The 56,552-nt window shown below is 71.9% G+C and carries 30 protein-coding genes (1 of these 30 cut by a window edge); 13 read left to right on the plus strand and 17 right to left on the minus strand.

Features of this window, described 5'->3' with window-relative positions; all coding sequences use genetic code 11:
* From AB0I38_RS20910 to AB0I38_RS20930, 5 genes are all read right to left on the minus strand, one after another.
* Positions 1-299, minus strand: partial view of a flavin-containing monooxygenase gene (locus AB0I38_RS20910; protein WP_358470247.1) — the beginning only. 763 nt of this gene lie to the left of the window's left edge; 299 of the gene's 1,062 nt are visible here — the first part of the coding sequence; its start codon is at positions 297-299; the stop codon falls past the left edge of the window.
* 106 nt (positions 300-405) lie between these two features.
* Entirely contained in the window at positions 406-804 is a 399-nt protein-coding gene (locus AB0I38_RS20915; protein ID WP_358470249.1) for a DUF3224 domain-containing protein, read from the minus strand.
* A 76-nt stretch (positions 805-880) separates the two neighbouring features.
* The gene (locus tag AB0I38_RS20920; RefSeq protein ID WP_358470252.1) at positions 881-2,134 is read right to left on the minus strand and encodes a beta-ketoacyl synthase N-terminal-like domain-containing protein; all 1,254 of its coding nucleotides are present in this window, start codon (positions 2,132-2,134) and stop codon (positions 881-883) included.
* Positions 2,131-2,370 carry a phosphopantetheine-binding protein gene (locus AB0I38_RS20925; protein ID WP_358470255.1) on the minus strand — a complete coding sequence of 80 codons (240 nt, stop codon included), beginning with the start codon at positions 2,368-2,370 and terminating at the stop codon, positions 2,131-2,133. Before AB0I38_RS20925 ends, AB0I38_RS20920 begins: the two co-directional genes overlap by 4 nt.
* Entirely contained in the window at positions 2,367-3,584 is a 1,218-nt protein-coding gene (locus AB0I38_RS20930) for a hydroxymethylglutaryl-CoA synthase family protein (protein ID WP_358470258.1), read from the minus strand. Before AB0I38_RS20930 ends, AB0I38_RS20925 begins: the two co-directional genes overlap by 4 nt.
* Before the next feature lie 110 nt (positions 3,585-3,694).
* Here AB0I38_RS20930 and AB0I38_RS20935 point away from each other — a divergent pair, with 110 nt between their 5' ends.
* On the plus strand, positions 3,695-4,891 hold the full coding sequence (locus tag AB0I38_RS20935; protein ID WP_358470261.1) for an RNA-guided endonuclease InsQ/TnpB family protein: 1,197 nt from the start codon (positions 3,695-3,697) through the stop codon (positions 4,889-4,891).
* Here the strand turns inward: AB0I38_RS20935 and AB0I38_RS20940 are convergent.
* From AB0I38_RS20940 to AB0I38_RS20955, 4 genes are read right to left on the minus strand one after another with little or no spacing between them, the layout of a single operon-like run.
* The gene (locus AB0I38_RS20940; protein WP_358470264.1) at positions 4,864-5,163 is read right to left on the minus strand and encodes a phosphopantetheine-binding protein; all 300 of its coding nucleotides are present in this window, start codon (positions 5,161-5,163) and stop codon (positions 4,864-4,866) included. The two genes, AB0I38_RS20935 and AB0I38_RS20940, sit on opposite strands and share 28 nt — an antisense overlap.
* Entirely contained in the window at positions 5,150-6,094 is a 945-nt protein-coding gene (locus AB0I38_RS20945) for an LnmK family bifunctional acyltransferase/decarboxylase (protein ID WP_358470267.1), read from the minus strand. The genes AB0I38_RS20940 and AB0I38_RS20945 overlap by 14 nt, the downstream gene beginning before the upstream one ends.
* Positions 6,081-26,522: an SDR family NAD(P)-dependent oxidoreductase gene (locus AB0I38_RS20950; protein WP_358470270.1), complete on the minus strand. Its 20,442-nt coding sequence runs from the start codon at positions 26,520-26,522 to the stop codon at positions 6,081-6,083. The genes AB0I38_RS20945 and AB0I38_RS20950 overlap by 14 nt, the downstream gene beginning before the upstream one ends.
* Before the next feature lie 4 nt (positions 26,523-26,526).
* Complete coding sequence (locus tag AB0I38_RS20955) at positions 26,527-39,462, minus strand: amino acid adenylation domain-containing protein (RefSeq protein WP_358470273.1); 12,936 nt, start codon at positions 39,460-39,462, stop codon at positions 26,527-26,529.
* Positions 39,463-39,560: 98 nt separating this feature from the next.
* Between AB0I38_RS20955 and AB0I38_RS20960 the strand changes: the two genes are divergently transcribed.
* Positions 39,561-40,298 (plus strand): thioesterase II family protein, encoded by a 738-nt coding sequence (locus AB0I38_RS20960; RefSeq protein WP_358470276.1) that lies wholly within the window; start codon positions 39,561-39,563, stop codon positions 40,296-40,298.
* A gap of 16 nt (positions 40,299-40,314) precedes the next feature.
* Here AB0I38_RS20960 and fabD read toward each other — a convergent pair whose 3' ends face one another.
* The 4 genes from fabD to AB0I38_RS20980 are packed head-to-tail and all read right to left on the minus strand — an operon-like array spanning position 40,315 to position 45,332.
* Positions 40,315-42,549: an ACP S-malonyltransferase gene (gene fabD / locus AB0I38_RS20965; protein ID WP_358470279.1), complete on the minus strand. Its 2,235-nt coding sequence runs from the start codon at positions 42,547-42,549 to the stop codon at positions 40,315-40,317.
* 15 nt (positions 42,550-42,564) lie between these two features.
* Positions 42,565-43,287, minus strand: coding sequence for an enoyl-CoA hydratase-related protein (locus tag AB0I38_RS20970; protein ID WP_358470282.1), 723 nt, complete (start codon positions 43,285-43,287; stop codon positions 42,565-42,567).
* Positions 43,278-44,495, minus strand: coding sequence for a hydroxymethylglutaryl-CoA synthase family protein (locus AB0I38_RS20975; protein WP_358470285.1), 1,218 nt, complete (start codon positions 44,493-44,495; stop codon positions 43,278-43,280). Before AB0I38_RS20975 ends, AB0I38_RS20970 begins: the two co-directional genes overlap by 10 nt.
* 3 nt (positions 44,496-44,498) lie before the next feature.
* Positions 44,499-45,332: a DUF6039 family protein gene (locus tag AB0I38_RS20980; RefSeq protein ID WP_358470288.1), complete on the minus strand. Its 834-nt coding sequence runs from the start codon at positions 45,330-45,332 to the stop codon at positions 44,499-44,501.
* Positions 45,333-45,477: 145 nt separating this feature from the next.
* Here AB0I38_RS20980 and AB0I38_RS20985 point away from each other — a divergent pair, with 145 nt between their 5' ends.
* Both AB0I38_RS20985 and AB0I38_RS20990 read left to right on the plus strand, forming a co-directional pair.
* Positions 45,478-46,749, plus strand: coding sequence for a cation:proton antiporter (locus AB0I38_RS20985; RefSeq protein ID WP_358470291.1), 1,272 nt, complete (start codon positions 45,478-45,480; stop codon positions 46,747-46,749).
* A gap of 431 nt (positions 46,750-47,180) precedes the next feature.
* Complete coding sequence (locus tag AB0I38_RS20990; protein ID WP_358470294.1) at positions 47,181-47,804, plus strand: hypothetical protein; 624 nt, start codon at positions 47,181-47,183, stop codon at positions 47,802-47,804.
* A gap of 188 nt (positions 47,805-47,992) precedes the next feature.
* On the opposite strand, the gene AB0I38_RS20995 is transcribed toward AB0I38_RS20990, so the two are convergent.
* Positions 47,993-48,232: a hypothetical protein gene (locus AB0I38_RS20995; protein ID WP_358470297.1), complete on the minus strand. Its 240-nt coding sequence runs from the start codon at positions 48,230-48,232 to the stop codon at positions 47,993-47,995.
* 274 nt (positions 48,233-48,506) lie between these two features.
* Between AB0I38_RS20995 and AB0I38_RS21000 the strand changes: the two genes are divergently transcribed.
* From AB0I38_RS21000 to AB0I38_RS21020, 5 genes are read left to right on the plus strand one after another with little or no spacing between them, the layout of a single operon-like run.
* Entirely contained in the window at positions 48,507-48,842 is a 336-nt protein-coding gene (locus AB0I38_RS21000) for a PadR family transcriptional regulator (protein WP_358470300.1), read from the plus strand.
* Entirely contained in the window at positions 48,839-49,255 is a 417-nt protein-coding gene (locus AB0I38_RS21005; protein WP_358470303.1) for a DUF1048 domain-containing protein, read from the plus strand. Before AB0I38_RS21000 ends, AB0I38_RS21005 begins: the two co-directional genes overlap by 4 nt.
* Positions 49,252-50,016, plus strand: coding sequence for an ABC transporter ATP-binding protein (locus tag AB0I38_RS21010; RefSeq protein ID WP_358470305.1), 765 nt, complete (start codon positions 49,252-49,254; stop codon positions 50,014-50,016). The genes AB0I38_RS21005 and AB0I38_RS21010 overlap by 4 nt, the downstream gene beginning before the upstream one ends.
* Positions 50,017-50,022: 6 nt before the next feature.
* The gene (locus tag AB0I38_RS21015) at positions 50,023-50,787 is read left to right on the plus strand and encodes an ABC transporter permease (protein ID WP_358470308.1); all 765 of its coding nucleotides are present in this window, start codon (positions 50,023-50,025) and stop codon (positions 50,785-50,787) included.
* 50 nt (positions 50,788-50,837) lie between these two features.
* A complete protein-coding gene (locus tag AB0I38_RS21020; RefSeq protein WP_358470311.1) occupies positions 50,838-52,046 on the plus strand; it encodes a cytochrome P450 in 1,209 nt (402 codons plus the stop codon).
* Here the strand turns inward: AB0I38_RS21020 and AB0I38_RS21025 are convergent.
* Together AB0I38_RS21025 and AB0I38_RS21030 are read right to left on the minus strand one after the other, a co-directional pair.
* Positions 52,007-52,321: a hypothetical protein gene (locus AB0I38_RS21025; protein ID WP_358470314.1), complete on the minus strand. Its 315-nt coding sequence runs from the start codon at positions 52,319-52,321 to the stop codon at positions 52,007-52,009. The genes AB0I38_RS21020 and AB0I38_RS21025 overlap by 40 nt on opposite strands.
* Positions 52,318-52,818, minus strand: coding sequence for a winged helix-turn-helix transcriptional regulator (locus AB0I38_RS21030; protein ID WP_358470317.1), 501 nt, complete (start codon positions 52,816-52,818; stop codon positions 52,318-52,320). The genes AB0I38_RS21025 and AB0I38_RS21030 overlap by 4 nt, the downstream gene beginning before the upstream one ends.
* A gap of 91 nt (positions 52,819-52,909) precedes the next feature.
* Here AB0I38_RS21030 and AB0I38_RS21035 point away from each other — a divergent pair, with 91 nt between their 5' ends.
* Complete coding sequence (locus AB0I38_RS21035; RefSeq protein ID WP_358470320.1) at positions 52,910-53,275, plus strand: nuclear transport factor 2 family protein; 366 nt, start codon at positions 52,910-52,912, stop codon at positions 53,273-53,275.
* A 144-nt stretch (positions 53,276-53,419) separates the two neighbouring features.
* Here AB0I38_RS21035 and AB0I38_RS21040 read toward each other — a convergent pair whose 3' ends face one another.
* The gene (locus AB0I38_RS21040) at positions 53,420-53,599 is read right to left on the minus strand and encodes a hypothetical protein (RefSeq protein ID WP_358470323.1); all 180 of its coding nucleotides are present in this window, start codon (positions 53,597-53,599) and stop codon (positions 53,420-53,422) included.
* Between the two features lie 235 nt (positions 53,600-53,834).
* Between AB0I38_RS21040 and AB0I38_RS21045 the strand changes: the two genes are divergently transcribed.
* From AB0I38_RS21045 to AB0I38_RS21055, 3 genes are all read left to right on the plus strand, one after another.
* The gene (locus tag AB0I38_RS21045) at positions 53,835-55,073 is read left to right on the plus strand and encodes a helix-turn-helix transcriptional regulator (protein ID WP_358470326.1); all 1,239 of its coding nucleotides are present in this window, start codon (positions 53,835-53,837) and stop codon (positions 55,071-55,073) included.
* 106 nt (positions 55,074-55,179) lie between these two features.
* Entirely contained in the window at positions 55,180-55,698 is a 519-nt protein-coding gene (locus AB0I38_RS21050; RefSeq protein ID WP_358470329.1) for a hypothetical protein, read from the plus strand.
* 42 nt (positions 55,699-55,740) lie between these two features.
* Positions 55,741-55,956, plus strand: a complete 216-nt coding sequence (locus tag AB0I38_RS21055; protein WP_358470332.1) for a hypothetical protein — start codon at positions 55,741-55,743, stop codon at positions 55,954-55,956.
* Positions 55,957-56,552: the final 596 nt, after the last annotated feature.

The following is a 56,552-nucleotide window of genomic DNA, read 5'->3' on the forward strand; positions in this document are numbered from 1 at the left end:
GAGGTGACGCGGGTGCCGAGCCTGACCGGCAGGTCGAACTCCTTGCCGTACGCCTCCACGTAGTCGGCCATCTCGTCCTTGCTCGGGAAGCGGTTCTTCCTGCCGGGGAAACGCAGGCCGGGCAGGGCGCAGTACTCGGCGATCGTGAAGAGCTCCAGCGAGTCCCAGCGCTGCCGCCACGCCTCGCCGAGCCGGGGCTCCTCGTCCAGGATGACGAAGGGGATGCCGGCCTGCTTCAGGTAGTAGCCCGCGACGAGCCCGCTCTGGCCGCCACCGACGACGATCACTTCAGTGTCCATGCGGCCATCGTTGCGCGGGGGCACGGGCCGGTCTGCTCAACACTGAGCATCTCCTGACATGCGAGTACGCGGGGCGCGTGGCCCCGCGTACCCGTGCAGGAAGCGCCTACTTGAGGGTGTAGTTCAGGGTGACGTCCGCCGAGCCGTCGCTCTTGGAGACGTAACCCCCCTTGCCGCTCAGCCCCTTCAGCTCGTCGGTGCCGGAGTCCGGCACGACGAACCAGTCGGCCTTGGCCTTGCCGCCGTCGAAGGTGCCGGTCGTCTGCAGCACGAAGGAACCCTTCTTGCCGCGGACGCTCCCGACGACCTTCTGCAGGCCGACGAAGCTGGCGTCGCTGTCGCTGGCGTAGGCCATGAGGTACTCGGCCCGGCCCTCTCCTTCGATGTCACCGCTGAACGCGTTGGTGACGTGGGCCTGAGTGAGCTTGGGCTGGCCCTTCTTCTCCTCGTAGGGCTTCTCGTCCCATCCGGTGATCTGGTACGAGCCCTTACCTTGGGTGGTCATGTCAGCTCCTTCTTTGCTCTCTGTTGCGCTACCCCTGACCCTGGGCGGTATGCGTTCACCGGCGGTCTACCGCCGCTCAACGCTCGCGCCCGAGGACTATGCAGGTGTTGAAGCCGCCGAAGCCGAAACTGTTGGACAGCGCGTAACGGATGTCGGCGTCGCGGAGCCTGCCCGGCGCCAGGCGGCAGTCGTCGTTGATCGGATGGCGCAGGTTCAGGTTGGGGTGGACGAAGCCGTGACGCATCTGCACCACGGTGGCGATCGCCTCCACCACGCCCGCCGCGCACATGCAGTGCCCGACCAGCCCCTTGGTGGAGTTGACCCACGGCCGGCCGAAGCTGTCGCCCAGCGCCCGGCGCAGCGCGGCCAGTTCGGCCAGGTCGCCGCTCGGCGTCGCCGTGGCGTGGGCGTTGACGTAGTCGATGTCGCGCGCCCCCACGCCCGCGTTGGCCATGGCGTTGACCATCACCTTGGCCTCGCCCTCCTCGCGCGGGTCGGGCAGGCTGTTGGCGTCCAGCTTCAGGTCGTAGCCGCACAGCTCGGCCAGGGCCGTCGCGCCGCGGGCGGCGGCCGAACGGGCGCTCTCCAGCACGACGCAGCCGGCGCCCTGGCCCGGCACGAACCCCTCGTGGTCCTCGTCGAACGGCCGGCACCTGGCCTTGTTGGGCTCCTCGACGCCGGCGACCGCGCCCAGCGTGGCCAGGCCGCGCTTCTCCATCGGCGACAGGTCGGTCATGGCGCCCACCACCAGGCAGACGTCCACGGCCCCCGACTCCACCAGCCGGCCGGCGTTGATGATGCCCACGTTCCCGCTGGCCGAGGCGCCGCCCACGGTGTAGCCCTCGCCTCTGATGCCGAACACCTGGCTGAGCGTGCCGACCCGGTCGGTGTCCATGAAGTGCAGGGCGAACCTGGCCGGCAGGTGGGCCGGGTTGTCCTCGTACTTGGGATGCAGGTCGTGCGCGTAGCCGGAGCTGAGGTTGTGCCCGGCCACGACCAGGCCCATCCGCTCCGGGTCGGCCTTCGCCTCGTGCAGCCCCGCCTGCTCGAACGCCTGCATGGCGGCGACCAGGTCCATCTGCAGCGGCTCCGGCGAGCGGCTCGCGGCGCGCAACGCGCCGCGCCGCGTCTCCTCGGGCAGACGATGGCGCGCCGCCACGGCGTCCTTGAAGCGGAAGCCTTTGACCAGCGCGGCCAGCCGGGGGCCGCCGTCGCCGGGGTCAGGCACCGGGCCGATCCCGCACCGGCCCGCCCGCAGCGCCCTGGTGAACGACGGCACGGTGGAGGCGATCGAGCAGACGATGCCCATGCCGGTGACGACGACCCTCATGAGTGCCTCGCCAGCAGGTCCACCAGGGACCGGATGTCGTGCACCTCCTGGAACTCCGACACCGGCACGGTCAGCCCGAGGTCCTCCATGCTCATGGTGACCACGTCGGCCCTGTCGACGCTGTTGGCCCCCAGGTCGGTCAAGGTGCCCTCGGCCGTCACGTCGCCGGGCCGCAGGTCCGGCAGCACCTTCAGGACGTTCTCTTTGACGGTCTCGAAAATCTGCGTGTTGGTCATGGTGTCAGCCATTCGTAGGTTCGGTGATAGTCCTTCGTCCCGGTGTTCACCAGGAGGTCACGGTCGAAGCGGGCCCGGCCGAGCAGGTGCTCGTACGCCCCCACGTCGACCTCCCTGTCCCGCTCCGGCACGAGGCAGGTGAGCGTGGCGGGCAGCAGTGCCGCGTACTCGTCGAAGCCGAGCTCGCAGCGGCCGTCCAGCTGCTCGCCGATCCGCATCGCGGCCAGCGTCCGCGCCGACTCCTCGTCCACCAGGCCGCTGAAGAACTCCGAGGAGCAGCCGGAGCCGTAGGAGTAGAGGCCGACCCGGGCCGCGCCGTCCAGGCTGGCGTTGTCGATCAGGCTGGCCAGCGCCAGGTAGACCGAGCCGGAGCAGAGGTTGCCCACCCGGCTCGGGTAGGCCAGCGACGGCAGCATCCGCCGCTCGAAGTCCTCCTCGACCGACGCCGTGCCGCCCCCCGACTCCCGCATCAGCTTGCGGTGCGCGGCCTTGACCATCCCGGCGAACGGGGTGTGCATGGCCAGGTAGTCGAAGGTGGTGGCGAAGTCGGCGTTCTCCACCTTGTTCCGGTAGCCGGCCAGGCAGCTCGTGAGGCAGTCGAGGTAGGCGAACAGCGAGCGGTCGGAGTCGGCGACGTCGAACGTCGGCTCCGGCCGCGCCGAGTCCATCGTCTCGTAGCTGTGGTTGCCGAACGCCCCCAGGTCCAGGTCCAGGATGCGCGGCCGGTCACTGATCAGCACGGCCGCCGCCCCGGCGCCCATCGCGGGCTCGGCGTAGGCGGCCCGCTCGTCCACCAGCGCCACGTCCGTCGCGATCACCAGCGCCTTCGCGCCGGGCGACACGCCCGAGGCGACGTAGGCGGCGGCGAGCTGGACCGCGGCCGTCGCCGCGTAGCATGCCTGCTTGACCTCCACGACGCGGCAGCTCTTCGGCAGGCCGAGGTACTCGTGCGCGTAGGAGGCCACCGACTTGCTGTAGTCCAGGCCGGACTCGGTGGAGGTGATCAGGATCTCGATGCGGTCGTCGGCGGCGATCGGCCGGGCGGCGTTGACCGCGTTCGTCACCGGGTCCTCGAAGGGCAGGCCGACCGAGCGGTTGCGCATCATCAGGTTGCCCAGGCGCTCGGTGTCCAGCCCGCGCCCCTCGAACAGCGCCGGCACCGGGATCTGGGCCAGGCCGCAGTAGACGTTGAGTGCCTCGATGCCGACGTTCATCGAGCACCTACAGCGTGGATGCTCCGTCCTTCAGGGCGGGGAGGAAACGCGGAACGGTCGGACACTTCGGGCTCCCGGTTTTGTCGGTGCGGGTCGGTAGGTTGCTCGGCATGTCCCGCTACCGGCTCCAGCCGACACCTGCCCAGGAGGCGGCGCTGGCCGGGCATTGCGGGCACGCCCGATACGTGTGGAACCTCGCGGTCGAGCAGCACGCGCACTGGAGGCCGGGCCGCAAGAGCGCGCCCGGATTCGCCGAGCAGTGCAGGCAGCTCACGCAGGCGCGTGCGGAGAACGAGTGGCTGCGCGGCGGGTCGATCGTGGTGCAGCAGCAGGCGCTCAAGGACTTCGCCCAAGCCATGGCGAACTTCTTCGGCAAAACCCACCGCCGCCCGACGTGGCGCAAACGCGGCCAGGGTGAAGGGTTCCGCATCGTCGCGGTCAAGGCCGGAGATGTTCGCCGCCTGTCCCGCAAGGTGGGTGAGGTGAAGGTCCCGAAGGTGGGCTGGGTCCGCTTCCGCTGGTCCCGCACCGTCCCGGAAGGTGTGAAGTCGTTCCGGGTGACCCGCGACCGGGCGGGACGCTGGCATGTGGCGTTCGCCGCCGTCCCGGAGCCGATCCCCGCTCCGGGGGCGGGCGAGGTCGTCGGCGTGGACCGAGGTGTCGCGGTGTCGGCGGCGCTCTCCACGGGCCAGATGTTGAACGCACCCATCCTGCGCGACACCGAGATGACCCGCATGCAGCGGCTCTTGCGGAAGTTGGCGCGTGCTGAGCACGGGTCGAACCGGCGCGCCAAGGTCAAGCAGGCGATCGCGAAGCTGAAGGCGCGCGAGGTCGATCGGCGCAAAGACTGGGTCGAAAAGACCTCCACCGATCTGGCCCGCCGTTTCGACATGATCGCGGTCGAGGACCTGAAGATCGGCAACATGACGCGGTCGGCGAAGGGCGCTCTCGAAGCGCCGGGCCGGAGCGTCCAGCAGAAAGCCGGCCTCAACCGGGGCATCCTCGCCGCCGGGTGGGGCCGGCTTGTAGAACGGCTGGAGCGCAAGGCTCCCGGCCGTGTCCAGAAGATCAACCCGCGTTGGACGTCGCAGACCTGCAACGCCTGCGGGCACCGCGCGGCCGAGTCGAGAGAGAGCCAATCTCGATTCCGCTGCGTCGCCTGCGGACACCAGGCGCACGCCGACGTCAACGCGGCCAAGAACATCCGCGATACGGCCGCAGGGCATGCGGTCGCTGCACGGGGAGGCCCGCCGTTGGGTGAGCCGATGAACCGTGAACCTCAACGCGCTCTCCTCCTCGCGGGGTAGGTGCTGTTGGAATCCCCCGCCTTCAGGCGGGTGGAGGATGTCAAACGCTCCCACAGGTAGTCGACCAGGGCGTCGATGCTGGGCACGCCGCCGAAGGAGGACAGCGGCTCGGAGACGCCGAGCCGGTCGAGCACGGCCAGGATGATCTCGACCCGGTCCACGGAGTCCGCGCCCAGGTCCTTCAGGTGCGCCCGGCCGTCGATCTCGACGCCGGGCAGGATCTCGTCGATCGCCTTGTGCACGACGCCTTCGACGTGTTCACGCGTCGCCATCGGTGTCTCCCCTCCTGAGCAGGTGCAGGGTACTGACCGCGATCGTGCGGCCCCGGTCCTCCATGACGAGGTTGACGATCTCCTCGTTCTCCTTCTCGTTCGCGTTCGCGTTCTCGTTCGTGGCCGCCGGCCAGCACTCCAGGCGGAGGCGCAACACCGAGTCGGCGTTCGCGTTGCCCAGGTAGCAGAGCCGCTGGTCGAGCACGACGCGGCCGAGGAAGTCCGCGACGCTGAAGCCCCGGTGCCGCCAGAAGCGCAGCAGCGCCCAGTCGATGATCGAGAAGTAGGAGGCGAAGTAGAGCAGGCCCACGCCGTTGAGGTCCCTGGACGGCTCCACCGGGTAGTCGGCGGTGAACGTGACCGGATCGTCCGGCTTGCGGTCCAGGAAGGTGCCGGTGCTCCTCGCGTGGCTGTAGACCCTCCTCGGCGAGTACGCGCCGGGCAGCGTCGGCAGATGTTCGTGCCTGAAGTCCACCGGGGACGACTTGACCAGGCCCTCGTTGCTGCCCTGGACGCTCCTCGCGATCCAGCGGTTGAAGGTCTCCACGTAGATGCAGCGGGGGTCGTCGAAGGCGTAGAAGCGGTCCGGGTCGAGCGGCCCGGCCTGGCCGCCGTCGCGGCCGATCCGGTGCAGGGCCAGCACCGACTCGCTGCCGAAGCCGAACAGCCTGGAGGTGACCTCCAGCTCGTCGCCGAACGTCAGCGCGTTGACGTGCAGGTCCCGGCTGCCCCGGACGTGGAAGTAGTAGAACGACAGGTACGTCGGATCGCCGACAGTGTTCCGCGCGTCGAAGGCGTTCGTGCCGCACAGCGCGCTGACCGTGTCCCAGGTCCAGTCGCCGACCTGGCCCACGAACAGCGAGTTGGGCCCGCACATGCCGGGTTTCACCAGCGCGGTCCTGGTCACGGTGCTTTCGTCAATTCTGTTCATCGTGGAACTCGCAGATGAGCCGGTTGACGTGGTCGGGACTGGTGAGCTGCGGGAAGTGTCCCGCGTCGGGGATCTCCTCGTAGCGGGCGTCGGGGATCATGCCGTGCAGCAGGTGCGCGGTCTTGGCCGGGATCACGGTGTCGTGCCGGCCCTGGATGATCAGGGTGCGCGCCCGGACCTTCTCCAGCCGGTCGCCGAGATCGGGCCGCTCGGCGAACACGTCCAGGTACCGCAGGCCGACCTGCGGGGCCATGCTCTCCGCGCGCAGCAACAGCCGCATCAGCCCGGCCCGCCGCTCGCGCAGCCGCTTCGACCCGCTGCCCTCGATGACCCGGTCGAAGTCCTGGGTGGCCACCACCTCCAGCTTGTCGATGTCGCCCACGCGGTTGCCGATGCGGTAGGAGCTGCCGATCAGGATCAGCGACTCGGTGTCGTCCGGGTAGGCCAGCGCGTACGTCAGGGCGATCAGGCCGCCGAACGAAGCCCCGGCCACGTGCGCGGGACCGCCCGCGACGTCGTGGCAGAGCCGGGCCAGGCCGTCGAACGACAGGTCGGAGGCGGCCGTGGTGTTGCCGACGCCCGGATGGTGCACGCTCGTCACCCGGTAGCGGTGCGCCAGGCCCTCGAACTGCCGGGCGTAGACGCCGGCGCCGATGTTGAACGGGTGCATGAGCAGGAGCGGCGGTCCCGAACCGGCGCTGAACACCTCCACGTCCCCGCCGGGGGTGTCCACGATCTCGTGCGCGACGTCGGGCTGGTGCTCGCGCAGGATCGCCAGATTGGGGTTGTCCGCGCTCTTTCTCCGTTGTCCGGCGGGTTTCCGCTCGGCGGGTTTCCGTTCGGTGGGTTTCCGTTCGGTGGGCTTCTTGGAAGGAGCGTCGCCGCCGAGGACCGCGGCCAGGCGGGCGGCGGCGTCCTTGGCCTCCTCAACGCTCAGGCCGACCGGCACCGCCAGCCGCACCAGGCCCTTGCGGCCGAAGTGCGGAGCGCTCCTGATGCCCGTCTCGCGGAAGATCCGGACGTGGTCGGCGTCCTTGAGCAGCACGCAGTGGCCGCCGGCCGGGCCCTCCAGCGGCACGCCCGACTCCGCCATGCCCTGCCAGAGCGCCGCCACCGCGTCCATCCGGGCGCGCACCTGCTCGACCACCGTCTCGCGGTCCTCCAGCGCGGCCGCGATGATCCTGCGGTTGGCCAGGCCGACGTCCCTGCCCCACGTCTCCAGCCGCTCGGCGACCCGCCGCCGCAGCGCCTCGTCGCGGGTGGCGAGCAGCCCGCCGAACGGCACCCCGAAGTCCTTGGACAGGCTGATCGTCGCGCTGTCGGCCAGGTCAAGGATCTCGCGGACGACCTCCCACACGTCCCGGCCGTCCGCGATCGCCACCGCGTTCTCCACCACGCGGGCGCCGTCGATCACCAGCGGGACGCCGTGCCCGGCCGCGGCCTCCTTGACCTCGCGCAGGTTCGCCAGGGAGGCCGGCCGGCCGCCGGCCGCGTTGTTGCTCACCTCCACGCAGACGAACGACACCGGCTCGTCCCCGGCCAGCTCCGACCGGAGCGCCTCGACGTCCAGTTCCGCGCCACCTGGGATCTCGACCGGTTTGAACCCGTTGTCGGCCAGGCTCAGGAACCACGTCGGGAACAGGCCGTTGTGCAGCACTCGTCCCCGCCGCCCCGGCCACGACCGGCACAGCAGCGCCTCCGCCGACCGGCCGGATCCCGTCGGAACCACGAAGGGGAACGGCAGGCCCTCGATCTCCGGCGCGTCCGGGCGGGCGGCCGACCGGTCCGTCAGCCGCCGCAGTCGCTCGGCGATCCAGGGGGCGTCCAGCTCGGCCCAGGAGTCGGTGATCAGGTCGGTGGTGATGTGGTGGGCGGGGATCCTGGCCGGCTCGTCGCCGTACCCGGCGAGCAGCCTGTCCCTGGCGACCGTCTCGTCGCCGTTCGCCGCGACCGGCTTGTCCCTGACGGCCGTCTCGTGGCTGCGCGCGGCGACCAGCCTGTCCCCGGCGACCAGCCTGTCCCCGGCGGCCGGCTTCTCGCCGGTGTCCCCGGAGGGCTTCTCTTCCGCGGCGGGTCTGACGTTCGGATCCGCGATCATGAGGATGATCTCGGATACCGGAGTGCGGTCCGGCCCTTCCGGCTGGCACAGGTAGAGGGGGACGTTGACCGGCCGGAACTTGTTCTTGAACTGGAAGTTCCCCTCGCCGAAGATCCCCATCGAGCGCAGCTCATCCAGCGCCTCCCTGATGTCCGGGGCAGCGTTGGCCGACTCCTCGGTCTCCACGCCGAAGCTCGCGCCGAAGCTGAACATCGTGCATCCCTCGTCCTTGAGCTGCTCGATGACGCGCACGATCGCGAACTCCAGCCCGCCGAGTGGCATGCCCTTCGGGTAGAACTCGACGTCCAGCAGGTAGCCGTGCTCCGACGGGATCTTCGTGATCACGACCGCGTTGGCCACCTCGTCGTCCAGATAAGTGACGAAGACGCGGTGCCTGCGGTCCAGGCGCCCCTCCTCGATCTCCCGCCGGACGACCGGCACGTACGGGTTGACCATCTGCTTGCGGCCGGCCCACTCGTCCACCAGCTCGGCCAGCCTGCGGTCCATCGCGGGGTCGTCGCCCGAGCGGTACTCGACCGTGCGGCACTCGCCCGCCTTGCGGAAGCGCCGCACCATGTAACGCAGGCGCTCCATCCGCCCGCCCTTGAGGGTGAAGGAGCCCAGATCCTCAAGCCGCTGCACGGCCCCGAACGGCGTCGCGCTGTACTGCTGCCCGGCCACCTCGCGCACCGGGACGAGGGAGAGGAAGTTGGGCCGCAGGCCGTTCGCCTTCGCGTATCCGGCGTACTCCTCGACCAGCTCGTGGAAGTACTCCTCCGAGCCCGCGTAGTTCCAGGCCAGCAGGTTGCCGCCGCTCTCGGAGAAGTGCAGGTATCCCTTCCTGGCCGAGCCGATGAAGGCCAGCGGCGCGATGTCGCGGCCGGCCAATCCGCCCTCCTTGGCGTGGCGGCGGTCGATGCCCTCCACCAGCTCGCGCAGCTCCGGATGCCGGTGCAGGTCCCGCTTCAGCAGCACGACCGGATCGCCGTCGCGCGCGTCCACCTCGTGCACCGCGAGCCCGTCCGGCTCCCGCGGGCTCCGGACGGCGTCGGCGCCGCACTCGTCGCGCAGGTGCGCGGCCAGCTCCGCGAGCGTGGGGTGGTCGAACAGGAGGGTCTTGTGCAACGCGCCGACCTGCTTCTCCAGGGCGCTCACCACGCGCAGCATCTCGAAGGAGGTGAGCCCGTTGTCGGCGAAGTCACGGTCGCGGTCGAGGGGGCGCTCGATGATCGAGCCGATCAACTCCGCGAGCTGCTCGTCCAGGCCGGTCGGCGCCTTCTCCCGCGCCGGCTCCGGCTTGGGCTCCGGGGCGGGGTCGGGGTCCGGCTTCAGGTCCGGCTTGGACTTCAGCTCCGGCTCCGGCTCCGGCTCCGGCTCGGGCTCGGGCTCGGGCTCGGGCTCCGGCTCGGGCCGGGGGGCGTCGGCGATCGCCGCCTCCACGGCACCGGCGAGCCGGTCCACGGTGTCGTACTCGTACAACTCCGCTGCCTGCAGGTCGAGGGAGAAGGCGGTGTTGATCGCCTTGACCAGCTCCATCCTGAAGATGGAGTCGAGCCCCAGCTCCCCGAAGGGGGTGTCCACGTCCACGCCGGCCGGGTCGGTGTCCAGGATCGCGGAGAGCCGTTCGCGCAGCATCTCCTCCACCCCGGCGGGCCCGCCGGCGCTCCCGGCGGGCGCGACCGGCGTCTCGTCCAGTTGCACGGCCTCCGCCCGCTCGGCCGGGCCGGCTCTGCCCGGCTGAGGGCGGCCCGCCCGCTCGGCCGGACCGCCCGCGTTCGGCGGCTGGCCGCCCTTGGCGGCGCGCAGGCGCACCTTTCCGTCGCTCGTCCGCTGGACGGCCCCGTCGGCCCGCGGGACGGGCCGCGTCGGCGCGGGAGCCGTGAACCAGTGCTCGGTACGGGCGAAGGGCGGGCCGGGGAGCGAGACCCGCACCGGGCGCGGGTCCCGCCACAGCCGCGGCCAGTCCACCTCGCTGCCGGAGACCCATGCCTCCGCGACGTCCTCCAGCCCGGTCCCCCACGGCGCGGGGGCGTCCTTGCGGGCGGTGCCCCGGTGCACCTCGTCCAGTTCGCCGCTCAGCGCCCGGACCGCCTGCTCGCGATCGTGGACGACCACGGCGAGCCGCTCGGTCAGGGGGCGGCGTCCGATCTGCAGCGTGTAGGCGATGCGGTCGAGGCCGATCTCCGGATGATCCCGGATGTAGCGGGCGACGCTCGCCGCGTACTCCTCCAGGGCCTCCTGGCCGGCCGCCGACAGGACCAGCAGCCGCGGCTCCCCTGCGGTGTCCGCCGGGATCTCCTGCCGGTACGCCTCCAGCACCACATGCGCGTTCGTGCCGCCGAAGCCGAACGAGCTGAGCCCGGCCACCCGGTCCGCCGCGTCCCACGGCGTGAGCCGCGTGTTGACGGTGAACGGAGTCCCCTCCAGCCGCACGTACGGGTTGGGGCGCTCGTAGTTGATCGTCGGTGGCAGCGCCCCGTTGCGCATGCAGAGCAACACCTTGAGCAGCCCGGCGATGCCGGCCGCCGCCTCCAGGTGGCCGATGTTGGTCTTCACGGAGGCGAGGGCGATGTGCGGGGCGTCCGGCGCGGGCAGCCCCCGGTCGGCGTACAGCCGGGCGAACGCCTTCTTCATGCCCTCGATCTCGATCGGGTCGCCGAGCCTGGTGCCGGTGCCGTGCGCCTCGATGTAGCTCACCCGCGCGGGATCGACGTCCGCCTTGCGGTAGGCGTCGATCAGCACGCGCGCCTGCGCCTCGGGGTTGGGCGCGGTAAGAGAGCTGGCCCGGCCCCCGTGGTTGACCGCGCTGCCCCTGACCACGGCGAGGATCTGGTCGCCGTCCTCCAACGCTGCCTTCATCGGCTTGAGCAGCACGGCTCCGCAGCCCTCGCCTCGGCCGTAGCCGTCGGCGCGCTCGTCGAACGTCTTGCAGACGCCGTCCTCGCTGATCATGCCGGACTTGGCGAACGCGATGAAGAGCCCCGGGCTCAGCGTCAGGTTGACGCCACCGGCGATGGCCGCGTCGCATTCGCCGTTCTCGATGGCGCGCACCGCGTGGTGCAGGGCGACGAGGGAGCTGGAGCAGGCGGTGTCCACCGCCTCGCTCGGCCCGCGCAGGTCCAGCAGGTGCGAGACGCGGTTCGCCAGGATGCAGTCGGCCACGCCGCTGGCCGTGTGCGCCTCGACCGGCACCCCGTGCTCGCGCAGCAGGTCGTCGTAGTCGCACGCGGACACGCCGGCGAACAGGCCCGTCCTGGTCCCTGCCAGGTCGGAGGGCCGGTAGCCGGCGTCCTCGACGGCCCGCCAGACGGTCTGCAGGAACAGCCGCTGCTGCGGGTCCATCATCGCCGCCTCCTTGGGCGAGATGCCGAACAGCGCGGCGTCGAAGGAGCGCACGTCGTCGAGGAACCCGGCGCGGACGTTCGCCGTCTCGGGGTTCTCGCGCAGCTCGCGCCGGGACTCGGGGACCGAGCGGGTGAGGTCCCGTCCTTCGGCCAGGTGCCGCCAGAAGTCGTCCAGGTCGGAGGAGCCGGGCAGGCTGCCCGCCATGCCGACGATCGCGACGCCGCCGGGCGCCGGCGGGGAGGTCCCGGCGCCGGGCCGTGGGGGCGAGTTCACGGTCTCCGGCGCCGGGCCTGGCTCGGCGTTCTCCCGCTGCCCGGCAGGCTCTTCGGCGGGCTTTGCGGCCGGCTCTTCGGCAGGTCGGGGCGGCGTGTGGGCGGCGGCCACCTCGGCCGGGTGCTCCGAGAGCAGGTGGTCGCAGAAGGCGGCCAGGTTGGACGCCTCAAAGAGCACGGTCGGCAGCAGGTCCAGCCGGTACCGCTCGTTGACCTGGTCCACCAGCTCGGCCAGGGAGATCGAGTCGAACCCCATGTCCATCAGCTCGGCGTCGAGGTCCACGTGCTCCTCGCCCACCAGCAGGAATCCGGCCGCCGCCCGGCGCAGCTCCGCCCGGACCGCCTCGATCAGATCGTCGCCGGGCCTGGTCGTCTCCGGCGCGGACATGGGCTCGCTCATCTCCATAACCTCGGGTTCGGGGGTCGCGGGCGGCTGGGACTGTTCGGGGGCGGACTCGGCGGGGCCCTCGACCACGGCGAAGCTCGTCTCGGGTCCGGCGAGCCCTCTGGTGAAGGCGGTGAGCCCGGCGGGGGTGCTCATCGGGACGCTGCCCCAGCGGCGTTCGAACAGCCGGCGGGTGGCGTCGTCCACCGTCATGCCACCCTCCTCCCACAGCGGCCAGCCGATGGCGAGCGTCCTGCCGTGCCCGAGCCGCTCGCGCCGGTCGGCGAAGTGGTTGAGGAAGGCGTTGGCGTAGGCGTAGTCGATCTGCCCGATGTTGCCGGTCTCGGCGGCCACGGACGAGAACAGCGCCAGGAAGTCCAGCGGCTGCCCGCGCAGGGCCTCGTCGAGCAGGGTGGTGCCGAGGATCTTGGGACTCAGGACGGCCCGCGTGTCCTCGGGACGTTTGCGCACGGCTCGGGCGTCCCGGTGGATTCCGGCGGCGTGGATGACGCCGTGGAAGGGGCCGTGCTGGTCGAGCAGGTCGCGCAGGTCGCCGGCCGAGCACACGTCGGCGCGCACGTGGACGGCGGGCAGCTCGGCGATCCGCCGCGCGAGGTCGTCGCCGGGCTCGGACCGTCCGGTCAGGACCAGCTTCGCCGCCCCCCGCTCGGCGAGGAAGCGGGCGAAGGCCAGCCCGATGGCGCCGGCGCCGCCGGTGATCAGGTAGGTGCCGTCCCGCCGGACGTCCAGTTCCGGCGAGGGCGGCTCGTACGGCTCCATGCCCTTCAGCAGGCGGGTGCCGTCGCGGTAGGCGACCTCGGAGACCCGCTGCTCCGGACCGGCGCCGGCGCCGGGCGCCCGCAACTCGGCCGCGACCCGCGCCGGGTCGGCTCCGGTGACGCACACGCCGCTGAACTTGGTGTGCTCCAGGGCCAGCGTTCTCAGCGCGGCGGCCAGGGCGGTGTGGTGCGGCTCGCCGGTCGAGGCGGACACCACCACCCGCAGCGGGCCCCCTTCACGCAGAGCAGCCGTGGCCGTCCACAGCAGGGCTTCGAAGGCGGCGCTGCCGGGGTACGGGTCCGACGGGGCGATCACGAGTGCATCTGGCGTCTCGTCCAGGTCGCCGAGCAGGAGGGCGGCGTGCTCAGGCTCGGCGGGATCGATGGTGTACGAGCCCGCGTCCGAGGAGAACGCGGCTCCGAACCGGACCCGGACGCCGCCGAGCGCCTCGGCGAGCCGGTCGTCCTCGGTGACCACCAGGAGCATGCTCGGCTCCCGGGTCTCTCCGAGAAGCGGGGCAGGCGTCCAGACCGGCCGCAGGTAGGTGCATCGCGCGTCGGCGGCCTCCCCTCCCACGGGCTCGCTCTCGCGGGCCGGTGCGAAGGCCGGGAGCGCCTCCGCGAACTCCGGCTGATGGGCAGGTTCTTCCGGCTGCGCGGACCCAGACGGCCGCGCCGGTTCCGGCTGCTGGGCGGAATCGGACGGCAGCCAGTAGCGGCGCCGGTCGAAGGGGTAGGGCGGCAGCGTGACGCGGCGCGGGTGCGGTGCGGGCCACCTCGCTCCCCAGTTCACGCGGGCGCCCGCCACCCACCTCGCCGCGAGCCACTCGGCGTCGTCCTCCGCCGGGACCTCGTCCACCCCGGCCACTGATGGGATCTCGTCCGGCCCGGCTTTCGCCGTCCCGACGACGACTCCCTCGGCCTCGCCGACCTCCGCGAAGGACCGCAGCCGGTCGGCGAGCTCGTCCAGGCCGGCGGCCCGTACGGCGAGCCGTTCGGGCAGCTCCGCCCGGCCCACCTGGGTGGTGTAGGCCAGCTCGGCCGGCCCGGCCGTCCCGCTCGCGGCGACGTCGGCGACCCGGCCCGCCATGGCGCGGAGCTGGTCGCGGGTGCGCGCCGAGAGCAACACCACGTGCTCCCCCGCGTCCGCGGGCTGCGGCGGCGTCCCGGCGGACGGCACGTACTCCTCCAGGACCACGTGCACGTTGGCCCCGCCGGCCCCGAAAGAGCTCACCCCCGCCCGGCGCGGGAACGTCTCGTCGTCCAGGACGGGCCGGTGCCAGTCGGTCAGCCGGTCCGGCGGACGGAAGGGCGACGCGGCGAAGTCGATCTTCGTGTTGGGAGTCTCCAGGTTCGCGCAGGGAGCCACCTGCCCGTGCTGGAACTGCAGCAGCACCTTCGTCAGCCCGGCGATGCCCGCCGCCCCCTCCAGATGCCCGATGTTGGCCTTGACGGAGCCGACCATGCGGTCCACGCCGTCCACGCCGTCTCCCTCATCGGAGCCGAACGCCCTGGTCAGGCTGGCGATCTCGATGGGGTCGCCGAGCGCGGTGCCCGTTCCGTGCGCCTCGACGTAGGAGACGGTCCGCGGGTCCACCCCGGCCCGCCGCACCGCCTCGGAGACCAGGTCGGCCTGGGCGCCCGGGTTGGGCACGGTGTAGCCGGCGGTCTTCCCGCCGGCGTTGGCGAAGGCGCCCTTGATGACGCCGTAGATCCGGTCGCCGTCCGCCTCAGCGTCGGCCAGCGGCTTCAGCAGCACCGCGCCGACGCCCTCACCCGGCACGAAGCCGTCCGCCGCCTCGTCGAACACCTTGCAGGCGTCGTCGGCGGCGAGCATGTTCAGCGAGCAGAGCGAGACGAAGTGAGCGGGGTGCAGGATGAGGTTCACGCCGCCCGCGATGGCGTGCGCGCACTCGCCGCGCCGCAGGCTCTCGCAGGCGAGCTGGATCGCGGTCAGCGAGGACGAGCAGGCCGAGTCGACGGCGAAGCTCGGCCCGCGCAGGTCGAAGAAGTACGACACCCGGTTGGCGATCGACCAGTACGCCGAGTGCGCCCCGGCGAATCTGCCGCGCGGCCAGCCTTCGGCCGCCGCCATCCGGCCGTAGGAGCCGTACATGGTGCCGACGAAGACGCCGGTGCGCGGCTGCCTGGTGTGTTCGCCCAGGTAGCCGGCGTCTTCGAGTAGGGTCCAGGCGGTCTCCAGGAACAGGCGCTCCTGCGGGTCGGTGATCTCGGCGTCGCGCGGGAGGATGCCGAAGAACGGCGCGTCGAACTCCTCCACGCCCTCGATGAAGCCGCCCCACCGGCTGTAGGTGCGCTGCTTGCGGCCTCGTTTGGGGTCGTACAGGGCGTCCAGATCGAAGCGGTCCGCCTCGGTGATGCAGTTCGTCCCCTTCGCGAGGTTGCGCCAGAAGGCGTCCACATCAGGTGAGGCCGGGTAGCGGCCGGTCACCGCGACCACGGCGATGTCGAGGGCCTGCGAAGCGGGCTCCCGCCGCCGCGTGATCCGCGCTGGCTCCTCCCACGCGGGCTCCTGTCCCAGGGTCGCGCGCAGGCGCTCGCCGTGCTCGGCCTCCAGATGCGCGGCCAGCTCCTCGATGGTGAGGTTCTCGAACAAGAGGGTGGACGGCAGCGGGCCGAGGTCCTGCTCGAACCGGTGAATGACGTTCTGGCTCACCAGCGAGTCGATGCCGAAGGTCTCGAACGTGGCGCGCTCGTCCAGGTCGGTCGTGCCGTACTTGAGCACCTCCGCGAACACCCGCTTGACGTAGTCGCGCGCGCCGGTGCCAGTGCCGGTGGAGGCCATCGCCTCGCCCACCAGGACGCACTGGTCGAGCTCCTCGACGGGCGTGCCGGGGATGCCCAGAGTGCGGGCGGGGGTGAGACCGGCGTCCCTGAACGCCCGCTGCCACCCGACCGCGCTGAGCAGCGGGCTGTGCGGCAGCCGCGGCTCCTCGTCCGTGAAGCGCCACCATCCCGGCGTCAGCCCGAAGGTGAGGGTCAGGAAATCGGCCGCCCGGGTCACCTCGTTGACCAGCAGCCGCCCGCCGGGGCGCAGCAGCGCCGCGGCGTTGCGCAGCGTCCGGCCGACGTCGGCGGTGGCGTGCAGCACGTTCGTGGCCAGCACGACGTCGTACGCCCCGGTCTCGAAGCCCTGCTCGGACGGGTCTCGTTCGACGTCGAAGAGGGCGTAGACGAGGTCCGGGCGGCGCTCGCCGAACTCCCGCTCGCCGTGGCGCAGGAACCCGGCCGAGATATCGGTGTAGGTGTACTCGATCTCCCGGCCTTCGAGGGCGTCCAGCACGAAGCCGGTGCTGGCGCCCGTACCGGCCCCGATCTCCAGGACGCGTCCGGCCCCGCTGCGGGCGACCTCCTCGCCGAGCAGCCGGTTGAAGTGGTCCGAGACCGCCTGCCCCTTGTAGACCTGTTCGACCAGGCTCATCGAGCCGCCGGGGAACAGCACCTCCATGGGGTCGCGCTCACCCGACAGCACGCCGGGCAGCGCGTCGACGCAGGCGGTCAGCAGCTTGACGTGCGGTTCCAGGTCGGGGAAGCGGGCCAGCACCTCTTCCGGCGACGGCTCCCGCGCCGGCCTGTCCAGCAGGTGGAGGACGGCGTCGTGCAGCCGCCCGCGGTCCTCCCGGACCTCCCGCACGGCGCGGATCCGGTCCGCCGAGCGGCGCAGCAGGCCGTGGGCCAGCTCGTCGAGCTCGGCGAAGGCCGCCCGAGCCCGCTCCAGCGTGGCGCGCTCACCGTAACCACGCTCGCCATCGTGACCGTGCTCGCCGTCACGACCGCGCTCGCCGTCACGACCGCGCTCGCCGTCACGACCGCGCTCGTCGGTGCTGGCGGCGCGTACGCCGATGCGGGCCAGCCCCTCCGGCTCCGCCTTGACGACGAGCGCCTGCCGCACGCCCGCCTTCAGGATGGCCGCCAGCGCCGCCATGCCCTCCTCGGGCTCGATCGAGGCGATGCCCAGCTCGGCGAACCTGTCGTCGTAGCCGCCCCCCGAGACCGCGCCGACGCTGCCCCAATAGCCCCAGTTGATCACGCTTACCGGCCGGTCGCGCAAGCTCAGCGCGTAGGCGTCCTCGAACGTGCTGGCTGCCGCGTAGTTCGCCTGCCCGCCCACCTCGACGAACGAGGCCGCCGAGGAGAAGTAGGCCAGGAAGTCGAGCGGCTCGTCCCCGAGCACCTCCGCGAAGACGACCGCTCCGGCGACCTTGGGCGCCAGCACCTCGGCGAACGCGTCGTCGTCCATGTGGGTGAGCGTCATGTCGCGCAGCACCAGGGCCGCGTGGAAGGCGCCGTGGATCTCGCCGAACCGCTCCCGCGCCGCCTCGACGGCCCTGCCGAACGCGGCCCGGTCGGCGACGTCGGCCGGCAGGTACACGGCCTGGCCCCCGAGCGACTCGATCTCGGCGAGCTGCTCGTGGATCTCCGGCGTGACCTCGCGGCGTCCGACGAGCGCGAGCCGCGCGCCGTGCGTGGCGGCCAGATGCCTGCTCAGCGTGCGGCCGAGCCCGCCCGTCCCGCCCACGATCAGGTACGTCCCTCCGTCCCGATACGGGCTGCCGTCCCGGTACGGGCTGCCGTCCCGGAACGGGCTGTCCTGGGCGTCCACGGTCAGCGGTTCCAACGTGCGGACGTACCGGCGCCCGTCGCGCAACGCGACCAGGTCATCGGCGCAGCCCTCGGCGCGCACCAGGCGGGCGAGGTCCAGGGGACGCGGCGGTGTGGTGCCCACGTCGATGGTTCCGACGGTCCAGTGCGGGTGCTCGGCGGCCACCGCTCTGGTCAGGCCGATCACACCCGCCGCGTGCGGGACGGTCTCCTCGTCCCCTACTGGCACGGCTCCCGCCAGAACCACCTTCACTGTGGGCGCCCATCCCCCGCGCCCTTGCTTGGAAAGTCGTTTGACCAGGCGGAACACGTCGCGTGTGGTCGGGTCGTCCGCCGGCGCCGAGGTGTGCCGGCCGGTCCCGGCGAGGACGTACACGGTGTCGTACCGCTCCTCCGGGAGGCCGGGACCGTCCAGCGGCGCCAGGCGGCCGTCCTCGTGCGCGGCCAGCAGGGCGCGAGCGAGCGGCTCGCCGGCGGGGGTGTGCAGCACGAGCGCCCGCCCGCCACCCGCGGCCGGTCCGGCGTTCTCCTCCTCGCGCCAGACCGGCGCGAAGATCATGCCTTCGGCTGTGGCGCGGGGCGGCCTGGTCCGCAGGACGACTCCCTGGAACTCGGCCCGGACCTGCCCGCCGGCGTCCGCGAGCCGGACCGTGTACCTGTCCCGGCCCTCGTCGGTCACGTGGGCGTAGGCGGGGCCGGTGACCGGCCCGTCGAGCTCGGCCGACTCCACGCTGAACGGCATCGCGGGCTCGGCGCCCTCCGGACGCAGCGCCACGATGCTCTGCAGGGCGCCGTCCAGGAGCGCCTCCCAGCGCGCGCCGTCCCGCAGGACGCCGAGGGCCTCGCCGGTGCCGACGCGGATGTCGCGCAGCACCCGGAACGCGGGGCCGTAGTGCAGCCCGGCGCGGTCGAAGGCGCGGTAGAGGTCCTCGGCGGGGCGGCGGCCCGCGCAGCGCGCCTCGATCCCGGCGATGTCCAGCCGCCGCCGCTCGCCGCTCCCGCTCCGCAGGGTGCCGCCGGCATGCCCGCCCAGCTCGAAGCCACCGTCGTCGTGTACGACGACGTCCAGGGGACGGGCCTCGCGCACCTCGAACGGACGCAGCCAGCGGACCCGCTCGAACCGCACCGGCGCGGGCAGCCCGCCACGGTCGGCGGCGATCGTCAGGAAGGCCACACCGGGCAGCACAGGGGTGCCGTCGATCCGGTGATCGGCCACCAGCCAGTCATCGGGACGGACCCACGCTTCACGGACGTTCTCTGCACGGGCATTCTCTTCACTGGCATTCTCTGCACGGGCATTCTCTGCACGGGCATGCTCTTCACGGGCATGCTCTTCACGGGCGTTCACTTCACGGACCGGCTGAGCAGGGGCAGGCTGAGCAGAGGCGGGCTGAGCAGGGGCGGGCTGAGCGGGGGCGGGCTGAGCGGGGGCGGGCCGTGCCGGGTGGCCGTCGCGACCGCCCCAGTGGCGCTGGTCGCCCGCGAACGGGTACACCGGCAGCGGCACCCGCCGCCCGCCCGCGATCAGGTCGCTCCAGTCGAGATCGTCCCCGGACGCGTACCGCTCGGCGAGGCGTCCCGCCTCGCCCCGTGCCGCGCGGGCGCCGTCGCGCAGCTGCCCGCGCAGATCCGCGAGATCCCTGGCCACGTACGCGCTCCGCGCCCCCGCCAGGTGCCGCCTGCCGACGGCGAGCGTGTGGGCGACGTCGCGCACGTCCAGCTCCGGGTCGCCGTCCAGGTGGTCGGCCAGCTCGGTGCGCAGCCGTGCCAGGGTCCGCTCGTCCGACGCCGACAGGGGCACGACGACGTCCTCGTCGTCGTGCGCGCCGGTGCGGGGTTCGCGGGAGGGTGCCTCGGAGACCACGATGTGGCAGTTCGTCCCGCTGAAGCCGAAGCTGCTCACGGCCGCCACCCGTCCCTCGGAGCCATGGGCGGTCCACTCCGACAGCTTCGTGACCACTTCGAGCGCGCCGTCCGCGAAGTCGATCTTCGGGTTTGCACGCACGAACCCCGGCGACGGCGGCAGCTGCCGGTGGCGCAACGCCAGCAGCGTCTTGAGCAGCCCGCCGATCCCGGCCGCCATCGTGGTGTGGCCCACGTTCGCCTTGAGCGACCCGATGCGGCACGGGCGCTCGCGGGCCTCATCCGTGCCGAACACCTTCGCCAGAGCCTTGACCTCGATCGGGTCACCCAGCTCCGTCCCTGTGCCGTGCGTCTCGACGTAGTCGACCGCGCCGGGCCGGACGCCGGCCCGCCGGTGCACCTCGGTGAGCAGTTCCGCCTGCGAGGAGGCGCTGGGGGCGGTGAGCCCGTTCGTCGCGCCGTCGCCGTTGACGCCGCCGGCCCGGATGACGCCGTGCACGTGGTCGCCGTCCGCCAGCGCCCGGTCCAGGCGCTTCAGCACGACCACGCCGACGCCCTCGCCCAGCACGATGCCGTCCGCCGACTCGTCGAAGGGCGCGCAGGTGCCGGTCGGCGAGAGCATCCCGGCCTTGCTGCACCAGACGTGCATCCTCGGGGTGTTCATCACGGCCACGCCGCCCGCGATCGCCGCCTCGCACTCCCCGCGCCGGATGCTCTCGCAGGCCAGGTGCACGGCCACCAGCGAGGACGAGCACGCGGTGTCCACGGCCATGGTGGGTCCGCCGAAGTCCAGCAGGTACGCGATCCGCGCGGGCAGCACCGACGAGGCGTTGCCGAGGAAGGCGTGCCCGGTGTCGTCGCGCCCGGCCGCCGCGAGCAGGCTCGCGTAGTCACCTGCCCCGCAGCCGACGAAGCACCCCCACGGCCTGCGGCCCGACCTGCCCGCGTACCCGGCGTCCTCCAGGGCGTGCCACGCCTCCTGCAGGAACAGCCGCTGCTGCGGGTCCATCGTCTCCGCCTCAAGGGGCGAGACGTTGAAGAAGCCCGCGTCGAAGGCGTCGACGTCGGCGAGCATGGCCGCCCACTTGCTATACGTCCTGCCCGGTGCCATCCGGTCGGTGTCGTACACCGCCGACACGTCGAACCGCTCGGGCGGCACTTCCCGGATGCTGCACCGCCCGGCCGCCAGGTTCTCCCAGAACGCCCGGAGGTCCGGCGCGTCCGGGAAGCGCCCGGCCATCCCGATGACCGCGATGTCCCCGGCACGCCCCGAGACTTCTTCGCTGGTCTCCACCGCCTCCAGCGTGACCTTGCCGGTCGGCGCGGGCTTCTCCTCGACCTCGGCACGGCCATCGTCGAGCGAGGGCAGCCGAACGCGACCTGTCCGCTCCGGCTCGGCGGGTTCCAGGGGCAAGGCCCGCCCCGCCTGCTCAGTCTGCCCAACCGGTTCGGCCTGCCCGACCTGCTCGGCCTGCCCGACCTGCTCGGTCTGCCCGACCTGCTCGGTCTGCTGGGTCTGCCCGGTCGCGGCGGGCTCCTCCTCCGGGGTCCGCAGCTCGGGAGCGGGCCGCGGTGAAGGGGGGTTCAGGCCGTCGCCGGTCGCGGCGTCGCGTACGGCGTCCACCAGGGCGGGAATGGTCGGGTGGTCATAGACGGCGACGGAGTCCAGGTCAAGGCCGAAGCCGCGATTCAGGTCGCGGACGATCTCCACGGCGCCGATCGAGTCCAACCCCATCTCGCTGAAGCTCAGCGAGTCGTCCACCTCGTGGGCCTCCAGGTAGAGGTGGTTCATGAGCGTGCCCTCGATGACCCCCCGCACCTGCGCCGGATCGGGGCCGGCGTCCGTGGAGACCGACTCCTCGCGGCGTTCGCTCCGCTCATGACGTACGGGCTCGGGACGTACGGGCTCGGGACGTACGGGCGCGGGGCGCTCGGTCCGGGGCTCGCCCTTGAAGGTGTCCACTTTGGCGAAGTACTCGTCGACGCGGGCCAGCGACTCCTCCCCCAGCACCCGTTCGTGCATCCCGGACTCCCCGGCGATGACGTCGGACAGCCGGTCGAGCACCCGTCCGGCCAGCTCGGACTTGAGCGCCCGCAGGGCGGGCAGCGGCAGGGCGGCGATCGAGCGGGCGTGCCTGAGCGCCGCCTTCAGCACGTCCCGCCGTGGCAGGACGGTCACGCCGGCGCCTCGCTGGGCGAGCTCTTCGCCCGTGACGGAACGGCCGGTGTAGAGCATCTCGTGCGCCGGTGAGCGGCCGAGCCGCTCTTCGAGGATGTACGTCGCGCCCATGCCCGGCGTGAAGCCGAACTTCATGAAGTTGGCGCTGTAGACGCCTTCGGCGGCCATGATGACGAGGTCGGCGAACAGCCCGAAGGCCAGCCCGCCACCCGACGCGTGCCCCTGGACGGCGGCGATGACCGGCCGGTCGCACCGCAGCAGCCCTTCGTACAGGAACGGCACGTCCGTGAAGCGTCCCTCGCCACCCGCGAGGGTGCGCAGCGCCTCCGGTGTGGCGCCCATGCTGAAGACGTTGCCGCTGCCGGTGAGCACGACCGCCTTGACGTCCTCACGTCCGGAGATCTCCGCGAACACGGCCCGTAGGTCGTCGATGAGCTCCCGGGTGAACATGGACGCCCCGGAACCCATGACCACCAGCGCCACCCCTTCGGGCAGCACCTCGAACCGCACCCCTTCACCGTCCGGCAGGACCTCCTCGACCTCGCCGGGCTGCTCGACGGGCATGGAGGCGACGGAAGGCATGGGAACCTCGTCGGCCGTGGCAGGCGTGCCGTGCTGCCGGCGGCCGAGCCGGCAGCTCTCCTCCTGGAACGGGTAGACCGGCAGCGACAGCAGCCGCCCGCCGTCGTGGCAGTCACGCCACGGCACCTTGGCTCCCTCGGCCCAGGCCGCCGCCACCTCCTCCAACCGTCCGGCCCGGAACAACCGCACGCATTCCTCTCCCGTCGGCGTCCCCTCCCCGCTGCCCGAGCCGGTGAAGGCGCCGGAGCCGAGGCTCTCACCCCGCGCGTACGCCTCCAGCCGGGTCCGCAGCTCGGCCACGTCGTTCACGACGAGCGCCAGCCGTACCGCCATGCCGGTCCGTCCGACCTGGGAGGTGTAGGCGAGGTCGGCCAGGGCGGGCCCTGGCCCGGCCAGGTCGGCCACGGTGTCGTCGAGCGAGAGCCCTGGCCCGAGCTGGATCAGCGCGGCGGGGTCGAGGCCCAGGTCGCCCAGCGAGTCGGCGGGGTCGAGCTGGTCGGCGGGGATGCCGAGCAGCGCGGCCACCCGCTCCACGGCCGCGGCGGAGTCGGCCGACGACAGGAAGCCGGTGTAGGCGCGGGCATAGTCGCGCAGCGCCTCGGGCGTGCGGGCGGAGAGCACGAAGAGACAGGGCCTGTCCGGGCTCCGCTCGGGAGCGGGTTGCGCGTGCTCCTCGACCAGGACGTGCGCGTTCGTGCCTCCCGCGCCGAACGCGCTGACCCCGGCCCGCCGGGGCGTGCCGTCCGCACGGCGGGCCCAGGGTTCGAGCACGCGCTGCACGTGGAAGGGCATGGCGTCGAAGTCGATCTTGGGGTTCAGCTCCTCCGTGTGCAGGGATGGCACCAGCTGCCCGTGCTGGAGCTGCAGCAGCACCTTGGTGAGCCCGGCGATCCCGGCGGCGCCCTCCAGGTGACCGATGTTGGACTTGACCGAGCCGATCGCGCGGTCCGCGCCCTGCGGCAGGGCCTGGCGCATGCCCTCGACCTCGATCGGGTCGCCGAGCGAGGTGCCGGTGCCGTGCGCCTCGATGTAGCCGATGCTCGCCGGGTCCCAGCCGGACCTGCGGATCGCCGCGTCGATGAGTGCGGCCTGGGACCGCGGGCTCGGGACGGTGGCGCCGCTGGTCTTGCCGGTGTGGTTGACGGCGGTGGCGGCGATGACGCCGTAGATGTGGTCGCCGTCCTCCCTGGCCCGCGACAGTGGCTTGAGCAGGACGGCCCCGACGCCCTCGCCGGGGACGTACCCGCTGCCGCCTGCGCCGAAGGCGCGGCACCGGCCGTCCTCCGACAGCCAGTGTCCCTGGGCGAGTTGCAGGTACTTCTGCGGATGCACGGTCGCGTTCACGCCGCCGGCCAGGGCGAGGGTGCATTCGCCGCGCCGCAGGCTCTCGACGGCCAGGTGCACGGCGGTCAGCGAGGAGGAGCAGGCGGTGTCCAGCGCGAGGCTCGGCCCGTGCAGGTCGAAGGTGTAGGAGACGCGGTTGGCGATGGAGGCGTGCATGGCCGTGGGGGCGACGCCGCCCTCCCCGCCCTCGACCAGCTGGTAGTGGTTCCACATGACGCCCGCGAACACGCCGACGCTCTCCTCCGACAGCGCGTCCGGCGGGTAGCCGGCGTCCTCCAGCGTGTGCCAGCAGGTCTGCAGGAACAGCCGCTCCTGCGGGTCCATGCGTCCGGCGTCGCGGCGGGAGATGCCGAAGAAGGCGGTGTCGAAGCGGTCGACGCCGTCGATGAAACCGCCCCACTTGCCGTACGTCCTGCCCTCGATGCCCTTCTGGGGGTCGAAGATCTCGTCGTGATTCCAGCGGTCGGCCGGGATCTCCTCGATGCAGTCGCGTCCTTCGGCGAGGTTGCGCCAGAAGGCGCGGAGGTCGGGCGCCTGGGGGTAGCGCCCCGCCATGCCGACGACGGCGATGGGCTCCTCACCGCGTCCCGCCGGCTCCTCGATGGAAGGCCGGGTGACCGGACGCGCGTCCGTTGACGACGGGTTCGTTGACGACGGGTTCGTTGACGACGGGTTCGTTGACGACGGGTTCGTTGACGACGGGTTCGGCAGCAGGGTGGTGATGCGTTCGGCATCGCCGTGCAGCACCGCCAGGACGTCCTCGGTGCCGCTCAGGGCGCGGTCGAGCACGTCCAGCGCGGCCTCGCTGGGCAGCGGGATCATCCCGGTGGCCGTGCGGGAGCGCTCGATCGTGTCCGGCCCGACCCGCATCCCGCCCTCGGCCCAGTACGGCCACGCGACGGCCAGGGTCCGGCCGGACCGGTCAGCCCGCTGCGCGCGCCGGCGCGCGAATTCCTCCAGGTAGGCGTTCGCGAAGGCGTAGTCGGCCTGGCCGGCGTTCGGCAGGGACGCCGAGATGGACGAGAACACCACGAAGCAGTCGAGGTCGTCGTCCTTGGTCGCGTCGTCGAGGTGGCGCACGCTCTGGGCCTTGGCCGCCACCACCGCCTCGATGTCGGCGGCCCGCTTCCCGGGGTAGAGCCCGTCGCGGTTGACACCCGCGCAGTGGATGACGCCGTCGACGCGGCCGTGGCGCTCGCGCACCGTGGCGAGGGCGCGCTCGACCTCGTACGGGCTGGTCAGGTCGGCGGCGATCTCCGCGCTCCTGCTGATCGGCACGGGAATGGCCTGGTGGCGGCGTTCCAGGTGGTCGGCCAGGACGCGGCCGATCCCGCCCGTCCCGCCGGCGATCACGTACACGCCGCCCTTCCTGAACGGGACGGCACCACCCTCGTCCCGCGGCTCGGCAGCGAGCCAGCGGCGCACCAGGCGCTCGCCCCGCACGTAGCGGATCTCGGCCTCGCCGGAGGCGTCCCTGAGCGCGTTGGCCGGGGCCGAACCGTCCAGGCGGATGCTCCGGCAGCGGATCAGCGGGGTCTCCGCGGTGATCGTCCTGGCCAGCGCGCCGACGGCCTCGTGGGCGGGGTCGTCACCGGTGTGCGCCCACGTGATGGTGACCGGCCGCTCCGGCTTCGTGGCGAGGACGGCCCGCGCCAGCTCCCAGACGGCCAGGCAGGGATCGGCGGGCTCCCCGGCCGTGCCGCGGACCAGGAAATGCCGGGAACCGTCGGGCTGGGCGCCGGGGGTGACCTCGCGGTACTCGCCGGGATCGTCCCCGTCCGGGGGCATCGGCACCCACACGTCACGGAAGCACCGCGTCTCACCCCCGCCCGGCTCCGGCTCCGGCTCCGGCTGCGAGACGTCGTAGGCCGAGGACAGATGGGCGGCGAGCGTGTCGATGTCGCCGTACTCGAAGAGCAGCGTCGGGTAGAGCCGTTGCCCGACGACCTTCTCGAGCTGCTCGCTGATGTCCACGAGCGTGACCGAGTCCAGGCCGAGGTCGTAGAAGCCGATGTCGGTGGGCACCTCGCCGGGAGCGCGGCCGAGCGGCCCTGCGACGAGGGCGCGCAGCCGGCCGACCAGGTCGCCGACGCCGTCGTGGCTCACGGCGGGCCGCTCCGGCCGCCCGGAGTCCTCGAGCAGCCGCTCGATCAGCCGCGGCGACCTGATGCGCTTGCACGACAGCCCGCCGAACCCCGCGACGAAGCGTCCCTCCTCGTCGTAGAGCCCGAAGTCGTTGGTGATCACGTCCCCGGACGGCGCGATGGTCTCCGGCCGCGGCGCGTACACGTAGAAGGCGGCGCCGAGCCGCTCGGGCGCCCGGAACTCGGCGATGTACACCGGGATGAACGGCTCTTCCCCCGACGCCTGCGTCTGCCCCAGTCCGGCCAGCGTGGCCGCGTCCAGCCGGGCGGGGTGCAGGTGGAAGCCCTCGTGGCCCGGAGCCGGCGATTCCTGCCGCAGTTCGGCGAGCAGGTAGCCGTCGCCGTGGTGCAGCCGCCCGGCGCACTTCATCGGCTCGCCGTGGCTGATGTCCTCGGCTCTGGCGCGGGCGTACAGCTCCTCCATGTCGCCCTGCCGCCGCGCGCCCCGCCGGAGCGCGTCCACGTCGATCGGACCGGGCACGGGCCCGCCGGACGTGCCCAGCTTGCCGGTGAAGTTCCGCCGCCAGCCGGACAGCGGCGTCCCGTCCCTGCTCCAGCGGCTCTCCGCCCGAACGTCCTCGCCATCGACGGTGATGCGGATCTCGCGATCAGCCTCCGGCTTGGTGACGATCGCCTCGGTGAACAGCACCTCGCGCAGGACGATCTCCCCGGGGGCGCGCCCGGTCGCGATCAGCGTCCGGAATACGAGGTCGAGGAACGTCACCCCAGGCATGACGGATATGTCGTGCACCCGGTGGTTCCTCATGATGAAGTCCGTGTGCTTCAGCGTGGTGTGGCACTCGATCGCGGGCATGGAGTCAGCGCCTCCCCGTGGTGATGTTCAGGTCGAGCAGCGAGCTGGCGTCGTCCGGCGGGCTGAGATCGTGGCCGGGAGCCAGGCCCTCGGAAGCCAGGCCGGGATCGCGTCCGACGCCAGAGCCGTGATCAGTGCCGGGATCGCGCCCGACAGCAGGCTCGTGATCAGTGCCGGGATCGCGTCCGACAGCAGGGCCGTGATCAGCGTCGGGATCGCGTCCGGCCGCAGGGCCGGGGTCGCGGTCCAGCCACAGCCGCCTGCGCCGGAAGACCGGCGCGGGGGCGGGCTCGCGTTCCGGCTTCACGCGCAGCCGCGGATCGAGCTCGCTCAGCACGAGGTGCGCGTTGGTGCCGCCGAGCCCGAACGAGCTCACGCCCGCGACCCTCGGCGAGGCCCAGTCCCGCAGCTCGGTGGCGGGCTCGAAGGGCGAGGCGCCGAAGTCGAAACGCGGGTTGGGCCGCTCGCAGGACAGCGTCGGCGGGATCTGCCCGTGCTCGACGGCCAGCGCCGCCTTGAGCAGGCCGGCGATCCCGGCCGCGCTCAGCGTGTGCCCGATGTTGGTCTTCACGCTGCCGATCGCGCACGTGCCCGGGTCGCCGCCGCCCTCGCCGAACACCCGTGTCAGGGCGCGCAGCTCGATGGGGTCGCCGATGAGAGTGCCGGTGCCGTGCGCCTCGACCAGGCCGATCTCGCGCGGCGTGCGCCCCGCCGCCGCCAGGGCCCGGCGGACCACGTCGGCCTGCGCCTCAGGGTTGGGCGTGGTGACGCCCATGGTGCGGCCGTCGTTGTTCACGGCGACCGCCTCGATGACGGCGTGCACCCGGTCGCCGTCGGCCAGGGCCGCGCGCAGCGGCTTGAGCAGGACGACCCCACACCCCTCCCCAGGGACGAACCCGTCGGCGCGCTCGTCGAAGGTGTGGCACCGGCCAGTGGGCGACAACGCCTTGGCCGCGCTGAGCTGCAGGTAGTCGTTCTCGTCCAGAAGCACCTCCACCCCGCCCGCCAGGGCGACCTCCGCCTCTCCGGCGAGCAGGCTCTGCCCGGCCAGCTGCACACCGACCAGGGAGGACGAGCAGGCGCTGTCCACGACGAGGTTGGGGCCGCGCAGATCGAAGTGGTGGGCGACCCTGGCCGCGATGAAGTTCTGGTCGGAGGCGAGCCCGCCCGGCCGGATGCCCACCCGCCGCCCGTAGTCGGACATGCGGGCCCCCGCGAACACACCGACCCGGCGTCCGCGCAGTTCGCCGGGCTCGTAGCCGGCGTCGGCGAGGCAGGCGGCGCAGCACTCCATGAACATGCGGATGGCCGGGTCCAGTGCGCGGGCCTCGTCCTCGCCCAGCTCGAAGTAGTCGTTGTCGAAGGACTCGATGCCGTCGACGAACCCGCCCCACTTGCTGATGCTGCGCCCGAGCGCGGGCTCGGGCCGGTACAGCTCGCGGTGGTCCCAGCGGGAGGCGGGCACCTCACGCACGTCGCATCGGCCCGCGGTCAGGTTCCGCCAGAAGGCGGCCACGTCGGGGGCGCCGGGCAGCCGGCAGGCCATCCCGATGATCGCGATCCTGCGGTCCTCGGACCCGGGCCTCTCACGCACCTCGAACGGCCCAGCGGAGACGGCCCCCGAAACAGGCTCCGGCACGGGCTCCCGTCCGGCCCCCGAAACGAGCCCCGGCACAGACTCCCGAACGCCCCCCGAAACGAGCCCGGGCACAGACTCCCGAACGGATTCCGTCACGGGCTTCAACATGGGCTCCGGGATGGGCTCCGCAGCGTCCCGGATGGCCTTCTCGGGAACGCCGAGCCGCTCGCGGAGCTGCTCCAGCGTCGGATGGTCCAGCAGCAGGGACGGTTCAAGGCTCTCCCCGAGCCGCTCCTCGATCCGCTGCACCAGCTCGGCCAGCATCACCGACTCGACGCCGAGGTCCCCGAACTCAGCCGTCGGGTCCAGCACGTCCACGGGGATGCCGATCGTCTCGGAGAACAGTGCGGCCAGCCAGTCGGGCCCCTCAGCATGCGCAGGCTCGGGAACCGGACGACCTTCCTCCCGCTCGGAGACCGAACGCCGTTCCTTCCACTCGGAAAGCGAACGACGTTCCTCCCGCTCAGGAACCGGACGACGTTCCTCCCGCTCAGGCAACCTGATCAGCGACGGGACGTCCACGGCCACGCCGGCCGGCGGGCACGGCAGCACGGTAGCGCCGCGCGCGAGGCCGATCACCCGGTCCAGCACCCGCAGCCCGTCCCGGTCGCCGAGCGCCGCGATCCCGACGGGCTCGCAGACGTTCGGCCTCCCACGCGCCCCGCCGGACTCCTGCCACTGCGGCCAGTTGACCGAGCGGAACTCGGGCCGCCCGGCCCGTCGCCTGACCCCGGTGTACAGGTCGAGGAAGGTGTTGGCCGCCGCGTAGTCCGCCACCCCGGCGGCCAGCGCGGGCACGACGGCACAGACGGAGGAGAAGGTGACGAAGAAGGCGGGGCGGTCCCCGGCGCACGCCTCGTCCAACGCCTCCAGGCCGTCGGCCTTGGGCGCGAGCACGGTGCCGAGGTCATCCTGGTGCTTGTGCGCCAGCGACGGACTGCCCTGGCTGGAGCGTCCGGCGCAGTGCACGACGCCGCCGATCGGTCCCAGCTCGCGCCGCACGCCGTCCAGGAAAGCGGTCAGCTCGGCGCGCTCGGACAGCGGCCCGCTGTGCACGGCCACCCGGGCGCCCATGCGCTCCAGGTCGAGGACGGTGGCGACGGCCTCTTCGCTGGACCCGTCCCATTGGTCGCGCGGCGGCAGTGGCCGCACGCCGAGAAGGGCGAGCCGACGCGCGCCGCGATCGGTCAGGTGGCGGGCCACCAGCGCACCCAGCCCTCTGGTGCCGCCGCTCACGACATAGACGGCCTCGGGGTCGAGGTCCGGCTCCGCGTAGGGTGCGGGCAGCTCGCGCAGATCGGGACGGTAGCGCCCGCCGTCGCGGTAGCAGACCTCCCCGTAGGGCTCGGTGGCCGCCCACTCGGCGCGGATCTGCTGCGCGCAGGGCCGGTCGCTGTCCAGCACGGTGGCCGTGACCGCCCGGTACTCTGCGGCGAGCATCCGCACGAAGCCCGCCATCCGCGCCCCGGCCAGGCTCGGCCGGGCTCCGTCGAGGTCCAGCAGACCACTGGTGACGTGCAGGATCGTCAGCGGACGGCGTCGGGCCAGTGCGTCCTGAAGGGACGCGAGCCGTTCCAGCTCGCGTCCGGGACACGCCTCGCCCAGGTCGCACAGGTCGATCCAGCCGGCGAACTCCTCCGGAACCGGCTCCCCTTCGCGTACGAGCACGACCTGCTCGCCGAGTGACCGCGCGAGCTCCTCGGACGCGGCGTTGAACAGGCACACCACGGTCCCGCCGCCGAGCGTTCCCGGATCGTGCGCGGGACGCTCGCACGCGGTCCAGGTCCGCTCGAAGAGCGGCATCTCGACCACAGCCGACTCGGAGACGGTCCCGTCGGCGGGCCGGGCGGCGCCGGGGGCCTCCGAGGCGCCGGAGCCCTCAGGGACGTCCGGGGCCTCGAAGGGCCAGCACCGCATCCGGTCGAACGGGTACGACGGCAGCCCCACCAGGCGCGCGCCAGCCGGAGGCGCCCAGTCCACGTGTCCGCCGTTCACCCAGTGCCGCCCCAGCTCCGCCAGGTCGCCAGGCCGCACGGCCGGCGGGCCGCCCACCAGGTCGCCCGGCGCCAGATCGTAGGGCGGCAGATCGTGGGGCGGCAGATCGCCGGGCGGCGGGCCGCCCGCCCGGACTCGGCCTCGCAGCACGTCGGTGGGCTCCGACCGGGCGAACCGCTCCAGCCGCTCGCACAGCTCCCTCACCTCGGAGACGACCAGCGCGAGCCGCTCGCGCAGCGGCTCGCGTCCGATCTGGAGCGTGTAGGCGACGTCGGCGAGGCTCTCGGGCGTCGCGCGCAGGTGCCCGGCCAGCCGACCGGCCATGGCGCGCAGCCGCCTCTCGTCGTGCGCCGACAGCACCATCAGCTGCGGTCCTCCGGCGGGCCTGCCGATCTCGGGCGCGCCGATCTCGGGCGCGCCGATCTCGGGCGCGCCGATCTCGGGCGCGCCGATCTCGGGCGTGCCGATCTCGGTGGGCGTGCCGGTCTCAGTTGGCGGTGGTTCTTCGAGCACTGCGTGCGCGATCGTCCCTCCGGCGCCGAACGAGCTGATGCCCGCCCGCCGGGGTGCGCCGCCGGGCCCCTCGGGCCAGTCGGCCGCCTCGCGCTGCACCCGGAAGGGGATCTCGTCCCAGTCGATGTCCGGGTTGAGCTCGTCGGCGTGCAGGGACGGCACGAGCCGCCGGTGCCGCAGCTGCAGCACGATCTTGGTGAGCCCGGCGATGCCGGCGCCCGACTCGACGTGCCCGAGGTTGGACTTGACCGACCCGATCGGGATGCTCCCCGGCGCCAGCCCGGCCTGCCCGAACACCCGCATGAGGGCGTTGATCTCGATGGGGTCGCCGAGCGCGGTGCCCGCGCCGTGGCATTCCAGGTAGCCGATGCCGGCGGGGTCCACCCCCGCGTCGGCGAGCGCGCGGGCCACGAGGTCACCCTCCTCGACCGGGCTGGGCACCACCCAGCCGTTGGTCCGGCCGGAGTGCACCACTGCGGTGCCCCTGATCACGGCGTGGATCCGGTCGCCGTCCGCCTTCGCCCTGGACAGCGGCTTGAGCAGGACGATCCCGGCGCCCTCGGCGGGCACGAAGCCGTCGCCGCCCGCCCCGAAGCTGTGGCAGCGCCGGTCACCGGCGGTCAGCCGCATCCGGGCGTGCTGGATGAACTTGTTCGGGTGCAGGTTGAGGTTGACGCCGCCGGCCATCGCGAGCTCGCACTCCCCCTGGCGCAGCGACCGGACCGCGAGGTGCAGCGCCGCCAGCGAGGACGAGCACATCGTGTCGATCGACATGCTGGGCCCCTTGAGGTCCAGGTGGTAGGAGACGCGGTTGGCCACGCCGCCCGGGGTCGCGCCGGTGTCCGTGGGCGTGCCGCGCAGGCTCTGCTCAACGCCGAAGAAGGGATACTCGTTGTACATCACGCCCGCGTAGACGGCCACGCTCGATCCGTGCCGGTCGCGCAGCCGGGTGCGCGGGTAGCCCGCGTCCTCCAGCGCCTCCCAGGCGACCTCGAGAAAGACGCGCTCCTGCGGGTCCATGAGGGCCGCGTCGCGCGGGGTGATGCCGAACAGCAGTGGGTCGAAGTCGGTCACGCCGTCGAGGAAGCCGCCCCACATCAGGTCCACCGGCCAGCCGTCGCGGGTCCGGCCGTCCGGGACGCGGGAGAGCGAGTGCCGCCCGGCGGCCAGGTTCTTCCAGAACGCCGCCAGGTCGGGGGCGTCGGGGTAGCGCCCGGCGATCCCGATCACGGCGATCGCGTCGTCGTCATCCGGTTCGGGCCGTTCGGGCTCGGGGGTCCGCGGAGCGGGCGCTTTGGCGGACAGCGCGGCGGCGACGCCGGCGAGGTCCCGGTGCTCGAAGAAGAGCGTTCGCGACCGCTCGCCCAGGTCCCGCTCCAGCCGCTCGTTGAGCTGGGCGATCTGGTACGAGGTCAGCCCGTACTGCTCCAGCGGCACGCGCAGGCCCAGCCGGTCCGCGTCGATGCCCGAGATCTCGGCGTAGACGCCCTTGAGGTACTCCCCCATCTCGTCCGTGGCGATCTGAGGTGTGGCCGGCTCCGTCCGCTCGATCCAGTACGGCTCGGCCGCGAACGGGTAGGCGGGCAGCGCCACCCGCCCGGGGGCCTCCGGCCAGAACCGCTCCCAGTCCACCTCCTGCCCGGACACCCAGACGGCGGCCGCCTCGGCCTCCGTCCGGATGTCCGTCGCCTGCGGGTCGGACGCTCCGCCGGGGTGGTCGGCGGCATGGAGGCGTTCGGCGGTGCCGGGCAGTTCGGCGGCACCGGGGCGGTCCGCGGCACCGGGCAGTTCGGCGGTGCCGGGGCGGTCGGCGTCGCCGGACAGCACGGATGCGTGCGCCCTGCCCGCCGCGAACGCCTCCAGCCCTTCCTGCAGCCCCTCCACGTCGCGGCAGACGACGGCGAGCCGGTGCGCGAGGGCGGCGCGCCCGGTCTGGGTCGTGTAGGCGACGCGGCTCAGCCCCGGCTCCCCGGCCTCGGCGGTCTCGGCGACCCCGGCAGTCTCGACAGCCCCAGGGGTCCCGGCGACCCCGACAGCCCCGGCGACCCCGACGGTCCCGGCGGTCCCGGCGGCCCTGATGGTCTCGACAGCCCCGGCGGTCCCGGGGGCCCCTGCCGTCCCGGCGGTCTCGGCGATCTCGGCGGCGAGCCGGCGCGCGGCGGTCACGAGTTGCTGCCCGGTCGCGGCGGACACCAGCACGGCGTGCTCCCGGCCGTCGTCGGGCGCGGCCCCCTGGGACTCCCCGGGAAGGGGCGCGCGGACGACGGCGTGCGCGTGCGTCCCGGTCGCCCCGAAGGCGTTGATCAGTGCCCGCCGCCGTTCGCCGGTCCACGGCCGCGTCTGCTCGGGCACGGTGACCGCGTCGGTGGGCGGCTCCGCGAGGAGGGTGGGCGCCAGCAGTCCGTGCCGGATCTGCAGCAGCACCTTGGCGAGCTGGGAGGCGCCCGAGGCGGCTTCGAGGTGGCCGATGTTCGGCTTGAGCGTGCCCGCCGCGACGGGCTCGGCCCGCCCGGCGAAGACCTCGGTGAGCGCCTCCGCCTCGGCCGCGTCGGCCAGGGAGGCACCGGCCGCCGCGCTCTCGACATAGCAGACGTCGTCGGGCCCGGCCCCGGCCCGCTCCAGGGCGCGGCGCATGGACTCGGCCATGGCATCGGCGTTCGGCGCGGTGAAGCGTCCGCTGCGGCCGGTGTGCGCGACCCAGGTGGCCTCGACCACGCCATGGACCGCGTCCCCCTCCCGGACGGCGTCCACGACGGGCCGCAGCAGGAAGGAGCCGACGCCCTCGCCCACGGTCCAGCCCGGCCGGTCGGCGGCGAAGGCGGCGGCGCCGGCCTCGTCGGCCAGCAGGCCGAGCCCGGCCAGCAGCCCGGCGTGATAGGGGTCGGCGAGCAGGTTGACGCCCGCGACCACGGCCGCGTCGCAGTCACCCGAGCGAATGGCCTGGGCGGCCAGGTGCAGGGCGGTCAGCGTGGAGGAGCACGAGGTGTCCACGGCGATGCTCGGCCCGGTGAAGCCGAAGAAGTACGAGACGCGGTTGACCATGTCGGAGGCCGTCGCCGAGACCACCGCCGGGCCGCCCGCGCGCCAGGCCGCGGCGCCCGCGTGCTGGTAGTCGTGCCACATCGAGCCGACGAAGACGCCCACCCTGGGCGCGCTCCTGTGCAGCGAGGCCGGGGTGTGCCCGGCGTGCTCCAGGCACTCCCAGACGCTGTGCAGCAGCAGGCGGAGCTGCGGGTCCAGCGTCGCGGCCTCCTTCGGCGAGACGTGGAAGAGCAGGCTGTCGAAGCGGTCGATGTGCTCCAGGTAGCCGCCGGGCCGCTCGCCTCTCGGGTTCGGGCCGACGCTGCGGGTGCCGGTGCGGAGGTTGCGCCAGAAGCTGTCCAGGTCGTCGGCGCCGGGGTAGCGCCCGGCCATGCCGATCACGGCGAGACCAGGCGGCTGCGTCTCAGGCGCGGACTCCGTTCGCGGTGCGGACTCCGTTCGCGGTGCGGAGAAAACGGGCGCGGTGTCGCGGGTCGCGTACTCGGCTGGGCCGCCCAGGAACGCCTGCAGGAAGTGGTGCCCGTCGTCGAGATCGAGCTGGTCACGGATGCCGTCGAAGGCCACCTCGCCGATGGGGCAGAGCCCGATGCCACAGGCCGCCTGGCCGGTCATCAGCAGCTGTCCGAGGTAGCCCGCCTCCAGGGTCAGGTATCGCAGGCTCTGCTCGCCGTACAGCGGCTCGATGCCCTTGACCTGGCCGATCAGGTAGAGGCTGAAGCCGGCGCGATCGTACAGGTCGCGGTTGTAGACGAAGTGCGCCGAGCGGCCGATCTCCGGGCGGCCGTTCACCAGTTGGAGCGCGTGCTCGCTCGGGTTGTAGTAGTAGATCCCCTCGGCCACGCCGTCGATCGCGCCCCTGGTGACGTGCAGGTACGCCTGCACCGCGTAGGTGTCTCCGGCCGACGGGTACAGGTGACGCTCGCGGTCGCCGAGCCGCCGCTCGCGCAGCAGGCTGAGCAGCCGGCACAGCGACCGGTACGGCAGGGAGCCGGGCTCGAAGTCGCGCACGCTCGCCCGCCACGCGAAGTGCTCCTCGGGCACGTCGATCCGGTCCAGCCGGATGAGGCTGGCGTCCGGCTCCAGCGGGCGCAGGTTCCACCGGCCGGCCTTGAACGCCTCCCGGTCCTCGGCCGAGAAGAAGTCGACCTCGCCCGGCTCGCTCACCTCGGCGGCGGGCGCCTCGGCCGACCGCACGGGCTCCTCGGCACGCGGCCCTTCGGCACGCGGCCCTTCGGCACGTGGCCCTTCGGCACGTGGCCCTTCGGCACGCCGCGCTTCGGCGGGCGGTTGGTCGGCGAGCGGTTGGTCGGAGCCGCCCGCCATCGCGGCGATGCCGGTGACGGTCGGGTTCTCCAGCAGCAGCGCCACGGGGACGCGCTTGCCGTACCGCTTCCGCAGCGCCTTGGAGACCTGGACCATGGTGAAGGACGTGACGCCCTGGTCCCAGAGGTCCTGCCCGACATCGACCTCGTCGACTCCGAGCAGTTCGGCGAACAGCTCCGCGATCTCCGTCACCGCCGAGGCCGCCACCTCCGCGGCGCGCTCGGGAACGGGCTCCGGGACGGGCCTCGGGACGGGCTCGGAGGCACGCTCCGGAACGCGCTCGAAAACGGGCTCGGAGACAGGCTCCGAGACGGGGACAGGGACGGGCTCGGGGACGGGCTGGGGGACGGGCCCCGCGACGGGGACAGACTCGGGGACGGGGACAGACTCGGGGACGGGGACAGGCTCGGGGGCGCGCTCGCCGAGCGGCCACGGAAGCGCGTCACGGTCCAGCTTGCCATTGGAGGTGGCCGGGAACGTGGTCACGAACGCCACGTGGTTGGGCACCATGTACGCCGGCAGCGTCTCGGCCGCGTGCCCGCGCAGCTCCCCTACGTCGGGCTCCTCACCCTCGGCCACCACGTACGCGACCAGCTTCCGCTCGCCGGACCGGTCGTCGCGGGCCAGGACGACGACGTCCCGGACGCCCGGGTGCTGCCGCAGCCGGTGCTCGATCTCGCCCGGCTCGACCCGGAATCCGCGGATCTTGACCTGGGTGTCGGCCCGTCCGAGGAACGTGATGTTCCCGTCGGGCAGCAGGGCGGCCCGGTCGCCGGTCATGTACATGCGCCCGCCCGCGAACGGGTCGGGCACGAACCGCTCGGCGGTGAGCTCGGGCTGGTTACGGTAGCCGAGGCTCAGACAACGGCCGCCAATGAACAGGTCGCCTTCGACGCCCTCGGGGCAGGGCCGCCGGTTCTCGTCAAGGATGTGGTAGAGGGCGTCGTCGATCGGTCGGCCGTACGGGATGCTCCGCCACGAGGGGTCGATCTGCCCCACCTCGAACCAGTTCGACCAGACGGTGGCCTCGGTGGCGCCGCCCAGGCTGACCACCCGCGCCCGCGGGAAGGTCGCGCGTACGGCGTCCGGCAGCGGCAGCGGCGTGTAGTCGCCGCTGAGGAAGACCAGCCGCAGGTCGCCGGTGCCCTCGTGGCCCGGCAGGTCGGCGAGCAGCGGGGCGAGCTGGTTGAGCGTGGTGGGCGCGGAGTTCCAGAACGTGATGGGCTCGTCGAGCAGGATGTCCAGCAGCAGCTCGGGGTCGCGCTGCTGACCCTCGTCGGCGATGTAGAGCGAGGCGCCCCGGCCGAGCAGTCCGAAGATGTCGAAGACCGACAGGTCGAAGCCGAGCGAGGTGACGCAGAGCCCGACGTCGGAGGCGTCGAACTCGAAGGTGCGGTAGCACCAGTCGAGCAGGTTGAGCAGCGGCCGGTGGCTGACCTCGACGCCCTTGGGCTTGCCCGTGCTGCCTGAGGTGAAGATCACGTAGGCGAGGTCGTCCACGGTGTTCACCAGGGGCGGGTCGCCACGGTCGTCGCCGTCCGCGGCGAGCTCGACGGTGCGCACGCCCTCGGGCACCGCCCAGCCGGGCGTCTCCGGGCAGGTGAGCACGATCCCGGCGGCGGCGTCGTCCAGCATGACGGCGGCCCGCTCGTCCGGTAGCGACGGCTCGACGGGCAGGTAGGCGCCGCCCGCCTTGAGTATCCCGAGGACGGCGGCCACCATGTCCGGCCCGCGGCACAGGCGCACGCCGACCACCGTCCCCGGCCCCACGTCCAGCTCCTTCAGCCGCCAGGCGGCGGCGTTGGCCCGGCGGTTCAGCTCCCCGTACGTCATGGTCCCGCCGGCGTGCCGCAGCGCGACCGCGTCCGGCCGGGCGGCGGCCTGCCGCTCGAACAGCCGGTGCGCGGGGCGCAGCCGGTCCTCGAAGGCCGCGAACAGCTCGGCGAGGTCGGGGAACTCCGGCTCCAGCGCGTCCCAGTGGTAGTGCAGCCGGTCGCCCTCCCTGATGACGATGCAGTCGAGCGCGACGTCCGGGGTGTAGGTCATCCACGGCCCGGCCTCCACGCCGTCCGGCAGCGGGTGCGCGGTCAGGTCGAGAGTGCTGGTGTAGACGACGGGGAAGGCGTAGGCGCGGCGGCGGCGCTCCTTCATGACGTGACCGCGCAGCGTGGCCAGGCCGGTCAGAGCGCCGCTCGCGGCGTCGGCCTCGATCCGGTCCTGATAGGACTCCTCGTCGGTGACCCAGCTCAGCGCGGTGAACTCGCCGGGGCGCAGCGGCTCGGACTCGGCGGTCCAGCGCACCACGGACACGCTGAACGGGTCGGTGAAGCGCCGGCCCAGCGCGCCGGTCAGGGCGGCGAAGACGGTCTCGTCGGAGACCGCGGCGACGCTGCCGCTCAGCCGGACGCGGCGGGCGGGCGTGGTGGCAACCTCGGGTCCGGGCGGCAGGTCGCGGAACCGCTCGGTCCAGTAGCCGGCCTCACCCGAGTCCTCAAGAGCGTGCTCCCCAGGCGGGCGCGGCTCGGCGGTCGAGTCGGCGTAGAGCCGGAACAGCTCGCGCAGCACGAGGTGGATGCTCCGCCCGTCGAGCACGGTGAGGTCGACGGCCGCGTGCACCGTCTCGCCGGTGACCCGCAGCTCCCACTGCGGCCAGCGGCCCAGCGGGAAGGCCCGCCCCGCCATCTCCTCGACCTCGACCTCGGCGGTCTCAGGGATGCTCCAGTTCTCCGGCGCGTGCGGCCTGACCCGCAGCGTCCCGTCGTGCGTGACCTCCGCGCGCAGCGCGTCGTAGGCGGCCACCAGGCGCAGCCAGGCGCGTTCGAGCCGGTCCCGGTCCAGATCGCGGACGTGGAAGCCGTGGTAGACCTGGCAGCCGTCGTATCGGCACGAACCGGCCGCGCGGGCCACGTAGTACGCCTTCTGCAGCTCGTTCAGCGGCCGGATCTGCGCGTCTCCGGCGTCGGCGCTCAGGGCGCGCAGCGCGTTGGTGAAACGGGCGAACAGGGTCTCCGGCTCGCCGGGCGCGAAGCAGCCGGGCACCAGGTCCCAGCGCATCCGCAGCTCGCCGTCGAGCTCCCACATCTGGTGGTCGAGCGCGACGCCGGAGGTCTGGCTGAGCGCGTACGACACCGGCGGCACGGCCTCGTCGGGCCGGGCGTCCAGCAGGCTGGTGAAGACGACGGGCAGCGCCGTCCGCTCGCGCAGCTCGCGGAGCTCGCGCATGACGGTCACGCCGGGGACGGCCGCGTGGCCGAGGTCGCGCCACAACCGCCGGTGCACCTCCTGGACCGCCTCCTCCAGCGGCTCGCCCAACGTGCTCTCGGCGGCGAACACGGCCGTGCCGGTGAACGGCCCGACGACCTCGTCCACCTCGCGCGGCAGCCACGCCCGGCCGGTCGTGGTGACGGCCAGGGAGCAGGCCTCGCCCCTGCCGACCGTCTCGGCGAACAGGGTCAGCACCAGGGCGGTCGGCGAGACGTCCAGCTCGGCGGCCCTGGCGCGCAGGGCGCTCCACTGGGCGGCGTTCAGCGAGCCGGTCAGCGCGGACCGCGGCGAGCCGTCCGGCACACCGGCGGCGGGGCCGGGCGGCAGATCCGCCAGGCGACCCCGCCAGTAGTCCAGGTCCTCCTGGTAGCGAGGGCCCTGCCGGTGCGCCTCCAGCGCGCGCAGGCAGTCGCGGAGCGAGGGGGCGTCGTCTGCGAGGCGGTGGCCGGGGTCGCGGTAGCAGCGCCACCAGTCGCGCAGGAGCACGTCGAGCCCCCGCCCGTCGGTCACGCTCGCGTCGATGCCGAAGTGCACGGTCCCGGGGGTGGTGACCTCGACGGCGAACGGCGGCCAGACGCCGGGCTCGTAGCGCCGGTGCGCGAGGCGCTCGCGGGCGCCGGGCTCGTCCACCGGCAGCTCCCACGAGGGAGCCCGCTCCAGCACCCGCTGGGTGCCGTCCTCGCCCAGCTCCAGGCGCAGGGCGTCGTGGTGGTCGACGACGCGCTGCCAGGCTTCCCGCAGGCGTCCGGCGTCGACGCCGGGCACCTCGAACTCCCGGTAGACCTGGCAGCCGACCGGGTCTGGGGTGACGTCCTCGTCCGCGCCCATGACGTAGGCCTGCTGCAGGGGCGTCAAGGCGAACGGCTCGTGCCGCTCGCCGGGGGCCGCGCTGATCACCGGGGCGGCCGGGGCGACGTTCTTCTCCGTCCCGGCCAGCTCGGCGATCCGCTCGGCCAGCCGCGCCGGCGTCGCGCATTCGCCCAGCCGCTCGACGGGGAAGTCCAGCGAGAACTCCCGCTGGATCTCGAACCACACCCGTACCGCGGAGATCGAGTCGAGTCCGTTGTCCTTGAGTGACGCGTCGGGGGTCAGGTCCGCGCCGCCGGGCAGCGCCTCGGCCAGCAGGCGGACGACCGCCTCCGTCACGCGCTCGTTGTGCTCCATAAGCCTCCTCCGTCTCTGCGACGCTAGTGAGGAGGCCGCGCCCTGCCTGCTCAAGACTGAGCAGTCACCGAGAGACGTCCGGCCGTAGCTTTCGGACCATGCCTGATTCCTGGATAGCGGGCGGAGAGCCCAGAACCGACGCTCGGATCAGACTGTTCTGCTTCGCGCACGCGGGAGGCGGATCGGCGCTGTTCCGCAAGTGGGACAAGCACCTGTCGCCGGAGGTCGACGTCTGCCCCGTGGTGCTGCCGGGGCGCGAGTCGCGCATCCGCGAGCGGCCCTACCACCGCATGGAGCAGCTCGTGGGCCCGCTGTCGGAGGCCATCGAGCCGTACACCGACCGGCCCTTCGCGCTGTTCGGGCACAGTATGGGCGCCGCGGTGGCCTGGGAGACGGCCCGCCGGTTTCCTCCCGTCGCGCTGTTCGTGTCGGGGCGGCGCGCGCCGCAGCTGCCGACCCGCCGCCGCCGCTTCAGCGACCTGTCCGAAGACGAGCTGCTGTCCGAGCTGGGCAAGCTGAACGGCACGCCGTCCGAGGTGATGGGCCAGCGCAGCCTGCTGGAGCTGTTCCTGCCGAGCCTGCGCGCCGACTTCGAGCTGAACGAGTCGTACACGCCGCTGCCCGGCACCCGGCCGGACTGCCCGATCTCGGCGCTGCTCGGCGACGCCGACCCGGAGGTGGATCCGGACGAGATCGCCGCCTGGGCCGACGCCACCGGCGGCGGCTTCACGCTGCGCGTGTTCGGCGGCGACCACTTCTACCTCAAGGGCCCGCGGCCCGAGGTGCTGACGGCGATCCAGGAGGACCTGGACCGCCACCTCCTGAACGTCCGTTAACCGGCCTTGGACAAGGTCAACCGTCCTTGGACAGGTCGCGCAGCCGGGCTTCGAGCAGCCCGGCGGCGGCCTCCATCAGCCGGTCGGCGATGACGTCCACGTGCCTGGCCCGCCAGTCGGCCAGCTCCGTGCCCGCGACCCACCGGTTGAACGCGCCCATCGCCGGGCCGCAGTGCACCTGGTAGTCCACCTCGCGCCCGGCCTCGCCGCGCAGCGCCAGCCTGATCGTGTGCACGAAGTACCAGCGGAAGACGAGCGCCATCCGGTGCTTGGGGTCGCGCTCGGCGCGGGCCAGCTCGCCCGGCCTGCGCGCGGCCAGGAACGCCCGTGTCTCCTCCCACACCTCGTCGAAGGAGCGGCGGAAGAACTTGTCCTGGATCGTCCGCCTGGTCTTCTCGTCGATCTCCTCCAGCGAGCCGTACTGGCGGTAGAGCTGGTAGAGCTTGTTGGCGCGGGCCGGGAAGAGCGTGCCCTTCCTGGCCACCTGCACCTGCGCGCCCAGCTCGAACATGTCGCCGGCCGGGGCGTAGGCGGTGTCCTGCACGTCGAGCCCGGCGAGCAGGTCCTTGACGGCGTCGGACGTCCCCGCCTCCGGTGTGCACTGATTGACGCTGCCGGTGACGATGAAGTCGGCGCCCAGCACGAACGCGGCGGCGGCCGCCTCCGGGGCGCCGATCCCGCCCGACGCGCCGACCCTGATGCGCCTGGCATAGCCGTGCGCGGCCATCTCCTCGTCGCGCAGCCGCAGGATCGCGGGCATCAGCGCGTACGGCGAGCGCCCGTCGGTGTGCCCGGCCGAGTCGGCCTCGACGCAGAGGTCCGCGCTGACCGGCAGCTCCCGGGCGACCTCCGCCTCGGCCGCGCTCAGCGCCCCCTCCCGCACGAGCCTGTCCAGGACGGCCTGCGGCGCGGGCCGCATGAAGGCGCTCGCCACCTCGGGTCTGGAGACCTTGGCCAGCACGTGCCGGACGGCGACCGGCCGGCCGGACGCGTCACGGTGGGCGCCGCTGTAGCGGTAGCGCACGAGGGGCGCGGTGATGCGCGAGTAGGCGGCGGCCTCGACGTGGCGGACGTCGCGCCGCAGCAGCAGATCCACCGTCTCGCGCTCCAGGCCCTCCTCGTCGAAGCCGTAGAGCAGGTTCACGCCGTACGCGCCGTCCGGCCCGAGACCACTCTCGATCGTGTCGAGCGCCTGGTCGATCTCGTCCGGGGTGAGCCCGCCCGCGCCGAAGAAGCCCATCAGCCCGGCCTGGCCCATCCTGATCACGAGGTCGGCCGACGCGATGCCCTTGAACATCGACCCGGCCAGGTAGGCGTGGCGGACGCGGTAGTCCGCGCGGAACTCGGCGGAGCCGAGCGCGACCCCGGAGTCGCGGCCCAGGACTCCGGAGCCGAACGCGACCCCGGAGTCCCGGGCCGCCGGCGTCTCGACGGGATGGCGCCGGGTGACCTCCCAGAGCTTGCCGAGCACGTCGCCGGGGCCGATCTCTTCCAGCTCGCGCACGCCCTGGCCCATCAGGTAGCGCAGGCCGTCCACCCACCGCACCGGGTTGCAGATCTGGCGGCGCAGCAGCTCTGCCGCCTCCCCCGCCTCGTACGGGCGTCCGGTCACGTTGGAGATGACGGGCACTCGCGGCTCGGCGATGCGGACGCCGTCCAGCGCCTCGGCGAAGGCGGCGGCGGCCGGCTCCATGTAGCGCGAGTGCGAGGGGACGCTCACGCTCAGCGGCACCCACTTGCCTGGGGCGCTGCCGCTGAGCGCGTCGAGCTCGTCCTTGGGCCCGGCGAGGACCACCTGTTCCGGGGAGTTGTAGTTGGCGATGTCGACGCCGGTGCCCTGCAGCAGCTCCTCCAGCTGTTCCTGCCGGGCCCCGAGCACCGCCGCCATGGTGCCGCCGGACGCCCCGGACATCAGCTCGCCCCGCCGTTTGACCAGGCCGAGCCCGGTCTCGAAGTCGAAGCAGCCGGCCGCGAACAGCGCCGTGTACTCGCCCAGGCTGTGCCCGGCCAGGTAGTCCGGCCGGCCGCCCTCCTCCTGCCGGGCGAGGAAGCTCAGGGCGTTGACCGTGAAGAGCGCCGGCTGCACGTAGCGGGTCTCACGCAGCCGCACCGGGTCGTCGCACAGCTCGGCGACGGAGTAGCCGAGAATCTCGTCGGCGCGGGCGCACAGTTCGGGGTACCTCTCCAGGACGCCCGCCCCCATGCCCTTGCGCTGCGACCCCTGCCCGGGGAAAACCCACACGACGGACATCAGACGCGTTCCTCTCTAGCGTTCCCAGGGGAATCTCTTCTCGGTCGCGTAGTCGACGAGCCGCCGGCGCACCTCGGGGCTGGACATGAGCCTGCCGAACTCCTTGACCGCCACCTGCTCGGTCTCGTCCGAGAGGATCCACAGCTCGCGGAAGTAGCGCTTCATGTCCGTGACGATCGACCGGTCCAGCTTCGTCAGCCGGTACGCCAGCCGCCGCACGAGCGCCTCCGGGTCGTCCGTCACCTCGTCCACCAGGTGGAAGGCGGCGGCCTCCGCGGCGCTCACCGGCTGGGTGCTCAGCGTCATCGCGTACGCCTTCTGGAAGCCGGTGCGCCGGATCAGGAACGGCAGCACGCAGCACGGCAGCAGCCCCCACAACGCCTCGGGGAGGCTGAAGGTGCTGCGCTCGCTGGCGAAGACGAAGTCGCTGGCCGCGGCCAGCCCCACGCCGCCGCCCGCCGCCCGGCCGTCCACCCGCGCGACCACCGTCACCGGCGTCTCGGTGAAGCGCCGCAGCAGCCCGTAGAACGCCCGGCCGCCGTCCGCGACGTCGCCGCCGGCCGCCTCCTCCAGGTCCATGCCGGTGCAGAAGACGCCGTCCCCGCCCTCCAGCAGGAGGATGCGGCAGCCGGGCGTGCGCTCGGCCTCGTCCAGGGCGGTGTCGATCTCCTCGACGACGCGGTCGTCGATCGTGCCGCGCCGCAGCCTGTGCCGCATCGTCGCCGACGTCAGCTCCATCTGTACTCCCGGTGGAAGTCCGCGATGCGGTCCAGCACCAGCAGGCCGCGCCCGCCGAAGGCGTCCTCGTACAGGTCGCCGTACGGCTTGGGGTCCAGCACCGCGTCCCGCACCCCGAACGCGCGGTCGGCGCTCAGCTCGGTGAGCGCGTCCAGCTCCTCGACCACGATCTCGCGCCGGTCGTCCAGCGCCTCGGCGATGCCGCTGCGCCGCTGGGCCGGGATCACGCCGCTGAAGAACTCCGACGCGCAACCCGACCCGTACGAGAACAGCCCCGCCCGCTTCGGCGCGTCGAAGCCGCCGTTGTCGATGAGCGAGCACAGCGCCAGGTAGAGCGCGGCCGAGTAGGTGTTGCCCACCCGCACCCCGTAGGCCAGGGACGGCGCGACCCGCGCCTCGAAGTCGGCCTCGATCTCGCGCGGCCCCAGCCCTTTGAGCTTGCGCAGCAGCATCCGGTGCGCGCCCTTCACCATGCCGGCGAACGGCGTGTGCAACGCCAGGTAGTCGAAGGTGTCCACGATGTCGGCCCCGGTCACCCGCCGCTCGTAGACCGCGAAGCACTCCTCGACGCAGCGCATGTACGCCAGCAGCGACAGGTCGGGATCGACCGCGTCCGTGTCGTGCCGCGGCCTGGCCGTGTCCATCACCTCAAAGGTGTGGTAGCCGTTGGCGCCCGGATCGAGCCGCAGCACCCGCGCGTCCTCGCCGACCAGCATCGCCACCGCCCCGGCACCCTCCGACGGCTCCCAGTAGGTGGACTTCGCCGTGCCGCTGGCCGCGTCCGTGGCGATGGCCAGCGCCTTAACCCCGGGGATCGGGCTCGCGCCCACGACGGCGGCCGCGCTCTGCAGCGCGGCCGTCCCGCCGTAACAGGCGTGCTTGACCTCGAACGACCGGCAGGCGGGGTTCAGCCCCAGATGGTGGTGGATGTACGTGCTGATCGGCTTGCCGAAGTCGAGCCCCGACTCCGTGCCGACGACCAGCAGCTCGATCCGGTCCTTCTCCTCCGGGGTGAGCGCGTCCACCAGTGGCCTCGCGGCGTTCACCGCGTTGGTGACCGGGTCCTCGCAGGGCAGGTTGACCGAGCGCTGCTCCATCATCAGGTTGCCGAAGCGGTTCACGTCCAGGCCGCGCGCGTCGAACAGCGCGCGAACGTCCGTGTACGCCCTGCCGACGTACGCGTTGATCGCCTCGATCCCGGCAGCCATGGGCTAGGGCACCATCAGGACGTCGTTGATGCTGGCCGGCACGAACAGCCGGTCCCACTGCCCGCCGCCGTGCCGCTCCGGCACCCGCTCCACGTCGTAGACCTCTTTGCGCATGCCGTCGCCCCGGTCCACCTCCTGCACCGCCTGGTAGTCGTCCAGCTCGCGCAGGTGGATGAGGGCGTGGACGCGGTCCTGCTGCCCCCACGTCTGTTCGTAGATGTAGGCCGTGGCCCGGCCTTCGAGGCTGTTGTTGACGTACTGCGACCAGTCGTAGAGGAACTGCCGTCCCTCCTCGCGCAGCTCGTAGCGCACGTCGGCGCTGCGCAGCACGATCGCCCCGGCGGTCGCCGAGTTGAGCTGCTCCTTCTGCGTGGTCTGGTGGGTCGCGGGCGGCACGAACGTGCCCGGCACGTCGTGCACGTCGTCGGTGAACCCATGCTGCGGGCACATGATCGTCTCGCGCAGGCTGCCGTAGACGAACATCTTCTCCCAGTTGCCGCCGCCCTTCTTGGGCAGCCGGTCCTTGAGCGAGATCTGCTGGAACGCCTCGTCGTGGTCGACCATGTCGAGGAGCTTGCTGTACTTCTCGGGGGACTTCATGTGCACGAACCAGTGCAGCCGCTCGCGTACGCCGAAGACCTCCTCGTAGCAGAAGGTCGTGGCGACGCCGGCCTGAGCGCGGTTCATGTAGTCGAGCAGGTCGACGCTGAAGTCGCGGCCCTCGCGGGCCATGCCGTACTCCAGCATCCCCACACGATGGATGATCAAGCCCGCGTTACCCGAGTGCAGCAGCTGGTCGGGGGGCAGGGTGGTCTGATACTGCGCCGGCTTCGTCATGCCCCGAATGTCACCCACGGGCGCGGGGACGTCCGCTCAATATTGAGCAGGCCCCTCGGAGGCGTCCGTCCATGGCAGGAGGGCTGGGCTCAATATTGAGCAGCAGGACACTCCCCTGATCGGCTTAGCCTCTCGTGTGCCTGACATGCCTCTGGGAGCCCACGAACTGCTGGTCTTCATGCTGCAGCTGGGCCTGCTCCTCGGTCTCGCCGTCCTGCTCGGCCGCCTGTCCGTACGCCTGCGCATGCCCGCCATCGTCGGCGAGCTGACCGTGGGCGTGCTGCTGGGCCCTTCCCTGCTCAACCAGCTGGCCCCCGGCCTGAAGTTCACCCAGCTCCACCTGCTGGACGCGGTGGGCCAGGTCGGCGTGCTGCTGCTCGTCGCCATCACCGGCATCCAGCTCGACTTCGGCCTCGTCCGCCGCCGCGGCTCCACCGCCGCCAAGGTGAGCATCGCCGGCCTGGTCGTCCCGCTGGCGCTCGGCGTGGCCACCGGCTACCTGCTGCCCGCCTCCCTTCTCGCCGAGGGCACGAGCGTCACCGTCTTCGCCCTGTTCCTCGGGGTGGCCACCTGCGTCAGCGCCATCCCGGTGATCGCCAAGACGCTGACGGACATGAAACTCCTGCACCGCAACGTCGGCCAGCTCTGCCTGACCGCCGGGATGGTGGACGACGCGTTCGGCTGGTTCATGCTCTCGATCGTCTCCGCCATGGCGACCACCGGCGTGCGCACCGGCCAGGTCGTGCTGTCGCTGATCTCCCTCGTCGCCCTCGTGCCGTTCGCCATCTGGATCGGCCGCCCGCTCGTCCGCTGGACGATGCGGGCCGCCACCCGATCCGCGGAGCCCGGCCCGGCCGTGGCCGTCGCCGTGGTCCTGGTGCTCCTGTCGGCCGCCGCCACGCACGCGCTCGGCCTGGAGGCCATCCTGGGGGCGTTCGTCTGCGGCATCCTCATCGGCCGCTCGGGCCACGCCGACGCCGAATGGCTGGCCCCGCTGCGGACGATCGTCCTCAGCGTCCTCGCGCCCCTCTTCTTCGCGACGGCCGGCCTGCGCATGGACCTCACCCTGCTGGCCGAGCCCGCCGTCCTGGCCGCGTCCGGCGTCGTCCTGGGCGTGGCCGTCGTCGGCAAGTTCCTCGGCGCCTACCTGGGGGCCCTGCTGAGCCGGATGAGCGGCTGGGAGGCCCTCGCGCTCGGGGCCGGCATGAACGCCCGCGGGGTCATCGAGGTCATCGTGGCGATGGTCGGCCTGCGCCTCGGCATCATCAACACGCAGATGTACACCATTGTGATCGTCGTCGCGATCGTCACCTCCCTGATGGCCCCGCCGCTCCTCCGCATCGCGATGAGACGCGTCGAGATCACGAGCGAGGAACGCCTCCGCCGAGCCGCCCAGGACCAGCTCGTCAAGCCCTGACATCCGGCCCCCACGCCGACGGCTGGACACACGCCCTCACCATCAACGGCCCCCGGTCCCTGAAGCGGGCCTGCCTGTCCGTGGACGACCGCCAGAACGTGGCCACCATCTGGAAATGCGGCAAAGCGGATCATAGGCTTACTGCCCATGCGTTCAGAAGCCTCTGACGCCCGCCCCCCGGACGGACGCCGGGCCCCGCGCCCACCGTGGAAAGACGTGATGCCGAAAGTGCGCAGAATCGCGATGACGCGGCATTGTGTTCGATGCTGCTGATAGCGGTGCGGCACCGCCAACTCGATTCCCCAGCACACGGACATCGGCCACTTCGGCCATGTCATGGCCAACGGCTTCCGCGCGTCTCACCCCGAATACGACGCGGCTTCGTCCGGTGGCCACCTCAGCCATCCGATCTCCCCCGAAATCGGAGCATCGTGACAAGTCGTAACAAATTCGACCAGTGGTCGTATTTCGAGGAGCGAGGCCTGACAGACAGGTTCGCGGGCACCTGGGTCGAGTCGGGCGACACCGATGCCGTGGCCGTCCTGCTCGGCGCGGACCTCGCCTCCCGCCAGGACTGCGACCTCGCAACCGCCATGACCCACTACCGGCCGATGGCCTTCACCGAACGCGTCTGGGCCGGGCCCCACTCCGACGGATGGACCCACGCCCTCACCATCAGCGGCCCACCCCCGGTGACCACGGGCCTGACCGAAGCCGGCCTGCGTTTCCTCCAGATCCGCACCACCGACGCCTACGTCCACGATCTCCTCTATGGCGACGGCGTCACGACCGCCTGGGCGACCCAGCGCTGGTACGGCGAGGTCCTCGCTGACCCCGGCTCCATGGTCGAGCCCTACCTCCGGGAAGTCGGCCGCCCGACGATGCCGGAGGCCGTGCACTCCGGATCCTGGATCACCGAACCCGAGGACCACAACCGGATCTGCCTGGAGACCTATCTCTTTCTCACCGGGCGCATGAGCGGCCGGTTCATCGACCGTGAATGGCTGGGCGAGAAGAGAAGCCTCTACACCGTCCCGTTGTCGGCGGTGATTTAGCGGAGCACGTCGCCCTCGGCGCCTCGCCCTCTTGGGTCGGGACGTTCGCCGGCCCACTTGATCGCGCAGTCTGCTCAGTGCCCGTGTGTTAGCAGGGGTGCTGACGAGATGTCCAACCTGCGACCGTCATGATCGCCGGGCCGGTACCCGCAGAAGGCGAGGTGCCGATGTGAATCTTGGGTTGGACGTCACCGCTCCGTGCCCCGCTCAGCAGGGATCAGGAGCGATGTGACCCGACCGGCGAACAGCAGCGCCCACCCTGACACGATCAACACGATGGGCTTCGCCAACTCCGCCACAAGCATCCACATCGGGTACACGCCCGTGTCCGAGTAGTACTGCGGTGGACTGTAGAGCAGGCCCCGGACCAGCCCCCATAAGACGAGCAGGACTCCCGCGACGGTGAAACCCATCGTGATCACACGCATGTGCCCGCATCATAGGCCCCCTTGTGATCGCGGAGATGAGCGGCGGGCGTGCCTGACCGTCGGCCGGATCAGCGCCGTTCCACGGCGGGAAACAGCCGGCCACCTCTGAATCCCTCGAGATGGTCCGTGGCGGAGGTCCAGGTGATCCGCAAGATGACGCTTCCGGCCATGAACAGTTCAGCGATGGCGCACTATTCTGCATTGCTAAGTACCGGTAGTCAGTGTTACTTTGTACCAGTAGCTAGCGACACCAAGTAGCTGAAGGGAGGTGCCTATGGGCAAGCTCGTGACGGAGATGCTCAAGGGAACGTTGGAGGGCATCGTCCTGGCGATCCTGTCCGTCCGTCCCGCCTACGGCTACGAGATCACGGCGTGGCTGCGCGATCAGGGCTTCTCCGACATCGCCGAAGGCACCATCTACGCCCTGCTGGTCCGGGTCGAGCAGCGCGGCCTGGTCGACGTGGAAAAGGTCCCGTCCGAGAAGGGGCCACCGCGCAAGGTGTACTCCCTCAACGCTCAGGGACGGGAGTACCTCGAAGAGTTCTGGAGGACCTGGAGCTTCCTCGCAGAACGGCTCGAACAGCTCCGCGAGGGAAACAAGCAGACATGACTACCGGGTCGGACAAGCCGAAGAGCCGCTACCTGCAGTACCTGGAGATCGTCACCGGGTCATTGGACGAGAAGAAGCGCTGGCGGCAGTACAAGGCGCGCATCAAGCAGCTTCCCGACGACTACCGCACGGCCGTCGAAGCGCTGGAGCGATACCTGATGCACTTCGGGCCGGCGGACGGCGCCGGTGCGATGGCGATGTTCGAGGACCTGGCCGATCTGTTCGAGCAGAGCGTGGCCGACGGCACCCCGATCCGCGACATCTTCGGGAACGACCCGGTGGAGTTCGTCGAGGCGTTCGTGGCCAACTACCCGATCGGCCAATACAGGGTCCGCGAGCGCAACCGCTTCACCAGCGCCATCGCACGCGCCGCCGGCGAGAACACCGCGACAGAGGACAGGACGGACCGATGACGACACAGCAGACCCCGGCGATCCACGTGCATGGCCTGGAAAAGTCGTACAAGGAGCTGCGGGTGCTGCGCGGCGTGGACTTCACCGTGGCGCGGGGCAGCATCTTCGCCCTGCTCGGCACCAACGGGGCGGGCAAGACCACGGTCGTGAAGATCCTGTCCACGCTGCTCAAGGCCAACGCGGGAACGGCCCGCGTGAACGGCTTCGACGTCGCCACGCAGGCCGCGGACGTACGCGAGTCCATCAGCCTCACCGGGCAGTTCGCCGCCGTCGACGAGATCCTCAGCGGGCGGGAGAACCTCGTGCTGGTCGCCCGGCTGCGGCATCTCAAGGATCCGGGCGCGATCGCGGATGAGCTGCTCGCCCGCTTCTCGCTCACCGACGCGGGCGGACGGAAGGTCGCGACGTACTCCGGCGGCATGCGCCGCCGCCTGGACATCGCGATGAGCCTGATCGGCAACCCGCCGATCATCTTCCTCGACGAGCCGACGACCGGGCTCGACCCGCAGGCGCGCATCGAGGTGTGGCAGGCCGTCAAGGAACTCGCCGCCCAGGGCACCACGGTGCTGCTCACCACGCAGTACCTGGACGAGGCCGAACAACTCGCCGACCGGATCGCGATCCTCCACGAGGGCCGGATCATCGTCAACGGCACCCTGGCCGAGCTCAAGCAACTGCTCCCGCCCGCCAAGGTCGAATACGTCGAAAAGCAGCCGACCCTCGAGGACGTCTTCCTCACCCTCGTCGGCACGAAGGCATAAGGAGCAATGATGAGCAAGCACTTCTTCGGCGACACCGCCGTCCTGCTGGGACGGTCCCTGCGCCACATCACGCGCAGCCCGGACACCATCGTCACAACCGTGATCATGCCGATCGCCATGCTGCTGCTGTTCGTCTACGTGTTCGGCGGCGCGATCAGAACAGGGTCGGATTCGTATGTGAACTACATGCTGCCCGGCATCCTGCTCATCACGGTCGCCTCGGGCATCGCCTACACCGCGTACCGGCTGTTCATGGACATCAAGGGCGGCATCTTCGAGCGCTTCCAGTCGATGCCGACCGCGCGGTCGTCGGTGCTGTGGGCGCACGTGCTGACCTCGCTGGTCGCCAATCTGGTCTCGCTCGTGGTCGTGATGCTCGTGGCCCTGCTCATGGGCTTCCGCTCGGGGGCGGGAGTGCTGGCGTGGCTGTCGGTGGCGGGCATCCTGATCCTGTTCACCCTGGCGTTGACCTGGATCGCCGTCATCCCCGGCCTGTCCGCCACGACCCTCGAAGGCGCGAGCGCGTTCTCCTACCCGCTCATCTTCCTGCCCTTCCTCAGCTCGGCCTTCGTACCCACCGACACCATGCCCGGCCCGCTGCGCGTCTTCGCCGAGAACCAGCCGGTGACCTCCATCGTCAACGCCATCCGCGACCTGTTCGCCCAGCAGCCGGTCGGCAACGACATCTGGATCGCCCTCGCCTGGTGTGCCGGCATCCTGATCGTCGCGTACGGCTTCGCCATGAACACCTACCGCCGCAAGATCTCCTAGGGCGTATCGATCGAGCGTGTCCCGATCCCGATGATCGTGAAGGAAAGATCATGACTGAGTCCCCCCACACCGTCACGACGATGCCGGCCGAGCGCCAGCCCGGCTGTCCCTTCGACCCGCCCAAGGAGCTGATCGAGGCCCGCGAGCAGAGCCCGATCAGCCGCTTCCCCTTCCCCGACGGGCACCAAGGCTGGCTGGTCACCGGCTACGACCTGGTCCGATCGATCCTGGCCGACTCGCGGTTCAGCTCCCGCAAGGAGCTCATGCGCCACCACCCGACCATCGACTACGGCGACCTCGAGGTCCCCCCGGCGCCGCCCGGCGAGTTCCTGCTCATGGACGAGCCTCAGCACGGCCGCTACCGCAAACCGCTGGTCGGCAAGTTCACCGTCCGCCGGATGCGGCAGCTCACCGAACGCGTCGAGCAGGTCACCGCCGAGCACCTGGACACCATGGAGCAGGCCGGCCCGACGGCCGACCTGGTGACCGCGTTCGCCAAGCCCATCCCCGCCGTCATCATCTGTGAGCTGCTGGGCGTGCCGTACGAGGACCGAGGCCGCTTCCAGGAGAACATCGACAAGTTCCTCGGCGGCGAGGCCGGCGACGAGGAGCTGATCGCGGCCTACATCGCGACGCAGCAGTATCTCGCCGAACTGGTGACGGCCAAGCGCGCCGACCCCACCGACGACGTGCTCAGCGACCTGCTCGACAGCGACCTCACCGACGAGGAGCTGAAGGGGATGGCCCTGATCCTGCTGTCGGCCGGATTCGACACCACCGCCAACATGCTGGCGCTGGGCACCTTCGCGCTGCTGCGGAACCCGGAGCAGCTCGCCACGCTGCGCACCGACCCCACCCTCACCGACCAGGCCGTGGAAGAGCTGCTGCGCTACCTGAGCGTCGCCAAGCAGTTCCACAGGGTCGCGCTGGAGGACGTCGAGCTGGACGGCCACACCATCACGGCCGGCACGACGGTCATCCTGTCCCTCAACACCGCCAACCGCGACCCCGACCGCTTCCCTGACCCCCACGTACTCGACCTGCGCCGGCAGGACGGTGGCCACCTGGCCTTCAGCCACGGCATCCACCAGTGCCTGGGCCAGCAGCTCGCCCGCGTCGAGCTGCGGGTCGCGCTTCCCGCTCTGCTCAACCGCTTCCCCACGCTCCGCCTGGCCGTACCGGCCGACGAGGTCGCCCTGCGCCCGGAGGCCGCCGACATCTACGGGGTCAAGAGCCTCCCGGTCACCTGGGACGCGTAACCACGAACCGATGACAGGCTGTCGGTCAGCTTGTGCAGGTCCGGGGAGCCCGGCTCGTACACGGCGTGCCGCCCGTCGACGGCCTCGAACCCGATCAGGTCCCAGCCGCCCTCCTCGATGCGCCACAGCACCCGGGGTGCGACGGCCGCCACGTACGGGGCGATCATCCATTCCAGGTCCTGGGTACGGCGGCCCTCAAAGCAGTGTGCTTTGAGACCCGGATCGACGGGTGGCAGGTGCCGAACGTGCGTCCCTCGCAGAGCTTCTGCGGTCATGGGCGCGCTGGTGTCGTTTCCGGGCCGTAGCGGGCGCGCATCTGGTCGCCGGCGGCCGGGCCAGCGGTGAAGAGGAAGCGCGGGTCCGAGACCTCCAGGCCCGTCGCCGGGTCGATGACGGCCGGTTCCACCTCGCGGCCGGTGGCCGAGTCGATGAGGATCATGGCCCGTTCCCCGGGTTCCAGTTGGGCGTTGCGCCAGGCGGCCATCGCGACGAGGACCGGCCTCAGCGAGCGGCCGAAGTCGGTGAGCACGTACTCGTGCCGGACCGGGCGCTCCTGGTAGACCCGCCTGGCGAGAATGCCGTGGTCCACGAGCGTCCTGAGCCTGGCGGTGAGCATGCTGGAGGACAGGCCGATGTTCTCCTCGAACTGGTCGAAGCGGGTGTAGCCGTCGAAGCAGTCGTGCAGGATCAGCACGGTCCACCACTCGCCGATGTACGACATCGCCGTGGACAGGGGGCATTCGCGGTCCTCGACGCGGACGCGTGCGGGCATCAAGTCCTCCTCCGGGCCTCTGGGGCGTCGAGCGCGCCGGGCCACCCCATTTACTGCTAATCTAGCAGCTACTATGACTGCGAAAATAGAAGTGACTAGCGCCGACGCCTTCGCCCCCTACAGCGCCTCAGCCCTGCCCGAGGTCGTGGTCGCGTACCTCGACGCCCACGACGACAAGCGCCACGCCGACGCCTCGGCCACGTTCGCGCCGGCCGCGACCGTGCTCGACGACGGGAACACCTACGAGGGCATCGACGCGATCCGCACCTGGATCCGGAGGTCCTCCCACGAGTACACCTACACCAGCACCCGCATCGGACAGCACCTGCCTGACGACGGCCACGCGGTCGTGCTCGTGAGACTGGACGGCGACTTCCCCGGCGGCACCGTCACGCTCCGCTACCGGTTCGAGCACGACGGGACCCTGATCACCCACCTGACGATCAGCGCCTCCTAACCGGGAGGCGAACTCATCGGGCTTGGCCGGCGATCCACCGCAGCGCCGTACGCCCGGAGCGCGGTACGACCGGATGCGAGGAGATGCCCGGCCCGCCCTCGTCCGAGAGGAGATTGGGCGGAGTGAGTACGACGGCGGACGCGGTCACCGGGCCTTCCACACGGACGGGCGCGTCTGCTCGGCGATGCTCTCCTGCTCCGCGATGGCCTGGCACAACTTCACCAGGTCGTCGGCGTCGACCGTACGGTGCGCGCCCGCGTCCTCGACGGCCCGGGGGAATGGTCGCTCGCGCGTCGCCCAGAACCGTCCGGCGTCGCTGCGCATGATCCGCCACCCGGCGAACACCGGACGAGCAGCGACTACAGCCCTATCGTGTGTCATGGGTCAGGACCACCATCCTGATCAAGGGGTCCGTACGGCGGTTCCAGCGCCTACGGACCCCGGCTTCGATTGCGTCACCTCCGATTACAACAGCGAGTAGTTTTTTGATCACAGATGTGATCGAGGGACACTAAGGGTGGTCAGCACGTCCCCCTGGTCTGACAGCGAGGTGCTCACGATGGTGACCGAACTTCCCGCATGGGCCGTACGGCTGCGCGCCGAACGCCGCAACCGGTTCTGGAGCCAGAAAGAGATGGCCCGCCGTCTGGCTGAGGCCGCCGACGACGGCGTACGAGCCCGGCTCCCCTCCCGGGAGAGCATCGTCCGCCGGATCAAGGCGTACGAGGCCGGACACAACCAGCCCGACGACCCCTACCGCCTCCTGTACGTCCGCGTCTTCGACCTCACCGAGGACGAGCTGTTCGACCACAGCCCTGGAAACCTCGGGTTCGAGGGTGACGACGAGTGGGACGCTTTGGAACTGGCTCGCCGCGCCACCGCCACCGAGGTCGGGCGGGAAACCCTTGAACGGCTGGAACTGGCGGTCGATGACCTGGCCGTGGCCTACCCCGGGACGCCTCCCCGCGAGTTGCTGGTGCGGGTGCGCCGTCACCTCCTATACGTCTCCCAACTGCTGGACTCCAAGAAGACGCTCACCGAGCATCGGCGGCTCCTGGTGGCCGGCGGCTGGCTCTCGCTCCTCGCCGCGACCTGCCTCATCGACCTGCGCTGGTTTCCGGCCGCCGCCGCACGGCTTCGGACGGCTGTCCAGCTCGCCAAGGAAACAGAGCATCGCGAGATCGCCGCCTGGTGTCTGGAGACGGAGGCGTGGCAGGTCCTGACCGAAGGCGACTTCGGGCGAGCCCTGACCTTCGCCCAGGCGGCGCAACGAGTCGCGCCCAGCGGCAGCTCGGCGTACATCCAGGCGACCGCCCAGGAGGGCCGGGCCTGGGCGCGCCTGGGGCAAGCCCAGGAAACCCACGAGACGCTGAACCGGGTGATGCGGCTCGTCGAACCTCTGCAGGCCCCAGACCGGGCCGAACATCACTACCGGTACGATCCCGCCAAGTCCGACGCCTACCTCGCGACCACCTTGTGCTGGCTCGGTGATCCATCCGCCGAGCCGTACTCCCGAGGAGTGCTCGCCCGGCTGGAGTCGACGACCGACGGCCCGCCACGGCCACGCAGGGCCGTGGCCGCGCGGCTCGACCTGGCTCTCGCACTCCTGGCCGCCGACCAGCCCGACGAGGCGGGACACCTGACTCTCGCCGCGATGACCAGCGGACTCCTCGTACCCTCCAACTACTGGCGGGCAGCCGAGGTGGTCAGTGGCCTGGAAACAAGGCGTGCACCCGAGGCCGCCGAACTGCGCGAGGCGTATCGCGAGCTCTGCGGCCCTGCCGTCCAGCCTTCGTGATGATTGCTCTCGATCTCCCCGTGAGCGTCGCCTGGCCCGAGGGCGCCGCGAGAGAAGGTCACGTTACCCTGCCGCTCTTGGACCAGATGTCAGCGAAGTGCTCCACTTGCCGGATGACCAGATCGATGGCCTTCGCCTCCTGGCCGGGCCGCTGCCAGGCGCGCGCAGGCTGGACTCAGCGCAGCACGAGGCGCTGGTGGCGGCAGGGTATCCGGTGGTGCCGGCCGATGAGCTGGTCCGGGCGCTCGACCGTGACCCCGAGCTCCGTCCACGGCCGCTGACGCCGTGGGCTCGGCGGTTGACGGCGCTGCTGGCCGTACAGGAGAGGGAACGGACGGGGGTAAGCCTGTTCACCGACGTCAGGGGGCGGCCGGTGATCGTCTCCTGCGGGCCCGCCGGGGTGCGCTACCAGCACGAAGCCGACTACGACCGGCTCAACGCCCGGCTGCCCTCCCGCTCGGGCGGGCCGCGCGGGGTGCATGAGGTGGCCACCGCGCGCGGCGGCGACGGCCGGGTGGCGGTGGCCGCGCTGACCGTCGAGGGCGCGCTCCACCTGGGCACGGAGGACGGCTGGCGGCAGGTGGCTGAACCGGCCTCCGGAGTGGCGGTGCTGGCCTCGCCCTAGGGCGAGGTGCTGGCCTTTACGGCCTCGCCGGGGGATCTCGTGATGACGCGCTCCGGCTCGGACGCACGTCTGGCCTTCGCAGTGGCCGGGCGGGCGCGGGTTCTGGCCGCCGCCTGGGACGACAACGGCGACGCCGCCGTCCTGGTGCGCGAGGCGGGACGGCTGGCGCACTGGCGCTGGCCGCTGAAGGCGCTGCCCTCCTCCGTCACCGTGTGCGAGCTCCCCGTCGCCTCGGCAGCCATCTGTCCCGGACCTTGACACGAGCTTCAGGCGGTCGCCGTGGCCGAGGACGGATCCATGCGCTGGTGGGCGCAGCATTCCGATGGCGTGTGGGAACCCGCGAGCGGCCCCGATGCCCCGCGAGCGCAGGGCTCGGACTGGCGGCTGAGCGTGGCGGCACTGACGGGCGGCGAGCCGGCGTGCTGGCAGGAGAGCTGGGACAGCCGCTGGTACCCGGTCCGCCGCTAAGACTTAGGCAGATCGGATGTCTGCGACCGTCGGAGGATACTTCTCCGGCTTTCAGAGCTTTGACCTGCTGAGCCAGGCGTCCGAGTTTGGTCGAGGACGAGATCATCCCGCGTATATCCCGCAGACCTACCGATCGGCCGCCTGATGCCTGGCCCGCTCTTGTAGCCGACGGAGCCGGCGTTCGTACTGGCCCGCATATGACCTCTGGGCCTTGTCGACAGCGCGGATCAAGGGGCCCGAGGAGTGCTCATAGAGCTCCACCTCGAACGCGTCACTGTCGTAGTCGATGAGCTAGTACGGCAGTCGTAGATCGTGATCTGGTCATTGGCGAGTGAGGCGGGTTCGTTGGTGGAACCAGCGGGCGCGGGCTTGGTGACGTCGGCGCC

The organism is Nonomuraea cavernae, from assembly GCF_040655715.1.
GTDB classification, from domain to species: Bacteria; Actinomycetota; Actinomycetes; order Streptosporangiales; family Streptosporangiaceae; genus Nonomuraea; species Nonomuraea cavernae_A.

What these genes read in the sequence shown, in the direction of transcription:
- AB0I38_RS21005 (WP_358470303.1), top strand. Translation starts at nt 48,839, where the DNA reads ATGACTACCGGGTCGGACAAGCCGAAGAGCCGCTACCTGCAGTACCTG.
- AB0I38_RS21055 (WP_358470332.1), top strand. Translation starts at nt 55,741, where the DNA reads ATGACGCGCTCCGGCTCGGACGCACGTCTGGCCTTCGCAGTGGCCGGG.
- AB0I38_RS20945 (WP_358470267.1), bottom strand. Translation starts at nt 6,094, where the DNA reads ATGAACAGAATTGACGAAAGCACCGTGACCAGGACCGCGCTGGTGAAA.
- AB0I38_RS21010 (WP_358470305.1), top strand. Translation starts at nt 49,252, where the DNA reads ATGACGACACAGCAGACCCCGGCGATCCACGTGCATGGCCTGGAAAAG.
- AB0I38_RS21030 (WP_358470317.1), bottom strand. Translation starts at nt 52,818, where the DNA reads ATGCCCGCACGCGTCCGCGTCGAGGACCGCGAATGCCCCCTGTCCACG.
- AB0I38_RS20915 (WP_358470249.1), bottom strand. Translation starts at nt 804, where the DNA reads ATGACCACCCAAGGTAAGGGCTCGTACCAGATCACCGGATGGGACGAG.
- AB0I38_RS20980 (WP_358470288.1), bottom strand. Translation starts at nt 45,332, where the DNA reads ATGACGAAGCCGGCGCAGTATCAGACCACCCTGCCCCCCGACCAGCTG.
- fabD (WP_358470279.1), bottom strand. Translation starts at nt 42,549, where the DNA reads ATGTCCGTCGTGTGGGTTTTCCCCGGGCAGGGGTCGCAGCGCAAGGGC.
- AB0I38_RS20995 (WP_358470297.1), bottom strand. Translation starts at nt 48,232, where the DNA reads ATGCGTGTGATCACGATGGGTTTCACCGTCGCGGGAGTCCTGCTCGTC.
- AB0I38_RS20975 (WP_358470285.1), bottom strand. Translation starts at nt 44,495, where the DNA reads ATGGCTGCCGGGATCGAGGCGATCAACGCGTACGTCGGCAGGGCGTAC.
- AB0I38_RS21020 (WP_358470311.1), top strand. Translation starts at nt 50,838, where the DNA reads ATGACTGAGTCCCCCCACACCGTCACGACGATGCCGGCCGAGCGCCAG.
- AB0I38_RS20955 (WP_358470273.1), bottom strand. Translation starts at nt 39,462, where the DNA reads ATGGAGCACAACGAGCGCGTGACGGAGGCGGTCGTCCGCCTGCTGGCC.
- AB0I38_RS21000 (WP_358470300.1), top strand. Translation starts at nt 48,507, where the DNA reads ATGGGCAAGCTCGTGACGGAGATGCTCAAGGGAACGTTGGAGGGCATC.
- AB0I38_RS20985 (WP_358470291.1), top strand. Translation starts at nt 45,478, where the DNA reads ATGCCTCTGGGAGCCCACGAACTGCTGGTCTTCATGCTGCAGCTGGGC.
- AB0I38_RS20960 (WP_358470276.1), top strand. Translation starts at nt 39,561, where the DNA reads ATGCCTGATTCCTGGATAGCGGGCGGAGAGCCCAGAACCGACGCTCGG.
- AB0I38_RS20970 (WP_358470282.1), bottom strand. Translation starts at nt 43,287, where the DNA reads ATGGAGCTGACGTCGGCGACGATGCGGCACAGGCTGCGGCGCGGCACG.
- AB0I38_RS20930 (WP_358470258.1), bottom strand. Translation starts at nt 3,584, where the DNA reads ATGAACGTCGGCATCGAGGCACTCAACGTCTACTGCGGCCTGGCCCAG.
- AB0I38_RS20940 (WP_358470264.1), bottom strand. Translation starts at nt 5,163, where the DNA reads ATGGCGACGCGTGAACACGTCGAAGGCGTCGTGCACAAGGCGATCGAC.
- AB0I38_RS21040 (WP_358470323.1), bottom strand. Translation starts at nt 53,599, where the DNA reads ATGCGCAGCGACGCCGGACGGTTCTGGGCGACGCGCGAGCGACCATTC.
- AB0I38_RS20935 (WP_358470261.1), top strand. Translation starts at nt 3,695, where the DNA reads ATGTCCCGCTACCGGCTCCAGCCGACACCTGCCCAGGAGGCGGCGCTG.
- AB0I38_RS20925 (WP_358470255.1), bottom strand. Translation starts at nt 2,370, where the DNA reads ATGACCAACACGCAGATTTTCGAGACCGTCAAAGAGAACGTCCTGAAG.
- AB0I38_RS21025 (WP_358470314.1), bottom strand. Translation starts at nt 52,321, where the DNA reads ATGACCGCAGAAGCTCTGCGAGGGACGCACGTTCGGCACCTGCCACCC.
- AB0I38_RS21015 (WP_358470308.1), top strand. Translation starts at nt 50,023, where the DNA reads ATGATGAGCAAGCACTTCTTCGGCGACACCGCCGTCCTGCTGGGACGG.
- AB0I38_RS20920 (WP_358470252.1), bottom strand. Translation starts at nt 2,134, where the DNA reads ATGAGGGTCGTCGTCACCGGCATGGGCATCGTCTGCTCGATCGCCTCC.
- AB0I38_RS21045 (WP_358470326.1), top strand. Translation starts at nt 53,835, where the DNA reads ATGGTGACCGAACTTCCCGCATGGGCCGTACGGCTGCGCGCCGAACGC.
- AB0I38_RS20950 (WP_358470270.1), bottom strand. Translation starts at nt 26,522, where the DNA reads ATGCCCGCGATCGAGTGCCACACCACGCTGAAGCACACGGACTTCATC.